This window comes from Paractinoplanes pyxinae (assembly GCF_026626335.1).
Lineage (GTDB): Bacteria > Actinomycetota > Actinomycetes > Mycobacteriales > Micromonosporaceae > Actinoplanes > Actinoplanes pyxinae.
The window spans coordinates 1-57,671 of the sequence record NZ_JAPNTZ010000028.1; the positions used below are offsets into that span (position 1 = coordinate 1).

At 71.3% G+C, this 57,671-nt stretch carries 45 protein-coding genes and 3 pseudogenes (1 of these 48 running past the window's edge); 21 read left to right on the top strand and 27 right to left on the bottom strand.

Annotated elements, in window-relative coordinates:
* From OWR29_RS46740 to OWR29_RS46755, 4 genes and pseudogenes are all read left to right on the top strand, one after another.
* Positions 1–283 (top strand): annotated as a pseudogene (locus tag OWR29_RS46740) (methyl-accepting chemotaxis protein); the annotation flags it as partial.
* Positions 283–2,436: a hybrid sensor histidine kinase/response regulator gene (locus OWR29_RS46745; protein WP_267570167.1), complete on the top strand. Its 2,154-nt coding sequence runs from the start codon at positions 283–285 to the stop codon at positions 2,434–2,436. The pseudogene OWR29_RS46740 and the gene OWR29_RS46745, both read left to right, overlap by 1 nt.
* On the top strand, positions 2,436–3,512 hold the full coding sequence (gene cheB, locus OWR29_RS46750; RefSeq protein WP_267570168.1) for a chemotaxis-specific protein-glutamate methyltransferase CheB: 1,077 nt from the start codon (positions 2,436–2,438) through the stop codon (positions 3,510–3,512). Before OWR29_RS46745 ends, cheB begins: the two co-directional genes overlap by 1 nt.
* Positions 3,509–5,497: a response regulator gene (locus OWR29_RS46755; protein WP_267570169.1), complete on the top strand. Its 1,989-nt coding sequence runs from the start codon at positions 3,509–3,511 to the stop codon at positions 5,495–5,497. Before cheB ends, OWR29_RS46755 begins: the two co-directional genes overlap by 4 nt.
* Before the next feature lie 3 nt (positions 5,498–5,500).
* On the opposite strand, the gene OWR29_RS46760 is transcribed toward OWR29_RS46755, so the two are convergent.
* The 4 genes from OWR29_RS46760 to OWR29_RS46775 all read right to left on the bottom strand — a co-directional run bounded on the left by OWR29_RS46760 (position 5,501) and on the right by OWR29_RS46775 (position 11,724).
* Complete coding sequence (locus OWR29_RS46760; RefSeq protein ID WP_267570170.1) at positions 5,501–7,684, bottom strand: N-acetylmuramoyl-L-alanine amidase; 2,184 nt, start codon at positions 7,682–7,684, stop codon at positions 5,501–5,503.
* 98 nt (positions 7,685–7,782) lie between these two features.
* A complete protein-coding gene (locus OWR29_RS46765; RefSeq protein WP_267570171.1) occupies positions 7,783–8,415 on the bottom strand; it encodes a GNAT family N-acetyltransferase in 633 nt (210 codons plus the stop codon).
* A 40-nt stretch (positions 8,416–8,455) separates the two neighbouring features.
* On the bottom strand, positions 8,456–10,972 hold the full coding sequence (locus OWR29_RS46770; RefSeq protein WP_267570172.1) for an ABC transporter permease: 2,517 nt from the start codon (positions 10,970–10,972) through the stop codon (positions 8,456–8,458).
* A complete protein-coding gene (locus OWR29_RS46775; RefSeq protein ID WP_438872747.1) occupies positions 10,969–11,724 on the bottom strand; it encodes an ABC transporter ATP-binding protein in 756 nt (251 codons plus the stop codon). The genes OWR29_RS46770 and OWR29_RS46775 overlap by 4 nt, the downstream gene beginning before the upstream one ends.
* Positions 11,725–11,876: 152 nt before the next feature.
* Here OWR29_RS46775 and OWR29_RS46780 point away from each other — a divergent pair, with 152 nt between their 5' ends.
* Positions 11,877–13,064, top strand: coding sequence for a sensor histidine kinase (locus tag OWR29_RS46780; protein ID WP_267570174.1), 1,188 nt, complete (start codon positions 11,877–11,879; stop codon positions 13,062–13,064).
* A complete protein-coding gene (locus OWR29_RS46785; protein ID WP_267570175.1) occupies positions 13,061–13,699 on the top strand; it encodes a response regulator in 639 nt (212 codons plus the stop codon). The genes OWR29_RS46780 and OWR29_RS46785 overlap by 4 nt, the downstream gene beginning before the upstream one ends.
* Here the strand turns inward: OWR29_RS46785 and OWR29_RS46790 are convergent.
* The 4 genes from OWR29_RS46790 to OWR29_RS46805 all read right to left on the bottom strand — a co-directional run bounded on the left by OWR29_RS46790 (position 13,696) and on the right by OWR29_RS46805 (position 22,029).
* A complete protein-coding gene (locus OWR29_RS46790; RefSeq protein ID WP_267570176.1) occupies positions 13,696–16,419 on the bottom strand; it encodes a helix-turn-helix transcriptional regulator in 2,724 nt (907 codons plus the stop codon). The two genes, OWR29_RS46785 and OWR29_RS46790, sit on opposite strands and share 4 nt — an antisense overlap.
* A gap of 53 nt (positions 16,420–16,472) precedes the next feature.
* A complete protein-coding gene (locus tag OWR29_RS46795; RefSeq protein WP_267570177.1) occupies positions 16,473–16,670 on the bottom strand; it encodes a hypothetical protein in 198 nt (65 codons plus the stop codon).
* Positions 16,671–16,686: 16 nt separating this feature from the next.
* On the bottom strand, positions 16,687–17,811 hold the full coding sequence (locus OWR29_RS46800; protein WP_438872748.1) for a hypothetical protein: 1,125 nt from the start codon (positions 17,809–17,811) through the stop codon (positions 16,687–16,689).
* Between the two features lie 78 nt (positions 17,812–17,889).
* Complete coding sequence (locus OWR29_RS46805) at positions 17,890–22,029, bottom strand: nSTAND1 domain-containing NTPase (RefSeq protein ID WP_267570178.1); 4,140 nt, start codon at positions 22,027–22,029, stop codon at positions 17,890–17,892.
* On the opposite strand from OWR29_RS46805, the gene OWR29_RS46810 reads away from it, so the two are divergent.
* Complete coding sequence (locus OWR29_RS46810) at positions 22,028–22,426, top strand: hypothetical protein (RefSeq protein ID WP_267570179.1); 399 nt, start codon at positions 22,028–22,030, stop codon at positions 22,424–22,426. The two genes, OWR29_RS46805 and OWR29_RS46810, sit on opposite strands and share 2 nt — an antisense overlap.
* Before the next feature lie 13 nt (positions 22,427–22,439).
* Here OWR29_RS46810 and aceB read toward each other — a convergent pair whose 3' ends face one another.
* Positions 22,440–24,065, bottom strand: coding sequence for a malate synthase A (gene aceB / locus OWR29_RS46815; RefSeq protein WP_267570180.1), 1,626 nt, complete (start codon positions 24,063–24,065; stop codon positions 22,440–22,442).
* Complete coding sequence (gene aceA, locus OWR29_RS46820) at positions 24,065–25,414, bottom strand: isocitrate lyase (protein ID WP_267570181.1); 1,350 nt, start codon at positions 25,412–25,414, stop codon at positions 24,065–24,067. The genes aceB and aceA overlap by 1 nt, the downstream gene beginning before the upstream one ends.
* 129 nt (positions 25,415–25,543) lie before the next feature.
* Between aceA and OWR29_RS46825 the strand changes: the two genes are divergently transcribed.
* Positions 25,544–26,971, top strand: coding sequence for an XRE family transcriptional regulator (locus OWR29_RS46825; protein WP_267570182.1), 1,428 nt, complete (start codon positions 25,544–25,546; stop codon positions 26,969–26,971).
* Here OWR29_RS46825 and OWR29_RS46830 read toward each other — a convergent pair.
* Complete coding sequence (locus tag OWR29_RS46830; protein WP_267570183.1) at positions 26,900–28,195, bottom strand: sensor domain-containing phosphodiesterase; 1,296 nt, start codon at positions 28,193–28,195, stop codon at positions 26,900–26,902. The two genes, OWR29_RS46825 and OWR29_RS46830, sit on opposite strands and share 72 nt — an antisense overlap.
* A 135-nt stretch (positions 28,196–28,330) precedes the next feature.
* On the opposite strand from OWR29_RS46830, the gene OWR29_RS46835 reads away from it, so the two are divergent.
* Together OWR29_RS46835 and OWR29_RS46840 are read left to right on the top strand one after the other, a co-directional pair.
* Entirely contained in the window at positions 28,331–29,086 is a 756-nt protein-coding gene (locus OWR29_RS46835) for a lytic polysaccharide monooxygenase (protein WP_267570184.1), read from the top strand.
* Positions 29,071–29,604: a DUF305 domain-containing protein gene (locus tag OWR29_RS46840; RefSeq protein ID WP_267570185.1), complete on the top strand. Its 534-nt coding sequence runs from the start codon at positions 29,071–29,073 to the stop codon at positions 29,602–29,604. Before OWR29_RS46835 ends, OWR29_RS46840 begins: the two co-directional genes overlap by 16 nt.
* Here OWR29_RS46840 and OWR29_RS46845 read toward each other — a convergent pair.
* Positions 29,533–30,360 carry an alpha/beta fold hydrolase gene (locus OWR29_RS46845; protein ID WP_267570186.1) on the bottom strand — a complete coding sequence of 276 codons (828 nt, stop codon included), beginning with the start codon at positions 30,358–30,360 and terminating at the stop codon, positions 29,533–29,535. The two genes, OWR29_RS46840 and OWR29_RS46845, sit on opposite strands and share 72 nt — an antisense overlap.
* Before the next feature lie 18 nt (positions 30,361–30,378).
* On the opposite strand from OWR29_RS46845, the gene OWR29_RS46850 reads away from it, so the two are divergent.
* Genes OWR29_RS46850 through OWR29_RS46860 form a run of 3 tightly spaced genes read left to right on the top strand, consistent with a single transcriptional unit; the run spans position 30,379 to position 31,837 of the window.
* Positions 30,379–30,873: an NUDIX domain-containing protein gene (locus OWR29_RS46850; protein ID WP_267570187.1), complete on the top strand. Its 495-nt coding sequence runs from the start codon at positions 30,379–30,381 to the stop codon at positions 30,871–30,873.
* Positions 30,874–30,882: 9 nt separating this feature from the next.
* Complete coding sequence (locus OWR29_RS46855; RefSeq protein ID WP_267570188.1) at positions 30,883–31,407, top strand: GNAT family N-acetyltransferase; 525 nt, start codon at positions 30,883–30,885, stop codon at positions 31,405–31,407.
* Positions 31,408–31,417: 10 nt separating this feature from the next.
* Positions 31,418–31,837 (top strand): PPOX class F420-dependent oxidoreductase, encoded by a 420-nt coding sequence (locus OWR29_RS46860; protein ID WP_267570189.1) that lies wholly within the window; start codon positions 31,418–31,420, stop codon positions 31,835–31,837.
* 123 nt (positions 31,838–31,960) lie between these two features.
* Here the strand turns inward: OWR29_RS46860 and OWR29_RS46865 are convergent, their stop codons facing one another.
* Positions 31,961–32,923 (bottom strand): NAD(P)H-dependent flavin oxidoreductase, encoded by a 963-nt coding sequence (locus tag OWR29_RS46865; RefSeq protein WP_267570190.1) that lies wholly within the window; start codon positions 32,921–32,923, stop codon positions 31,961–31,963.
* 1,390 nt (positions 32,924–34,313) lie between these two features.
* Positions 34,314–35,561, bottom strand: coding sequence for a hypothetical protein (locus tag OWR29_RS46870; protein WP_267570191.1), 1,248 nt, complete (start codon positions 35,559–35,561; stop codon positions 34,314–34,316).
* 261 nt (positions 35,562–35,822) lie between these two features.
* Between OWR29_RS46870 and OWR29_RS46875 the strand changes: the two genes are divergently transcribed.
* Together OWR29_RS46875 and OWR29_RS46880 are read left to right on the top strand one after the other, a co-directional pair.
* Entirely contained in the window at positions 35,823–37,304 is a 1,482-nt protein-coding gene (locus OWR29_RS46875) for a mannitol dehydrogenase family protein (protein ID WP_267570192.1), read from the top strand.
* Between the two features lie 778 nt (positions 37,305–38,082).
* The gene (locus OWR29_RS46880) at positions 38,083–38,256 is read left to right on the top strand and encodes a hypothetical protein (protein WP_267570193.1); all 174 of its coding nucleotides are present in this window, start codon (positions 38,083–38,085) and stop codon (positions 38,254–38,256) included.
* Between the two features lie 9 nt (positions 38,257–38,265).
* Here OWR29_RS46880 and OWR29_RS46885 read toward each other — a convergent pair whose 3' ends face one another.
* Positions 38,266–38,967 (bottom strand): phosphatase PAP2 family protein, encoded by a 702-nt coding sequence (locus tag OWR29_RS46885; RefSeq protein ID WP_267570194.1) that lies wholly within the window; start codon positions 38,965–38,967, stop codon positions 38,266–38,268.
* Between the two features lie 31 nt (positions 38,968–38,998).
* Positions 38,999–39,697, bottom strand: a complete 699-nt coding sequence (locus OWR29_RS46890) for a phosphatase PAP2 family protein (protein WP_267570195.1) — start codon at positions 39,695–39,697, stop codon at positions 38,999–39,001.
* A 415-nt stretch (positions 39,698–40,112) separates the two neighbouring features.
* On the opposite strand from OWR29_RS46890, the gene OWR29_RS46895 reads away from it, so the two are divergent.
* A complete protein-coding gene (locus tag OWR29_RS46895) occupies positions 40,113–40,304 on the top strand; it encodes a hypothetical protein (protein ID WP_267570196.1) in 192 nt (63 codons plus the stop codon).
* 66 nt (positions 40,305–40,370) lie between these two features.
* Here OWR29_RS46895 and OWR29_RS46900 read toward each other — a convergent pair whose 3' ends face one another.
* Both OWR29_RS46900 and OWR29_RS46905 read right to left on the bottom strand, forming a co-directional pair.
* A complete protein-coding gene (locus OWR29_RS46900; RefSeq protein WP_267570197.1) occupies positions 40,371–40,898 on the bottom strand; it encodes a redoxin domain-containing protein in 528 nt (175 codons plus the stop codon).
* Positions 40,899–41,987: 1,089 nt separating this feature from the next.
* Positions 41,988–43,394, bottom strand: a pseudogene (locus tag OWR29_RS46905) (MFS transporter); the annotation flags it as partial.
* A gap of 108 nt (positions 43,395–43,502) precedes the next feature.
* Here OWR29_RS46905 and OWR29_RS46910 point away from each other — a divergent pair.
* Positions 43,503–43,964 carry a CGNR zinc finger domain-containing protein gene (locus OWR29_RS46910; protein ID WP_267570199.1) on the top strand — a complete coding sequence of 154 codons (462 nt, stop codon included), beginning with the start codon at positions 43,503–43,505 and terminating at the stop codon, positions 43,962–43,964.
* 608 nt (positions 43,965–44,572) lie between these two features.
* Here OWR29_RS46910 and OWR29_RS46915 read toward each other — a convergent pair.
* From OWR29_RS46915 to OWR29_RS46940, 6 genes are all read right to left on the bottom strand, one after another.
* Entirely contained in the window at positions 44,573–45,928 is a 1,356-nt protein-coding gene (locus OWR29_RS46915; RefSeq protein ID WP_267570200.1) for a family 4 glycosyl hydrolase, read from the bottom strand.
* Positions 45,918–46,943: a carbohydrate kinase family protein gene (locus tag OWR29_RS46920; protein WP_267570201.1), complete on the bottom strand. Its 1,026-nt coding sequence runs from the start codon at positions 46,941–46,943 to the stop codon at positions 45,918–45,920. The genes OWR29_RS46915 and OWR29_RS46920 overlap by 11 nt, the downstream gene beginning before the upstream one ends.
* A gap of 68 nt (positions 46,944–47,011) precedes the next feature.
* Entirely contained in the window at positions 47,012–49,282 is a 2,271-nt protein-coding gene (yicI, locus tag OWR29_RS46925; protein WP_267570202.1) for an alpha-xylosidase, read from the bottom strand.
* Positions 49,283–49,291: 9 nt separating this feature from the next.
* Positions 49,292–50,092, bottom strand: a complete 801-nt coding sequence (locus OWR29_RS46930) for a carbohydrate ABC transporter permease (RefSeq protein ID WP_267570203.1) — start codon at positions 50,090–50,092, stop codon at positions 49,292–49,294.
* 77 nt (positions 50,093–50,169) lie between these two features.
* The gene (locus tag OWR29_RS46935) at positions 50,170–51,054 is read right to left on the bottom strand and encodes a carbohydrate ABC transporter permease (protein WP_267570204.1); all 885 of its coding nucleotides are present in this window, start codon (positions 51,052–51,054) and stop codon (positions 50,170–50,172) included.
* Positions 51,055–51,108: 54 nt separating this feature from the next.
* On the bottom strand, positions 51,109–52,425 hold the full coding sequence (locus OWR29_RS46940) for an ABC transporter substrate-binding protein (protein ID WP_267570205.1): 1,317 nt from the start codon (positions 52,423–52,425) through the stop codon (positions 51,109–51,111).
* 259 nt (positions 52,426–52,684) lie between these two features.
* Between OWR29_RS46940 and OWR29_RS46945 the strand changes: the two genes are divergently transcribed.
* The gene (locus OWR29_RS46945) at positions 52,685–53,239 is read left to right on the top strand and encodes a hypothetical protein (protein ID WP_267570206.1); all 555 of its coding nucleotides are present in this window, start codon (positions 52,685–52,687) and stop codon (positions 53,237–53,239) included.
* A gap of 14 nt (positions 53,240–53,253) precedes the next feature.
* Here OWR29_RS46945 and OWR29_RS46950 read toward each other — a convergent pair whose 3' ends face one another.
* Both OWR29_RS46950 and OWR29_RS46955 read right to left on the bottom strand, forming a co-directional pair.
* On the bottom strand, positions 53,254–53,643 hold the full coding sequence (locus OWR29_RS46950; RefSeq protein ID WP_267570207.1) for a VOC family protein: 390 nt from the start codon (positions 53,641–53,643) through the stop codon (positions 53,254–53,256).
* A gap of 11 nt (positions 53,644–53,654) precedes the next feature.
* Positions 53,655–54,503: a helix-turn-helix transcriptional regulator gene (locus OWR29_RS46955; protein ID WP_267570208.1), complete on the bottom strand. Its 849-nt coding sequence runs from the start codon at positions 54,501–54,503 to the stop codon at positions 53,655–53,657.
* Between the two features lie 296 nt (positions 54,504–54,799).
* Here OWR29_RS46955 and OWR29_RS46960 point away from each other — a divergent pair.
* Positions 54,800–54,967 (top strand): annotated as a pseudogene (locus OWR29_RS46960) (cyclophilin-like fold protein); the annotation flags it as partial.
* Positions 54,968–54,969: 2 nt separating this feature from the next.
* Here OWR29_RS46960 and helR read toward each other — a convergent pair.
* Positions 54,970–57,120 carry an RNA polymerase recycling motor ATPase HelR gene (helR, locus tag OWR29_RS46965; protein ID WP_267570209.1) on the bottom strand — a complete coding sequence of 717 codons (2,151 nt, stop codon included), beginning with the start codon at positions 57,118–57,120 and terminating at the stop codon, positions 54,970–54,972.
* Positions 57,121–57,183: 63 nt separating this feature from the next.
* Between helR and OWR29_RS46970 the strand changes: the two genes are divergently transcribed.
* Both OWR29_RS46970 and OWR29_RS46975 read left to right on the top strand, forming a co-directional pair.
* The gene (locus OWR29_RS46970) at positions 57,184–57,654 is read left to right on the top strand and encodes a helix-turn-helix transcriptional regulator (protein WP_267570210.1); all 471 of its coding nucleotides are present in this window, start codon (positions 57,184–57,186) and stop codon (positions 57,652–57,654) included.
* Positions 57,655–57,664: 10 nt separating this feature from the next.
* Positions 57,665–57,671, top strand: partial view of a VOC family protein gene (locus OWR29_RS46975; protein ID WP_267570211.1) — the 5' end (the start) only. The gene runs 404 nt beyond the window's last position; 7 of the gene's 411 nt are visible here — the first part of the coding sequence; its start codon is at positions 57,665–57,667; its stop codon lies off the right edge, out of view.

The window sequence follows — 57,671 nt, forward strand, 5'->3', positions numbered from 1 at the left end:
GGCCAAGGCGGTCGATTCCGGCTCCCGGCAGTTCGACGACGCCACCAGCTCGTTCCGCCGCATCGCCGGGCTCGTCTCGACCACCAGCGACGCCACCCGCGAGATCGAGCTGTCGACCAAGCAGCAGACCACCGCGGTCGAGCAGGTCAACATCGCCGCCTCGGACACGGCCCGGGTCACCCGCGAGACCGAGGCCAGCGCCGTGCAGACGAAGCAGACCGCGGCCCACCTCACCACCCTCTCCGGCGAGCTGCTGGACCTGGTCGGCACCGGACGCCACTGATGGCGGAAAGGGATCCACTCCGCTACTTCCGAATAGAGGCCAAGGAGCTGGTCGACCAGATCAGCGCCGGCGTCCTCGATCTGGACCAGCAGCCCGAGGCCGACGTGGTGGCCCGGCTGCTGCGGTTCGCGCACACCCTCAAGGGCGCGGCCCGGGTCGTGAAGCAGCAGGAGATCGCCGACCGGGCCCACGAGTTCGAGGAGGTGCTGGTCCCGCACCGGGATGAGGCCACGCCGGCGCTGGCGGCCGACCAGATGCGCGAGCTGCTGCGCCTCAACGACGAGATCTGCGGGTACGTGGACTCGCTGTCCGCCCCCGCCCCGGCGCCCGAGCCGGCCGCGCCCGCCGAACCGGCCGTGCCTGCTGAACCGGGTATGCCGGTGCGCACGGTCCCCCTGAACGCGCCCGAGAACCAGGCCGAGGTGGACGAGGCCCGGGAGGACGCCGAGCTGGCCCGGGGCGCCGCCGCGGCCGCCGACCGCCCCGAGCGGGCCGCCACCGCCGACCTCGACGAGCTGCTCGACGCGATCAGCGAGGCCAGCGCCCGCATCGCCCCGCTGCGCGACGGCGGCCGGACGCTGGGCCGCCTGCACCGCAAGGTCGAGACGCTGGGCGAGCGCATGCGGGTCGGCCGCACCACCGTCAGCGACGCCTCGGCCCGCACCTCGGTGCGCCGCCTCGCGGGCGAGCTGGGCGCGCTCGGCCGCCGCCTCACCGACGCCGTCGACCAGGTCGAACGCGAGCTCGACGAGGTCCGCGGCCGGGCCGAGGGACTGCGCCTGGTGCCGGCCGGCTCGATCTTCACGGCGCTGCGCCGGGCCGTGCGCGACGCCGCCGACGCCGAGGGCAAGCGGGTGCGGTTCCAGGCCACCGGGGCCGACGTGCGGATGGGCCCCAACCTGCTCAACCTCATCAGCGGCGCGTTCCTGCACGTGGTGCGGAACGCGGTCGTGCACGGCATCGAGCCCGAGGACCAGCGGCTGGCCGCCGGCAAACCGGCCGAGGGCACGGTCGGCGTGCACGTCGAGCGCCGCGGCCGGTACGCCGAGTTCCGCTGCACCGACGACGGGCGCGGCTTCGACCTGGCCGCCCTGCGCCGCACGGCCGAGGAGCGCGGCCTGATCGGCCCCGGCGCCAACCCCGGCCCGCAGGGGCTGATCGACCTCGTGCTGCACGGCGGGATCAGCACCGCGCCCGGGGTCACCGAGGTGGCCGGCCGCGGCATCGGCATGGACGTCGCCCGGGACGTGGCCCTGCAGCTGGGCGGCGAGGTGTCCATCGCCAACCGGCCCGGGCAGGGCGCCACCGTCCGCTTAGTCGTGCCACTGACCCTGCTCAGCATGAACGGCCTGATCGTCGAGACCGGCGGCACCACCGCCACGATGCCGCTGGACGCCGTGCGCCGGTGCGTGCGTCTGGGGGCCGACGAGGTGGCCGCGGCCACCGCCACCGCCCGGCTCGCCCACGAGCGCGAGGTGCTGCCGTTCCTGCCGCTGGCCCAGGCCCTGCGGGTCGCGCCGGCCGAGGAGGAGCCGCGCTCCGGCGTCGCCGTGGTGCTGGCGGCCGACCGCGACACCGTGGCCATCGGCGTCGACCGGCTGGCCGGCATCTCCACGCTGGTCGCCCGCCCGCTGCCCGACCTCGCCCCGGCCGCCCCGGTGATCGGCAGCGTCTCGATCGACCTGGACGGCAACCCCCGGCTCGTGCTGGACGCGCACGGGCTGGTGGCCGAGGCCCGCCAGGAGAGCGCGACCGCCCGCGGCGACGCCTCGGCCTCGGCCAAGCCCCGGATGCCGATCCTGGTCGTCGACGACTCGCTGACCACCCGCATGCTCGAGCGCAGCATCCTCGAGTCGGCCGGCTACGAGGTGGACCTGGCCGCCTCGGGCGAGGAGGGCCTGGAACGGGCCCGCAGCCGCGAGTACGGGCTGTACCTGTCGGACATCGACATGCCCGGCATCGACGGCTTCACGTTCGTGGCGCGCGCGAAGGCCGATCCGCAACTGGCCCACGTGCCGGCGATCCTGGTCAGCTCGCGGGCCAGCGCCGAGGACAAGCGCCGGGGCACCGAGGCGGGCGCGGCCGCGTACGTGATCAAGGGCGAGTTCAACCAGGAGGAACTGCTGGCGCACATCCGGAGGCTGATCCTCTGATGATCCGTGTCCTGCTCGTGGAGGATTCCGCGACCATGCGCCACCACCTGCGCGAGTCGCTCGCAAGCGACCCGGAGCTGCAGGTGGTGGGCGAGGCCACCGACGGCGGCGACGCGGTCGAGATGGTCGCGCGCCTGCGCCCCGACGTGGTGACCATGGACATGATGCTGCCGACGATGAGCGGCCTGGTCGCCACCGAGCACATCATGGCCGAGCACCCGACGCCCATCCTGGTCGTCTCGTCGGCCGACCGGCGCGAGCTCTTCAGCACGTACAACGCCCTGGCCGCGGGCGCGGTCGACGTGCTCGAGAAGCCCCGCGGCGACGCCACCGACGCCGACTGGGGGCGGCGGCTGTGCGCGGCCGTGCGCCTGGTCTCGCGCATTCGCGTGATCACTCATCCCCGGGCCCGGCTGGACGGGCGGGGCCGCTCGCGGGTCGAGCCGCCCGCTCCTCCGCCGCCCACACCCGCGGCGCCGCCTTCGATCGACGCCGTGCGCGCCGTCGCGCTGGGCGCCTCGACCGGTGGACCGGGCGCGCTGACCGATCTGCTGCGCGCGCTGCCGGCCGGCTTCCTGCCGCCGGTGCTGTGCGTGCAGCACATCGCGGCCAGCGAGCCGTTCGCCGTCGCCTTCTCGGACTGGCTGGCCGGGCAGACCGGCCGCGACGTGAGCTACGCCCGCGACCGCACCCCCTTGGCCGCGCTGACCGGCCGGGTCGTGCTGGCCCCGCCCGACCGGCACCTGGTGGTGCGCGACGGCATGGTGCGGGTCACCGACGGGCCGCCCCGGCACTCGTGCCGGCCCTCGGTCGACGTGCTGTTCGAGTCGGTGGCCGCCGAGTACGGCCCGATGGCGGCCGGCTGCCTGCTCACCGGCATGGGCCGCGACGGCGCCGAGGGCCTGCTGACCATGCGCTCGCGGGGCGCGGTCACCTTCGCCCAGGACGAGGCGAGCTGCGTGGTGTACGGCATGCCGCGCGAGGCCGCCCTGCTCGGCGCGGCCGCCTACGTGCTGCCGCCGGCCCGGATCGCCGCCCGGCTGGCCGAGCTGCAGCCCGCGGGGAGCCGGCGATGACCCAGCGCGTGCTCATCGTGGACGACAGCCTCACCGTGCGCATGGACCTGCACGAGGCGTTCGAGGCCGACGGCTTCGGCACCATCCTGTGCGCGACCGGAACCGAGGCCCGGGCCGCCTTCGTGGGCGACGAGTTCGACGTGGCCGTGCTCGACGTGCTGCTGCCCGACGCCGACGGGCTGGAGCTGCTGACCGAGCTGCGCGGCCTGCCCAGCCGGGCCCGGGTGGTCACCGTGCTGCTCAGCACCGAGGACGAGGTGGCCGACCGGCTGGCCGGGCTGCGCATCGGCGCCGACGAGTACGTCGGAAAACCGTACGATGCAGGATACGTCGTGGCCCGGGTGCGCCAGCTGCTGCGGGACGGCCCGGCCCGCTCCGACGACCGCACCACCGTGCTCATCGTGGACGACAGCATGACCTTCCGCGAGCAGCTGCGCGAGCTGCTCGAGGGCGAGGGGTACGCCGTGCTGACCGCCCCCAGCGGCGAGGACGGCCTGCGGGTGGCGGCCGACCGCCGGCCCCAGGCGGTCATCGTCGACGGCGTGATGCCCGGCATCGACGGCGCCACGGTGATCCGCCGCATCCGCCTCGACCCGGCCCTGCGCGACACCCCGTGCATTTTGATGACGGCGGCCGACGACTACGCCACCGAGCTGCAGATGCTCGACGCGGGGGCCGACGCGTTCGTCCGCAAGCAGCAGAACCTGGCCATCGTGCCGGCCAAGCTGAACGCGGTCCTGCGGCAGAGCACCGAGCAGCTGCCGATCGAGGTCGGCAGCCTGCACGGGCCGAGCAAGGTGCTGGCGCTGACCCCGGACCGGCAGCGGCTGACCGAGCTGGCGGCCGCGTTGCGCGACGAGGGCCACGACGTGATCCCGGTGGCGGCCACCGAGGACGCGCTCGACCTGCTGGCCGAGCAGCCGGTCGACTGCATCGTGCTGGGCCTGGGCCTGGCCGGCGACCTGGGCCGGGAGGCCTGCCGGAGGATCAAGGAAGTCCCGGTGATCGGCGAGACACCGGTGGTGATGACCGGGTCGACCGACGACGACATGCTGGCCTGCCTGGCCTCGGGGGCCGACGACTACGTACGGGCCGACTCGGGGGCCGACGCGCTGCGGGCCCACGTCCGCACGCAGATCCGCCGCAAGCAGTCGCACGACGAGAGCCGGCGCATCCGCGAGGAGCTGATGCGCCGCGAGCTGGACGCGGCCGAGGAACGGTCGGCCCGCCAGCTCGCCGAGACCCGGGCCGCCCTGGTCGAGGAGCTGGAGTGGCGCAACCGCGAGCTGGAGGCGTTCAGCGGCTCGGTCTCGCACGACCTGCGGGGGCCGCTGCAGGTGATCAGCAGCTTCGCCGAGCACATGCTGGACGACGAGGACGACCCGCTCAGCCCGGAGGCCCGGCGCCGGCTGAGCCGGATCCAGGCCGCCGCCCACCGGATGGCCGACCTGGTCGAGTCGCTGCTGATCCTGGCCCGGGCCAGCCGGGGCGACCTCCGCCGGGCCGAGTTCGACCTGACCACTACGACGTGGCAGGTGATCGCCGAGGTCGAGGCGCGCGACCCGGAGCACAAGGTCGCCTTCACCGTGACCGAGGGCATGGAAGCTGACGCCGACGAGGGCCTGGTCCGGGTCATCCTGGAGAACCTGATCAACAACGCCGTGAAGTTCACGCGCAAGGTCGAGCACCCGGCGATCGAGGTGGGCCGGGCCGATCAGGGCTTCTACGTACGCGACAACGGCGCCGGCTTCCCCGCGGGCAAGGCGGGCGAGCTCTTCCGGCCGTTCGCCCGCCTGCACAGCGCCGAGGACTTCCCGGGCACCGGCATCGGCCTGACCACCGTGCACCGGGCGATCGAGCGGCACGGCGGCGAGATCTGGGCCGAGGGCGAGGACGGGCGCGGCGCGACCTTCTGGTTCACGCTGCCGCCCGCCCCCGACCCCGGCGGACCGGACCGGCGGGGTCAGGCCCGCCGGAACGGCTGAGCTCTATTTGACGTACGTAAGCCCGTCCGAGATGACGGTCGGGCGGCCGCTGGTGCCGGCGACCACGACGGAGACGGTGTGCACCTTGGCCGTCAGCGCCTTGACCCAGATCGTCTGGCGGTGGCTCGTGGCCGATGCCTTGGTGTCCACCGTGGCCACCTTCACGCCGTCCACCAAGATGTTCGCCTGGCCCGTGGACGGGGTGCGGGTGAAGGTCAGCGCGGCCGAGCGCCCGTTGAACGTGTAGGCCAGCTTGGCGTTCCTGGCCGACGCGGCCAGCGCCTTGCCGCCCAGGTAGGTCGTGGCGGCCGACCGGGTGCTCCAGGCGCCGGTGCGCTTGGCCGACGTCTCGGGCATCTGGACGATCGTCCGCGAGACGGTCGAGACGCCCTGGTTGTAGGCCATGTCCTGGGCCCGTACGGAGTACGTCACGGCCACGTTCGGCTTGACTGTCGCGTTCCACACCGTTGACGTGCCGAGCATCGACACCTGGTTCGGCGACAGGGACTGCTGACGGGCGATCTTGCCGTTGTTGTCGGCCGACTTGAAGTTGACCGCCACCGGCACCGAGGTGGCCGAGTAGGTGCCGGTCTTCAGCGCCACCGTCGGCGGGGTGGGGAAGGTCGGACTGGTCACGTCGCCGATGACCTTGGTGACCGGGGTGATGTCGGTGGCGCCGGTCTCGTGCACCACGCGGACGGCCACGTTGTGCGAGCCGGGCGACACGGTGATCGGCGCCGAACTGGTGGTGGAGGTCGTTACCACCTTGCTGTCGACCAGCACGTCGAACCGGCTGATCCTCCCCGGGTCGCCGCCGACGGTCCAGTGCACCTGGCCCTTGTCGTGCAGGTAGTAGGGGCCGGTGGTCGGCTCGCCGCCGGTGACCGAAGTGATGGCCAGGCCGGGCAGCGCCGCGCGGCCGCGGATCTGGCCCAGCAGCGGGTAGAACAGGTCGCCCGGGCATTCCGTCTCGGCGCCGTCGCGGTGACCGGCGATGCGCGGGAAGGTCACCACCGTGCCCTTGGGCCACTTCATGCCGTCGATGCCGGCGACCAGCGTCGTGGTGCTCGTCGGGTCGTTGCCGTACGCGCCGAGGCGGGACGCCGCCAGCTTGGCGATCGAGGTGAGGGCGGCGTTGCTCGGCCGCACCTTGGTGTAGTCGCCGATCAGCGCGATGCCGGCCGTCCCGGTGTTGAACCCGGCCACGTGCGCGCCCACCACCGCCTTGCTGACACCGCCCTTGCGGCCCTCGTAGATCGTGCCGCAGTTGTCGACGAGGAAGTTGTAGCCGATGTCGTCGAAGCCCTCGGAGATGTCGGTGGCCATGATGGCCCGGACGAAGTCGGGGGCGTCGGCGCACGTCTTCGGGAACTCGGTGCCGGTGTGGTGCACCCAGACCAGCTTCACGCCCTCCTGGGCGATCGTGGGCGGCGCCTTGACCAGGCTCTCGTTGGCCTTCCAGCCGGCCCGGGAGACGTAGGCGGGCATCGGCGGCTTCGGCACACCCGGCGGCACGGTGGTCGGCGCCGCGGAGGTGGCCGTGGTGGTCGGCGGGGCCGCGGTCGTCGCCGGCGGCTTGGTGGAGGTCGTCGCCTCCGGGGTGGGTGTCCCGGTGACGATCGCGGGCGGCGGCGCCTTGGGAATCGTCGGAACGGTCGGCGTCGGAGCCGGCTCGCCGCCGCCGCGGCCGCCCTCCTGCGCGTTCGGGTCGATCAGCTTGAGCAGCAGACCGGCCGGCAGCGGCTTGGCGGCGGCGCCGACGAGCCGGGCCGCCACGCCGTCCGAAGGCCCGGTCCAGAGCGGGGCGGTGCGGCCGCGCACGCGGGACCGCTCGCCGGCCAGGTCGGCCGCGTCCTCGGCGATCGACAGCGATTTCCAGCCGGTCCACTGGCCGGTGCGGGCGCTGCGGGTGCGCACCTGCACGGTCCCGTCGGGCGCGTCCTTGGGGCTGTTCCAGCTGACGCTGACCATGCTGAACTTCTCGGTCGGCCGCTGCGGCAGCGAGAACTTGCGGCCCAGCTTCCCGAGGTCGACCTGGTCGATGCGGATGCCGGACGGCTTAGCGGCGGGCGCGGCGGCCGGGACCGCCACCGGCGGCAGCGCGGCCGCCGGTTCGTCCGACATGAACGTCGCCACCCCGCCCGCGGGCCAGGTCAGGACGGCCACTCCGCCGCCTGCCGCCAGCACCGCAGCCGCGCTCCCTATGCCTATCGCCCATCGACGCCGCACGTTGTCCCCCGTTTGATCAAGTCAAAAAGCCGGGCGTGAGGCTATCGAAAGAGTTCTCAGCCCGCCATCCCGAACCAGGGCCGGCAGGGCGGGAAACCGGTCACAGTCACGTCGGCGCCGGGCCAGTGGCCGGCCGTGAGCCGGAAATGCCGGAGTTCGACCACGTCGCCGCCGGTGTCGACGATCGTGCTGACCCCGTTCTCGGCGTACCCGACCCGGCGCGAGACGCCCAGCGAGGCCGCGTTGGTGGTGGTGGCCGAGGTGATCGCGGCCGTCGCGCCGAGCTCGCCGAAGGCGAACTGCAGCATCGCCGTACGCATGGCGACCCCCACGCCGCGGCCGCGCACGTCGGGAACGAGCCACGACGCCGAGTCCACTGTGCGCAGAGCCGGGAAGTTGTCGCCCTCCAGCGTCTGCACCCCGACCAGCCGGCCCTGATGCGAGACCGCGAAGTGCAGCACCCACGACTCCGGCGACCAGGTGCCGAGCGCCCGCCAGTAGCCCTGGCAGAACAGCCGGCGCTCGTTCTCCTCGTAGGTCAGCGAGTCGTACATCGCCAGCCGCGGGTCGTGCCCCACGTCGCCCGGCAGCACCGAGGCCAGGTGGGGCAGGTCGGCCTCGGTCATCGGGCGCAGCAGCACGTCGCGGAAGGCCAGCCGGAGGCCGAACAGGGGCCAGAACTCGTCCATCCCTGCTGTATAGCCCACCGGCCGGCCTTCCGCCTGGCGGTTATTCGGCGCCCAGCGCGGCCACCGGGCTCACCTTCGCCGCGCGGCGGGCGGGCAGCACGCCGGCCAGCGCGGTCAGCCCGACGAGCACGGCGAAGACCGCCGCGAGCTGCAGGTACGGGACGGCCAGAGGAGCGTTGACACCGAGCGCCTTGACGGCCAGCCAGGCGTACGGAACCCCGAGGGCCAGCCCGATGGCGGCGCCGATGACGCCGTAGAGCGCCGACTCGGCCGTCAGCATCGTGCGCAGACCGCTCTTGGACAGGCCGACCGCGCGCAGCACGCCGGACTCGCGGACCCGCTCGACCACCGACAGCGCGGTCGTGGTGCCCACGCCGACCACCGCGATCACCACCGTGAGACCGATCAGGCCGACCGCGATCACCAGCAGCAGCGTGACGTTGTCGTTGATCTGGTCGCGCTGGTCGGCCAGCACGTCGACCCGCCACTTGCCACCCGCCGCGGCCTGCGCGTCCTGGATCGCCCGGTTGCCGTCGGTGCGCGCCTTCTCGCCGCTCGCCACGGCGTCGGCCAGCACTCCCGCGTACGCGGTGGGAGCGCCCAGCTTCGTCAGGTCGGCCGGGTCGAGCACGGCCGAGGCGTGCAGCGGTGCATCGTCCGGCAGCACGGCCGCCACGGTCAGCTTGACCGTGCGCTTCCCGATCTGGAACGGCACCTGGTCGCCCACCCGAGCCCCGGTCACGTCGCCCGCGAACCCGGACAGCACGACCCTGCCCGGCCCGGTGTCGCCCAGCGACCCGCTCACCGCGTCCAGCTTCTTCAGCTGCGGCAGCCCGGACATTGCCAGGTCGGTCACCGGCAGCTCCAGCTGCCCGCCGATCTTGGCCAGTTGCCGCCGGTACGGGGTCACGTGGCTGACGTTGTCGTTCTTCCTCAGCTGCTCGACCAGGCCGGCCGGCACCGGGTCCTCGTTCACGCCGGTCAGCTCGTAGTCCGCCGGCGACGACGCGGCCGTCTCCCGGTCGACCAGCACCCGGAACGACGCCCCGCCGACCAGGGCGCCCGCGATCAGCGTGACGCCGAGCGCGACCACGACCGAGACCGCGGCGGCCCGGCGCGGGGCCGAGCCCACTCCCCCGGCGGCCAGCCGGCCGACCGGGCCCGAGCGGCGGATCGGCCAGCCCAGCAGGGCCAGCACCGGCCGCACCAGCACCGGGCCCAGCGCCACCAGCGCGAAGAAGGCGAACGCGCCCGAGGCGACGATGGCGAACAGCATCGGCTGCGCGTTGTAGTCCTCGGGGTCGCGGCCGGGCAGGTGGGTCACCACGTACCCGGCCAGCAGCACCGCCCCCGCGGTGAGCAGGATGCCGGCAGCCCAGCGCAGCTTGCCGATGTCACGCCGGGCGCCGGTCGTGCCGGAACCACGCAGCGCCTCCAGCGGCGAGACCCGCGAGGCCGAGGCGGCCGGGGCCAGCACGGCCAGCGTGGTGATCAGGACGGCCAGGGCGATCGTGCCCAGGGCGGCCGGAACCGGCACCCCGGGCGAGGCGATCTTCTTGTCGAACCAGCCCGCCGCGGCAGGGATGAGGTGACCGACGCCGAGCGCGATCAGCACGCCCACCGTGCCGGTGACCAGGCCGGTCAGCGCGCCCTCGGCGGCCAGCGCGCCGGTGATCGAGCGGCGGCCGGCCCCGACCGCGCGCAGCAGGGCCAGCTGGCGCATCCGCTGGGCGAAGACGATCCGGAACGTCGAGGTGGCGACCAGGCCGGCCGCGACCACGGCGATGGCCACGAACATGGCGATGACGGCGAAGATCGCGTTGACGTCCGAGGCCTTGGCCTTGGCCTCGTCGTGGCGGACGGTGGCGCCGTCGCTGACCTGCGGGCGCTCGTCGCCCGGCGGGAAGAGGGCGTCGATCTTTCCCTGTACGGCGGCCGCGTCGGCGCCGGGGGCGAGGCGCACGTCGATCTGGCTCAGGAACGGGGCTGCGGTCAGCTTCACCAGGGCGGCCGTGGGGGCGTACGCCTGGAAGCCGAAGTCGTCACGGGCCGAGACGATCCCGACGACCTTGATCTTGGTCTTGGGCAGGGGGTTGCCCTGCTCGTCGTAGCGCAGCTGCGCATCGGCCGTGGCGCCCAGCCTGAGGCCCATCCGCTCGACCGTGCGCGGGGTGACCGCGACCTCGCCCGGCGCCGTCGGGAACCGGCCCTGGGTGACCGTGGTCAGCGCGAGCGGCCCGGTGCCCGGGTCGGCCTGCAGCTGCAGGTACTCGCCGCCGACCTCGCCGCCGTAGTCGACCCGGCCGACCGCCTCCGCGACGCCGGCCGTCTTCGTGACCGCGGCCAGCTGCGCGGCCTTGATCGTGCCGTTGTGCACGACCACGTCGACCGCCTCGGGCGTGCCGCTGAGGCCGTTGAGCACGCTGCGCTCGGTGATCTGCTGGGCCAGCACGGTGGCGTACACGACGAACGAGACCACCAGCACGGCCAGGCCGGTCAGCAGCAGGCGCGACGGGCGGCGGGCCACGCCCCGCAACTGGGTGCGCAGGACGCTCATCGCGCGACCGCCAGGCTCTGCAGGGCGTCCGAGACCGAGGTGATGTCGGGGCGGTCGAGCTCGCCGGCGACCCGGCCGTCGGCCAGCAGCACGACCCGGTCGGCGTAGGCGGCGGCGCCCGGGTCGTGGGTCACCATGACGATCGTCTGGCCCAGTTCACGTACGGAATTGCGCAGGAACAGCAGCACCTCGGCGCCCGACCGCGAGTCCAGGTTGCCGGTGGGCTCGTCGGCGAACACCACCTCGGGCCGCGACATGAGCGCGCGGGCGATCGCCACCCGCTGCTGCTGGCCGCCGGAGAGCTCACCGGGCCGGTGGTCGAGCCGGCCCACGATGCCCAGCGACTCGGTCAGATGGCTGTACAGGTGCGGGTCGGGCCGGCGGCCGGACAGCTCCAGCGGCAGCACGATGTTCTGCGCCGCGGTCAGCTGGGGCAGCAAGTTGAAGGCCTGGAAGACGAAGCCGATCCGTTCCCGGCGCACCTTGGTCAGCACCTTGTCGCTCTGCCGGGTCAGGTCGGTGCCCCCGAGCAGCGCCTGGCCCGACGTGGCGGTGTCCAGGCCGGCCAGGCAGTGCATCAGGGTGGACTTGCCGGAGCCGGACGGCCCCATGATGGCGGTGAACTGGGCCCGGGCGAAGCCGACGGTCACACCGTCCAGCGCCCGCACCGCCGTGTCCCCACTGCCGTAGACCTTGACCAGGTCGACGGCGGCGACCGCGGCCAACGTGTCCACGTTCTGCGTCTGCATGATTTCCCCACTAACTCGGTGGCGTTCTTCGACGCTGCGAATCATGTGGGGAGCCGATCGGCCGGCACATCAGCCGCAGGCCGGGCCCCGCGCGGGCGGCGGATCTGTCTTTCGGCCGATGGGAGCCCCCGCACCAGCGCATACGCTGGACGACGATGCAGACCAACCCGAACCGGATCATCCTTCGCCGCCTGGCGCAGTTCCTCGCGCTCTTCGGGATGGCGATCCTCGGGCTGTTCGACGTCGCCCAGGGCCTGATGCGCCAGTCCGAGGTGCTGGGCCTGCTGCAGGTCGTCCTGGCGCTGGCCGCGGCCGCGGTCTGGCTGCCGGTGCACCGGCCCGGCTCGACCCGGCTGCCCAACGCCGCGATGGTGCTGGGCGCCGCCTCGCTGCTGGTGACGATCGGGGTGGCCGCGACCTCACCCGGCTCGTACGGGGTCAGCTGGGGCCTCGCCGAATCGGCCGCCCTGCTCGGTGTCTGCTACGTGGTGGCCCGCCACTCGCCGCCCGGCCGGGCCGCGACCGCGCTGCTCATCGTGGGCGCCGCGGTCAGCTTCGCGCCGCTGCGGGGCGGGCAGGACTACCTCTACGTCATCTTCGGGCTGATCCAGGCGCTGGCCGCCGCGGCCGCCATCGGCCTCGGCATCTACCTGCGGATCATCGAGGGCTCGCGGCAGCGCGCGGTCGACGCCGTCCGGGCCGAGCAGCGCGCCGAGTTCGCCCGCGACCTGCACGACTTCATCGCCCACCACGTCACCGGCATCGTCGTGCAGGCCCAGGGGGCCAAGTTCATCGCCGAGCAGGACCCGCAGCGGGTGCTGACCGCGCTCGACCAGATCGAACAGGCCGGCGCCGAGACCATGGCGTCGATGCGCCGGATGGTCGGCGTGCTGCGCGACCCCGACTCGAAGCCGGACGCCCCGCTGGCCCCCGTGGCCGGCCTGCACGACCTGGGCGCGCTGCTCGACCAGTTCAACTCGGCGGGCGGCGCCAAGGCCCGCATGCACCTGGACGGCGAACTGCACGGCCTTCCGGTCGAGATCTCCACCTCGGCCTACCGGGTGGTGATGGAGGCGCTGACCAACGTGCGCCAGCACGCGCCCGAGGCGTCGGCGGCCGACATCTGGATCCGGCGCACACCCGAGTGGCTGCTGGTGCGGGTGGCCAACGACGGGGTGATTCCGGCCCGTGCGGGAACGCCGCGCGAGCGTCCGGGGTACGGTCTCGTGGGCCTGACCGAACGGGTCCGCGCGGTCGGCGGCCGCATCACGGCCATGCCGGGCATCGAGGGCGGCTGGGTGGTCGACGCCGCGTTCCCGATCGACCCCCGGACGGAGCCATGATCCGCGTACTGATCGCCGACGACCAGGCCATGGTCCGCACCGGCTTCGGCATGATCATCGGCGCCCAGCCCGACATGGAGGTCGTGGGCGAGGCCGCCGACGGCGTCGAGGCGGTGGCGCTGGCCCGCAAGCTGAAGCCGGACGTGGCCCTGCTCGACATCCGCATGCCCAAGATGGACGGCCTGGAGGCGTTGCGGCTGCTCTCCGGCCCCGGTGTCACCGACCCGGTCAAGGTGGTCGTGGTGACCACGTTCGACCTCGACGAGTACGTGCACCAGGCGCTGCGCAACGGCGCGGCCGGCTTCCTGCTGAAGGACTCGGGCCCGGCCCTGCTGGTCGAGGCCGTAAGAGCGGCCGTCTCGGGCGACGCCCTGATCAGCCCGTCCATCACCGTACGGCTGCTCGAGCACCTGTCCCCGCCGGCGCCCTCGGGCGACGACGGTGGCCTGTCGCCGCGCGAGCTGGACGTGGTGCGGCTGGCCGCCAAGGGCCTGACCAACGCCGAGATCGCGGCCCAGCTGTTCATCTCGATCGGCACGGTCAAGACCCACGTCGGCAGCGTGATGACGAAGCTGAACGCCCGCAACCGCGTCGAGATCGCCGCCTGGGCCTGGGAACGGCGCCTGCTGGGCTAGCTGCGGCGGCGGGCCAGCTCGGCCAGTTCGGCCCGCCCGGTCGTGCCCGTCTTGCGCAGCATGTTCGAGACGTGCACGCCCACGGTCTTCTCGCTCAGCACCAGGGCACGAGCGATCTCGCTGTAGGTCCGCCCGGACACCAGATGGACGAGGACTTCACGCTCGCGCGGGGTCAGCCCGGGAATAGCGTCACCGGCCGAATCCACGACCACGGCCTCGAACGTGATGTGAGCGTTGCGGGCCAGCAGGTCCACGTCGGCCAGCAGCGGCGCGGCCTGCAGGTCGGTGGCCAGTTCGTGAGCCCGGCGCAGCGCCGTTGTTCCTTGCCTGCGGCCGGCGCGGCCCCGCAGCGCGGCCTGCGCCTCCCGCCACCGGCAGTAGGCCTCGTCCCATGGCAGGACGGCCTCGTCGCACGCCTCCGCCGCGGCATGCCAGCACGTGAGCTCGGCCGGGTCGCGCCGGGCCCGGGCCGTCTCGGCGTCGGCCCAGCACTGCATCGCCGCGAGCCACCGGGCGTTGAACTTGGACAGGTTCGGCTCCACGACGGCGACGCGGGGATACCGCTGCCGCAGGTCACGCATCCGTTCGAGCTCGGCCGAGGGGTCCTCGCCCTGGTCCCGATCGGCTTGGACCCGGTCGGCCAGCGCTCGCGCGGCGAGTGGCAGCAACCTCTCCGCGTCGAGCGGCGGCGGATGCAGGGCGAGGCCGTGGAAAGAACACGCCAGCGCCCGTTCGGTGTCGCCGCGGCTGACGGCCAGCTCCGCGTTCACCGCGTCGAACGGGAACGGCGAGAAGTCGGCCGCCCCCGCGATCAGTTCGCCGGCTCGTGCGGCGTGAGCTTCCGCCTCCGTGAACCGCCCCTGCCGGCAGGAAAGTATCGCGGCCGTGTTCCGTCCGCGCGCGTCGGCCAGGACACTGGGCCGGGCGCCGAGGGCCACTCGGAGCCGGTCGAGGCAGCCTCGCCAGTCGCCGACGACCAGCAGGTACTCGGCCTCGAGGGAACAGATCTCCGACACGTGGCTGTGGACGGCGCCCGCCCGCTCCAGTTCCTGGCGGCAGGCGCGGGCATCGTCGACGAGAGCCTGCGCTGTAGCGCCTGCGCTGTTGTTGAGGACCCAGTAAGTTGCATCGACCGCCCACTCGAACTCGCCCAGGCGAAGAGCGAGTGCGAGCAACTCTCGTGCGGCCTCCGCCCCGCCCGCGAGGTCCCCCGCGCCACAGCGGGCCTGCGAGGTCGCGCTCAGCGCGAGCATGAGCGCGTCGGGCCAGCCGCCTGCCCGAGCCAGCCGCAGGGCCTCGGCCGCCTTGACCGGCCCGTCCGCCACCTCCCGCCACAAGCGGCTGAAAGCGACCGCCCCGACGGCCAGCGCATGTTCGCGGCTTCGCGGGTGCGCCGAGGAAAGGCGTTCCGCCTTGGCCGCGTCCTCGAGCGAAGTGTTTCCCTTCCCGGCCGAGAAGGCGAGTGGGATCCGACAAGCCAGAAGTTCCGCGGCCACCATGGGTTGAGCGTCCTGGTCGACGAGGGCGAGCAGATCGTCGATCGCCGCCACCTCGTCGGTGAGCCGGCCCGCGACATGGGCGGCCCGGCGAATGAGGTGCAGCAGGTCCTCGGCCGATTCCTCGGCGCCCTCCGGCCGCAGCCGCAGGGCCCGTCGCAGCAATCGGACGGTCTCGGCCGCACCTCGAGGACCGGTCACGGCCGTGGCCTTCAGCGCCCACCGGTAGGCCTCATCGTCCATCCCGGCCCGGTAGTAGTGATCGGCGCGCTCGATCGGGTCGTCGGCGCTTTCGGCCAGGGCCGCGTGCCGGGACCGCCGTTCCTCCGGCAGCAGGCCCTCGACCAGCACCTCGGCCAGCAGCGGATGGGCGAACCAGTACCGCCCGTAGTCGTCGACGGTCAGCACACCCGCGTCGAGCGCTTCCCGCAGCACCTCACCCGGCGCCGCGGCCGCCGTGGGCCGCCCGGCGACGGCGATCGCTGTCGTTACCTCGCGCGCCGGCGGCGACAGGCTGTGCCACGTACGAGACAGGGCCCCGCGCAGCTCGTCCGGCAGATGCGGCGGCAGGGACCGCGCATCGGGGTCGAGCCCGCGAACCAGCAGCTTGGTCAGATAAGGATTCCCGGCCGAGCGCGCGAACACGTCGTCCACGAGCGACTCGTGCGGCGGCCGCCCGAGCAGCCCGCCGATCTGCTCCCCCGTCGACACCCGATCGAGGCGGTCAAGAGCCATTTCCCGTACGCCCGGAAGCCGCCGCACATCGGCCAGCCACCGCCGCAACCGCCCGTCCTCCCCGGTCCGGATGGTGACCAGCACCGCCAGCCGCCGATCCCGCCGCCCCGCGATCACGTACATGAGCACATCGAGCGAACTCTGATCGGCCCACTGCAGGTCATCGACGACCAGCACGACGGGTTCGTCCCCGGCCGCCCGGTCGAGCCACGTGTCAAAGACGAGCAGCGCCTCAGAGCTGTCCAGCTCCGGCCGCACCGCGAGCCCCCGAACCGCCGTACGCAAGGGAAGAAGAGGCACCGACAAGGAGGTCAGCGGCAGACAGGGCGCCCACAACACCGCCCCGCCCGCGGCGTCGCACGCCAGCCGGACCAGCGTCGTCTTGCCGACGCCGGCCTCCCCCGAGATCAGCAGCGTCCCCGACTCGCCACCGCCCGCGCCTTCGACCACCGCGAGCGCGGCGGCGGCCACTTCCGCCCGGCTCCCCACAGCCCGAGTTTCCTCGCCGCCCCGACCCCCGGAATCCCCCGAACCGACGACCCTTAACGGTGCGGCATCGCATGCGCGGCGGACTTGTCCAGCTCACGCCCGACCCAGGCGTTGACGGCCAGGATGCCGGCGCCGCAGACGATCATTACGACCAGGATCAGGCCGATCACCCATGGCCAGCCCCGCCGCGTCGAATGGCTCGCCTCCGAGCTTTCGAACGGCCACTCGGAATCGTCGCCCGGATCGTCCACAAGCAGATAGTAGTGGCTACTTCTTCAGGCTTGAGCGGGTGATCGATGGTTTGCCCCGACCGAGGTAGAAGACGCCGGGCAGGCCGGCCGTCTCGAAGCCGGCGCTCGGGTTGTCCCGCAGCGTCGAGTCGCGGATCTTCAGCGTGCCGGTGCGGTCGTTGCTGACGAAGAAGATGGCGCCGCCAGCCTCGGCCGCCTTGTTGTCGCGGATGACCGTGCCGTCCAGGGTGAGCGTGAACGTGTTGCCGTCCAGATAGATCGCGCCGCCGCTGCCGCCGCCCGGGGTGCCGCCGCGGGCCGGGTTGGCGCCGCGGCCGACCGCCGTATTGCCGGTGAAGAGGCTGTTCAGCACTGTCCACGAGACGCCGATGCTGCTCAGGGCCGACCCGTTCGAGCACACCCCGCCCGTGAAGGTGCTGTTCACGACGTACACCGGCTTGTCCCCGCCCTGGTCGAGCGCGCGGATCGCGCCGCCACCGAGGTCCGGACCCGTACGTTCGCAGCGGTTGCCGGTGAAGCGCGAGTTGACCACCTTCAGCCGCCCGCCGCGGGCGAAAATCGCCCCGCCCCCGTTCTGGTCGCCCGTGCTGTTGCCCTTCACGAGGCTCAGGTTCTGCACGGTCAGCCGGGGCGTGGCCTGGTCGTCGCAGTGCGACGTGGTCCACGTCTGCGCCTCGTCGCACGTGTTCATGTAGAGGATGCGGCGCTTGCCTCCGCCGCTGAGCGTGACCTTCCCGCCCCCGTCGAGCACCACGCTGGAGCTGGTGTTCCGCACCTTGGCCGTGGCCGTCATCGTGATCGTCACCGGCTGCGAACCGCAGTCGAAGGCGATGAAACCGCCGCGCGCGACCGCCTTGACCACGGCGTCCGACGTGCAGCTGCCGGCCGTCCCGTTTCCCACCGTACGGTCGGGCCGGCCCGTGACCGCCCGGCCCTCAGCCGGAACCGCCGCCCGCCCATCCGGATTGCCCGCTTCGGGCATGGCCTTCACGGGTTTCTTGGTGGCCGAAGGCTTCGGCTTGGCCGCTGCGGCCGGCGACTTCGACGGCGCAGGCGCGCGCGAGACCGGCGACGTCGTCACGGGCGCGGCGACCGGCGCCGGTGCCGGCGCGGGCGCTTCATCGGCGCAGCCACCGAGCATCAGGGCCGTCATCAGAATCGCCACTCGCCGCTTCAGCACCGGCCGACTCTAGAGCTCGCCGCCGCCGCGGGAAAGCCCTCAGCAGACGAAGTCGGGGCCGGCGATCCGGCAGGCGTGTGCCACCCACTCACCGGGACGAGCGTCCCACGTGTGCACGGCGCCGTCGGTGGAGACAATTGTGACGGTGTGGCCGTCGGCCCGGAACGCGGGATAGGTCCGCACCCCGGTCCGGGCCGGGGTGACCGCGCCGAGCGGCTCGCCGGTCCGCCCGTCCCAGACGCTGACCCGGCCGTCGGCCCCGCCCACGACGAACGTCCGCCCGTCGGCCGACCACGAGACCGGTCCGGCCGGCCCGTCGTGGGCCGGCACGGCCGGACGTACGGGTGATCCGGCCGCGTCGAGCAGCAGGACCTCGCCGTTGCGTCCGGCCACGGCCAGCCCGCGGCCGTCCGGCGCGAAGGCGGCAGCCGCGGCGGCCACCCCGATCGGCTGGTCGCGGGCCGTCGCCGCGCTCAGGTCGACGTAAGCGGCCGACCGGGCCGGCTCGGACGGGAACGCGACCACCGTGCGCCCGTCCGGGGCGATCACCGGCTGCCCGGCGGGCTCACCCGGCAGCCGCAGCAGATCGGCCACCGGCCGCAGGGTGGCCGCGTCGAGCTGGAGGACCCGGTCGTCGGTGACGATCAGCCGGGTCCCGTCGCGGGAGTAGGCCAGCCCGAGCACGGGCCGGTCGGACAGCTGCCGGGCGACCACGAGCCGGCCGGTGTCCGCGTCCCACACCCGCACGTGCCCCTCGTCGCCGGTCGTGGCCAGCCGCGCGCCGTCCGGCCGCCAGGCCACGCCGTGTCGCCGCCGATGTCCCGTCTCGATCACCACCGGCGGACGGCCGCCCCGCAGGTCGGCCACCGTCAACCGGTCGCGCGAGCCGAACGCGACGCGATCGCCGCCGGGGGCGATCACCGCCTCGGCGTCCGAGAGATCCGCCCCGACCGGCAGCGCGCGCCTCGCCACCACCCGGCGGTCGCCGCGCAGGTCCCAGACCAGTGTCGTCCCGTCCCGGTCGCTGGTGTGCAGGGTCGCGCCGTCCGCGCCGTAGGCCAGGTCGACGACGGTGGTCGCGTGCCCGCGCAGCACCTCGGTCGTCTCGCGGGCCGGCACGTCCCACACCGTGACGGTGTTGTCGCCGGCCGATCCGGCCAGCAACCGGCTGTCCGGCGAGAACCGGAGTTGCTGCAGCGGGCCGGTGCCACCGCGGGCCAGCCGCACCATCTCTCGGCCCGAGGCGACGTCGGTCAGCACGACCTCGCCGCCGCGAGCCGTCGCCCGGGCCGCCCATCGCCCGTCCGGGCTCAGCTCGAGCAACGGGCCGGCCGCCGGCGACGACCGGACCCGGCGGCCGGTGGCCACGTCGAAGACCGCCTCCCCGCCGGGCCCGGCGGTGTGCAGCAGCCCGCCGGGCCCGAACCGGACGACGTCGGTCAGCCACGGGACGGCCACGGTGGACGGCGGCCGGTCCAGGGCGTTCACCGACCACACCCAGACCACTGACGTCTCGAACTCGCCCCGCTGGTAAACGACGGCCAGCCGGCGGCCGTCCGCGCTGTAGGTGGCGGCCACGGCAACCGAGTCGTAGGCCAGTCGCCCGGGCCGGACCGGCTGCACGGTGGCGCGCCGCGTGCCGACCACGCTGACGACCGGCGCGTCGACCGGCCCGGACACCACCGCGGCCTGCTCCCCGTCGGGCCGCAGGGCCACGGCCGTGGGCGCCGGCGGAACCACGGAGGGGTGCCAGGCGCCGGCGTACGTCCGGGTGTCGAACAGCCCGGCCCGGCCCCCGTTGAGCACGATCAGGGTCGTGCCGTCGGCGCTGACCGCGGCCCGGCTCGCCGCCCGCTCGGGCCCGTTGATCACGCGAATCAGCTGCGGGTTGCGGCCCAGCGCGGAGAGCAGGTCGGCCCGGTTGGCCGTCGTGTCGTCCAGGCGGACCGCCCCGGCCGCCAGCCACAACGACTGTCCGGCGTCGGCCGTGGTCCGGGCCAGGGCGCCGATCCGGCGGGCCTCGGCCGACCGCGCGGCGGCCCGCGCCCGCTCGGCCTGACGGCCGGCGTAGACACCGGCGGCGCCGGCCACGACCAGCAGCACCACGGCCGCGGCGAGCAGCGCGCGCAGCCGCCGGTTGATCCGGGCCGCCGCGGCCGTCTCGGCGTCGGCCAGCTCGCGCCCGGCGGCCAGGAACGCCTCCTCGGTGGGACTCAGCGCCGGACGGCTGTGGTCGTGCCATTCCACGGCCCGGGCCAGCCGGGCGCCCCGGTAGAGCTCGCTGCCCGGGCGGCCCATCGTCTCCCACGCGTCGGCGGCGACGCTGAGGTGCCGGCGCAGGCGCTGACCTTCCGCGTCCTCGTCCAGCCAGGACCGCATCCGCGGCCAGACCCGGGTCAGGGCCTCGTGGGCCAGGGCCACCGTGGACTCGCCGGAAGTGACCAACCGGGCCGCGACCAGCTCTTCGAGGATCCGGAGGCGGCCGGGGCCGGCGGCCAGCAGCCGGCGGGGAACGCGCCCGCGGTTGGCCAGGCTCAGCAGCAGCTCACGCAGCTCCGGTCGATCGGTGACCGGTGTCCGCTCGTACAGTTCCTCGGCGGTGTGGGCCACGGCGCCGCGAATGCCGCCGGTGGTCCGGTAGCCGGCGACGGTCAGGGTGCGGCCCTCGCGCCGGAGCCAGGTCTGGCGCAGCGCGTGCGACAACAGGGGCAGGGCGCCCGGCTCACCTTCGACGTCGCGGACCAGCAGGTCGACCAGCCCCGGCTCGAGCAGCAGGCCGGCTCGGCGGGCCGGGGCCTCGATCGCCGTGCGCAGCTGGGACTCGCGCATCGCACCGAGGACGTACAGCCCGCGCTCGGCCAGGCGGGCGAATCCCGGATGCTCGCAGACCTCACCCAGCCGGTCGGCCCGCAGCGCCACAATCAGCGGCGCCCGCTCGGCGTGGGCGACCAGGGCGGTCAGGAAGGCGGACCGCCGGCCGGGGTCGGTGCAGAGCGTGACCACCTCCTCGGCCTGGTCGACGACGACCGGCCCCGCTGCGGGCGGATCGGGTGCCGCGGGCCAGGGGCCGGGATGCAGGACAGTCACTGGTCCCCGCAGCTTGGCGGCCAATCCGGCCCGTACGAGCGAGGACTTGCCGCCGCCGGACGGGCCGACCACCACGAGCACGCCGGTGGCCGCGAGCCGGTCCAGGCAGGCCGCGGTGTCGTCCTCCCGCCCGAAGAAGGCCTCGGCATCGCCGACGTCGTACGGGACCAGCCCCAGGTAGGGACAGACCGGGGACTGCCCGGCGGGTCGCCCGTCCGGGCTCAGCGACGGGTCCTGGCGCAGGATCGCGCGTTCCACGGCGACCAGCTCCGGGCCCGGATCGAGACCCAGTTCGGCGTTGAGCACGTGCCTCGCCCGGCGCAGCCCGGCCAGCGCCTCGCCCTGCCGGCCGGACCGGTACTGCGCCTCGGCCAGCAACGCCCAGCGCCGCTCGCGCAGCGGTTCCGCGTCCACCTGGGCCCGGGCGTCGGCCAGCACCTCGGCCACCCGGCCCGCGCCCAGCGCCGCCTCGACCCGCAGCTCCTCGGCCTCGAGCCGCAGCTCGGCCAGCCGGCCGGCCTCGATGCGGCCGGGCTCCCACGCCTCCACCTCGGGCAGCGCCGGTCCGCGCCACAGGGCCAGCGCCGCGTCAGCGGCGAACAGAGCCTGGTCGGCCGCATCCAGCGCCAGCAGCTCGCGGGCCCGCTCGAGCAGGCGCTCGAACCGGCGGGCGTCGATCTCGCCCGCGTCGACCGCGAGGCGGTAGCCCGGCGGCACGGTCTCGATCGCCGTCGCGCCGAGCATCCGGCGCAACCGGGCCACGCAGCCCTGCAGCACCTTGCGCCACGACGCGGGCGGGTGATCACCCCACAGCGCCTCGGCCAGCTGCTCCGGCCGCACGGCGTCGCCGCCCGCGGCCACGAGGGCGGCCAGCACGACCCGGTCGCGCGAGGAGGCCCGGGCCGGCCGATCGCCGTCCCCGCCGACGGTCAGTGGGCCCAGCACACCGATACCCACGTCAGGACTGTCCACCCGGGCCGATGCGGCCGTCAACGGCGCCGATACCGCGGTGATACCGGCCCGGCGGCGAGCCGGCACCGCGGTCACCGACAAACGAGGGGTCAACACCGACGAGGACGAGGAGAACGTCATGGCTACGACGGTCAAGCTCATGTCAGCGGTGCTCGCGGTCGGCGTGCTGGCCGGTGGGGCCGCGGCGCCGCGGTTCACCCAGCCGGTGGACGCGCCGCCGTGCACCCGGTTCGTGACGCCGGGCACGGCCAGCGCCGGGGAGTGGATCCCGGTGCTGGCCTACCGGCACCGGGATCGCCGGGGGCCGTTGGAGATCCGGTTCGACGGGCAGCCGGTCGCCTACCGGCTGCTGCGCTACGCCGCCTTCAGCACGCCGCAGACCGAACTGTTCCTGTCCGTCCATGTGCCCAGCGGCGCCCCGCGCGGCCTCCATGACCTGGAGTTGTACGAGCCGTCACCGACCCCCGGGCGGGCGCCGGAACGGCTGGCGGTCAGCGCCATCGTGCTCGGGCCCTGACCGCCGCGCCCGGTCAGACGGTGACGGCCGCCTCGGTCGGTTCGGTGGCGGCCGGGGCGCCGTTGGACAGGTGCCGCAGGTAGGCCGGCAGAGTCAGGAACTCGGGACACGTACGTTCGGTCAGCAGCACGGTCAGCAGGGTGCGAGCCTGGCCGAAGCGGCGGGCAGCGTCCTCGTCGAGGGCGCCGGTCTCGCTGAGCACGTCCAGTTCCTCGCGCAGCATCCGGCTGACCAGGGCGGCGCTCACCGGCACGCCGTAGTCGGTCGGGGTGCTCGAGTGGATCCACTGCCACAGCTGGGTGCGGCAGATCTCGGCGGTGGCCGCGTCCTCCATCAGGCCGCCCAGCGCCACCGCGCCCCGGCCGCCCAGCCAGGCCGCGATGTAGCGCAGCGCCACGCTGACGTTGTTGCGCAGCGCGACCTCGCTGACCTGCAACCCCGGAGCGCGCACGTCGAGCAGTTCCGTCGCGGTGACCTGCACGTCCTCGCGCTTACGGACGATCTGGTGCGGCTCCTCGCCCAGCCACTGGTCGAAGACCTCGCGGCAGGTGTCGACCAGGCCGGGGTGGGCGACCCAGCTGCCGTCGAAGCCGTCGCCGACCTCGCGCCGCTTGTCCTGCCGCACCTGGTTGAGCGCGCGCTTGGCGGCGACCGGGTCGCGGCTGGGGACGACCGCGGCCATCCCGCCGATCGCATGGGCGTTGCGCTTGTGACACGTACGCACCAGAAGTTCGGTGTAGGCCCGCATGAACGGGGCCGTCATCGTGACCTGGGAGCGCTCGGGCAGCACGACATCGGGACGGTTCTTGATCATGCTGAACAGGTAGTCCCAGCGGCCCGCGTTCAGGCCGGCCGAGTGCTCACGCAGCTCGTACAGGATCTCGTCCATCTCGAAGGCGGCCGTGATCGTCTCGATCAGCACGGTGGCCCGGATGGTGCCCCGCTCGATCCCGAGCGCTTCCTGCGCGTACACGAAAACGTCGTTCCACAGCCGGGCCTCGAGATGCGACTCGAGCTTGGGCAGGTAGAAGTAGGGGCCGCTGCCGCGCTCGAGCTGACGCTGCGCGCAGTGGAACATGTAGAGGCCGAAGTCGAACAGCGCCGCCGAGACCGGCCGCCCGCCGATGCGCAGGTGGCTCTCGGGCAGGTGCCAGCCCCGCGGCCGCACCATGATGGTCGGGAGCCAGCCGTTGACCCGGTACTCCTTGCCCTCAGGGGTGGTGAAGTCGAGCTTGCCGTCCAGCGCGTCCCGCAGGTTGAGCTGGCCCAGCACCACGTTCTCCCAGGTGGGCGACGTGGCGTCCTCGAAGTCGGCCATCCACACCTTGGCCCCGGAGTTGAGCGCATTGACGGTCATCTTGCGCTCGGGCGGGCCGGTGATCTCGACGCGCCGGTCGAGCAGGTCGGGCGCCGGCGCGGCCACGGTCCAGCCCCCCTCGCGGACGGCCAGGGTCGAGGGCAGAAAGTCCAATTCGTCGGTACGGGCGGTACGCCGCCGCCGGCGTCGGTCGAGCAGCTGGACGCGGCGGGCGCCGAACTCGCGGTCGAGCGCCACGACGAACGCGATCGCCTCGGGGGTCAGGATCTCGGCGTACCGGCCCCCGGTCGTGCCCGTGACAGTGATTTCCTCGGTGCCCATCAGAACTGCTCCGTCTCGGTCGAGCCCTTGAGGGCGGTGGTGGAGCTCTCCGGGTTCAGCGCGGTCGAGACGGCGTCGAAGTAGCCGGTGCCGACCTCGGCCTGGTGCTTGGTCGCGGTGTAGCCGTCCTGCTCGGCCGCGAACTCGGCCTCCTGCAACTTCACGTACGCGGTCATGCCCGACTCGGCGTACCCGCGGGCCAGCTCGAACATCGAGTGGTTGAGCGCGTGGAAGCCGGCCAGCGTGACGAACTGGAACTTGTAGCCCATCGCGCCGAGCTCCTTCTGGAACCGCGCGATGTCGGCGTCGTCCAGGTTCTTCTTCCAGTTGAACGAGGGCGAGCAGTTGTAGGCGAGCATCTTGCCGGGGTGCTCCTTGTGCACGGCCTCGGCGAACGACTTGGCGAACTCCAGATCCGGCTTGCCGGTCTCGACCCACAGCAGGTCGGCGTAGTCGGCGTAGGCCACGCCGCGCGCGATGGCCGCCTCGGGGCCGCTGCGCACCCGGAAGAAGCCTTCCGCCGTACGCTCGCCGGTGATGAACGGCCGGTCGCGCTCGTCCACATCGGTGGTCAGCAGGTCGGCCGCCAGCGAGTCGGTGCGCGCGATGATCAGCGACGGGACGCCGAGCACGTCGGCGGCCAGGCGGGCCGCGTTCAGCGTGCGGATGTGCTGGGCCGTCGGGATGAGCACCTTGCCGCCGAGGTGGCCGCACTTCTTCTCGCTCGCGAGCTGGTCCTCCCAGTGCACGCCGGCCGCGCCCGCCGCAATCATGCCCTTCATCAGCTCGAACGCGTTGAGCGGGCCACCGAAGCCGGCTTCCGCGTCGGCCACGATGGGAGCGAACCAGTCGCGTTCGTGCTTGTCGCCATTCTTTTTGCCTGGTTCTCCGCGCCGTCCGGAGGACCAGGCGTCGGTAGCATACGCAGCGGCCGTGTCGATCTGGTCGGCCCGCAGGAGCGCGTTGTTGATCCGTCGCACCACTGCCGGCACCGAGTTGGCCGGGTAGAGGGACTGGTCGGGGTAGGTAGCGCCGGCCAGGTTGGCGTCCGCGGCGACCTGCCAGCCGCTCAGGTAGATCGCCTTGAGCCCGGCCCGGACCATCTGCACGGCCTGGCCGCCGGTGAGCGCGCCCAGCGCGTTGATGTAGTCCTCGCTGTGCAGCAGCTGCCACAGCCGCTCGGCGCCGCGCTCGGCCAGGGTGTGTCGTTCCTGGACAGTGCCGCGCAGCTTGACCACGTCGTGCGCCGTGTAGCTGCGCTTGATGCCCAGCCACCGGGGATCGCCGGCCCACGCCCGAGTGAGGTCCGCCGCGGTACCGCCCCGAACTTCGGTCAGCTGATCAGTCATGTCTCTCCGTCCCTCCGCTTGCCTTGCTCGTCTTCGCTGGGAAGAACTTCACTTTCGCGGGTCCCACAAGCCCCTCTGAAGTCATTTGTGAGCAGAAGAAACGCGAAATTTCTGCTACCGTCAAAACCCATGACCGATCTCGTCACCCTGGGCCAGCGTCTGCGCCATCAGCGCAAATCGAAGGGCATGACGTTGGAGCAGCTCAGCGAGGCGGTCGGCCGGGCTCCGTCGCAGCTGTCGCTGATCGAGAACGGCAAGCGCGAGCCCCGGCTGTCGCTGCTCGAGGCGATCGCGGGCGCGCTCGGCGTCCCCTTGCAAGACTTGTTGCGTCCGGAGGCGCCCTCGCGCCGCGCCGGGCTCGAGATCGACCTCGCCCACTTCCAGCAGTCACCGGCGTACGCGGCCCTGGGTCTGCCCCCGGTCAAGGGCGGTCGCCGCCTGCCCGCGGACGCGCTCGAGTCGCTGGTCGGCCTGCACCGCGAGCTGAACCGGCTGCTGACCGAGCAGAGCGCGACGCCCGAGGTGGCCCGCCGGGCCAACGCGCAGCTGCGGATCGACATGCGCGAGCGCGACAACTACTTCGCCGAGATCGAGCAGGCGGCGGCCGAGGTGTCGCGCTCGGTGAAGCACACGACGGGCCCGCTGTCCCAGCGCGGGATCCTCGACATCGCAGCGCAACTGGGCTTCACGTTGCACTACGTGAGCGACCTGCCGGGCTCGACGCGCTCGGTGACCGACCTGGTGCACCGGAAGATCTATCTGCCCCAGGTGGCCAGCGGCAAGGGGCACGACCCGCGGGCCGTGGTGCTGCAGACGCTGGGCCACTTCGTGCTCGGGCACCCGGAGCCGGCCGACTACGGCGACTTCCTGCGGCAGCGGGTCGAGGCCAACTACTTCGCGGCGGCGCTGCTGATGCCCGAGGTGTTCGCGGTGGAATTCTTGCGCGAGGCCAAGGCCGACCGGGCGCTGGCCATCGACGACTTCCGGGACGCGTTTGGCGTCTCCTATGAGACGGCGGCGCACCGGTTCACCAACCTGGCCACGCACCACTTCGGCATCCCGGTGCACTTCACCCGGGTGCACGAGAACGGCATCGTCTACAAGGCGTACGAGAACGACGGGGTCCGCTTCCCGGCCGACGTCACCGGGGCCATCGAGGGGCAGCCGATCTGCCGCAAGTGGGCGTCCCGCACGATCTTCCAGGCGGACGACCCGTACTCGTCGTTCTACCAGTTCACCGACACGTCGTCCGGCACGTACTGGTGCACCGTCCACATCGAGTCGACGCGCTCGGGCGAATTCTCGGTCACCGTGGGCACGCCGTTCGAGCACGCCCGCTGGTTCCGCGGCGGTGACACTTCCCGGCGTACGGTGTCCCGCTGCCCCGATCCGGCCTGCTGCCGCCGTCCGCCCGCCGGCCTGGTCGACCGCTGGGCCGGTCAGGCCTGGCCCAGCGCCCGCGTGCACTCGCACCTGCTGGCGGCGCTACCCCCGGGCACCTTCCCCGGCGTGGACGCCCAGGACGTCTACGAGTTCCTCGAACGCCGCGTCCAGTGACCGCAGCGGGGCGAGCCGGCCCAGCAGCGAGCGCGCCGCCTCGATGACCAGCGCCCGGTCGTGGGTGAGGGCGAAGTCGAAGCGCCGCTCGCTCTCGGCGCCGGTGTCGCCCAGGTCGCGGGCGACCAGCGCGGCCGCCCGGTGCGGGCCGACCACGATCACGTTCCACTCGCCGCGCAGGGCGTCCTCGTCGTCGAGGCAGGCTCCGCGGACGCCGGGAGCCGGCTCTTCCGTGAGCCCGGTGCCCAGCGCGGCCACCAGCGGGCTGTTGCCGGCCAGCCGCCCGAAGCGCCGCGCGGTGGCCGGGGTGAAATGCCGGGCGTCCTGGAAGCAGGCCAGCAGCACCGACGGCTCGCCCTCGTCGAAGGCCAGCGCCTCGAGGTGCCGGCTGATGGGCATGAGCTGCGCCTTGGTCGCCCGGGTGAGCGGGCGGCGGGCGCCCACGATGGTGTAGGGGGTGCGGTCGTCGGCGGTCGGCGGCGGGATGAACGGCAGCGTGGCGCCGGCGCTCGGCCCGTCCGGCAGCGCCGCCGGGCGGCCGAAGTGCCAGCCCTGCCCGACCGTGGCGCCCATCGTGCGGGCGATGGCCAGGTGCTCCTCGGTCTCGATCCCCTCGGCCAGCACGATGGCGCCGCTGGCCTCGGCGTAGGCGGCCACGGCGGCCACCACACGCGCGGTGTGCGGGTCGCCCGGCGCGCGGAGCATGCCCATGTCGAGCTTGACCACGTCCGGGTGCACGAACGGCATCAGCGCGAGCGACATCGGGTCGGCGCCCACGTCGTCGAGGGCCACTCCCCAATCGGCGGCCCGGGAGGCAGCCACGGCCAGCAGCAGGCCGGACGGGTCGCCGGCCAGCGCCCGCTCGGTCACCTCGGTGACGACCCGCAGGCGGTGGCGGGCGCACTCGATCAGGGGCAGAAGGTCGGGCGGGCACGGGGTGCCGGCGGCGGCCGGCTCCATGTTGACGAACAGGGTGAGCTCCGGGTCGTAGCCGGCGGCCAGCGCCCCCTCGTACGCGCGGGCCCGGCAGATCCAGTCGAGCTCGCTCTCGCGTCCGGCCACGCGGGCGGCGGCGAACAGGTCGTCCGGCCGTTCCCAGGGACTGCCGGCCGGTCCGCGGCTCAGCGCCTCGTAGCCCAGCACCCGGCCGGTGGAGATCTCGACCAGCGGCTGGAACAGCGGGGTCACGGCCCGGCGGTCGAGCACCTCATGGATATCGCGCACGGGCTGACCTATCGACCGGCCGCCGTCAGAGGTTAATAAAAGGACCCGGAGTCTTTACTGTTAACAAGCTTTAACTTATGTTTGTCGATACGCAGCCACCTCGTCATCCCCCCATGAAGCCCGAGGAGTCCCTTCATGAGACGCAGGTTCACCCTTCCCGCACTGACCGTCGCCGCCACCGCGGCCGCCCTCACCGTCGGCGTCGCCCCCGCTTCCGCCCACGGTTACATCTCGTCCCCGCCCAGCCGCCAGGCCAACTGCGCCAGCGGCGCCGTGGCCAACTGCGGCGACATCGTCTACGAGCCGCAGAGCGTCGAGGCGCCCAAGGGTTCCAAGCAGTGCAACGGCGGTGGCAGCCGCTTCGCCGTCCTCAACGACAACGGCCGCAACTGGCCGGCCGCCTCGGTCGGGCAGAACGTGACGTTCAACTGGGTCCTCACGGCCCGCCACTCCACCAGCACGTGGGAGTACTTCATCGGCAACACGCTGCTCGCCTCGTTCAACGACGGCGGCGCGCAGCCCGGCGCGACCAAGTCGCACTCGGTCAACATGAAGGGCTTCAGCGGCCGGCAGACCGTGCTGGCCCGCTGGAACGTGGCCGACACGGCGATGGCCTTCTACGCCTGCGTCGACCTGAACATCGGCGGCGGCGGAACCACCCCGCCCCCGACCAACCCGCCCCCGACCACGCCCCCGCCGACCACCCCGCCCCCGACCAACCCGCCGCCCACCACCCCGCCGCCGGCCAGCGGCACGTGGCGCGCCGGCACGGCCTACTCCCCCGGCAACGTCGTCACCTACAACGGCCGCTCGTACACCTGCCGCCAGGCGCACACCGCGCTGGCCGGCTGGGAGCCGCCGAACGTCCCCGCCCTGTGGTCCGCGGTTTAATCGCGGGCGCGCTGGCCGTCCTGCTGGTCGCCGGCTGCGGTTCGCAGCCGGCGACCGGTTTCAACGAGACGGACGTGATGTTCCTGCAGATGGGCCTGACCCAGATCGGCGAGGGCGACCAGGTGGCGGCGCTGGCCGAGCAACGGGCGGCCGACCCCCGCCTGCGCACGCTGGCCACCGAGCTGCGCGGCCAGTGGCGCGAGGAGTCGGGCGCGATGAAGAGCCGGCTGACCGAGTGGAAGCAGCCGCTCGAGGCCGACCCGTCGGCCGGGGCGCACGAGGGCCACGGCGACCTGCACAACCTGCGGCCGTCCGACATCGCCGAGCTGCGCGAGGCCGAGGATTTCGACCGTACGGCCGTGACCCTCCTGCTGGGCCATCTGGGCAACTGCGTCGAGACCGCCCGCATGGAGTCGTCCGGCGGCGAACACCCCGACGTCCGCGCCCTAGGGTCGAACGTCGCGAGCCGCCGCCAGGCCCAGATCCAGAGCCTGCTCAAGCTCGCGGCGGAACCGTGACGGCGCCTCCAGCCACGGCGAGTGTCCCGCCTCCTCGATGATGACGACCGGGCGGCCGAGGCGCTCGCCCAGCTGTCGCAGACCTTCGGCCGGCCGGCTGTCACCGCCACCGCCGATGATCACCGTCGCGGCCGGCAGGCGCATCTCGTCGAGGCGGGACACCAGCGGGTCGGCCCGGCCGGCCGCGTTGAGCTGCCGGTTCATCGCATAGTTGACCGGGCGCACCCGGCGGGCCGCATCGCTCGCCCACTCCCAGGCCCGTTCCTGGTCGGCGTGGTCGGTGACCCACGACAGCGTCAGATATTCGGTCTCCTCGGCCTCGGTGCGCCCGGCCAGGCTGTCGAGTTCGTCCAGCCGCGCCTGCTGATCGCCGGTGAGCCGCCTCAGCTGCACCGACCGCCATTGACCCAGGAACGGCCCGGCGACCAGCACCAGCCCCGCGACACGCTCCGGGTGGGCCAGCACAAAGCGAAGAGCCAGTTCCGTCCCGTACGAATGACCGACCACAACGGCCCGTCGGTGCCCCCACGCGTCGAGCAACCGGCCCAGGTCCGCCACATGCAGCCCGAACGTGTGCTCCCCGTCCCAGGCGGAACCGCCCGTGCCCCGCTGGTCGTAGCGGTGAACCGTGCCGAGGTGCTCGACGAGCTCCGCCACCGGAGCCAGATAGTCCGGAAGTCCCGGCCCGCCGTTGATCATGACGATCGGCGCCCCGCGGCCGCTGGTCCACGTACGCAACGGCACCGCGTCGTCCATGCGGGTTAGCGTGTCCCAATGTCTGACCCGCGTCTACGCCTTTCGGTCCGCGCGATCCTCCTCGACCCCGGCGACCGCATCCTGCTGGCCCGGCACGTGATCACCGAGCCGTCGCCGCTCGTGGTGTGGGCGGCGCCCGGCGGCGGCGTCGAGCCGGGCGAGACGCAGCTGGACGCGCTGCGGCGGGAACTGCTCGAGGAGACCGGCCTGGCGCTCACCACGGACCCGCCGCACGTCTGGCATCAGCAGGTCACCGGCCCCGATTACGCCCCCGGCCACGACGGCCTGGTCAACGACTATTTCCTCGTACGGGCCGACCCGTTCGAGCCGCGCGGAACGATGACCGACGACGAATTGGCGGCCGAACAGATCAACGGGCTGCGGTGGTGGTCCCTGCGCGAGATCCAGCAGCACCCCGGCCCCGACCTCTTCTCGCCGCGCGACTTGGGACGGCTGCTGGCCGGGCTGCTGCAGGAAGGCGCACCGGCCGAACCGCGGCTGCTGAGTCTGTAGATTCGGCTCATGCCCGAATTGATCGCGCCCACCACCCGGCTGCACACGTCATGGGTGCAGGCACGCGACGAGTGGCCGGCCGGCGCCCACATGGACGGGCACAGCGTACGGCCCGGCGACGACGTCGACTCGCCGCAAGGGTTCGCCACGTGGGTGGCCCGCCTGCAGGCAGAGGCGGACCCGGCCACCCCGCTCGACGAGGGCCTGGTGCATTGCACGTACCGCTGGATCGTCGAGGACGACGAATACCTGGGGGCAATCGCGCTGCGGCACACGCTGAACGATTTTCTGCTCAACGTGGGCGGTCACATCGGCTACGGCGTACGCCCGTCGGCCCGGCGCCGCGGTCTGGCCGGGTGGGCCCTGGGCCGCACGCTGGAAACGGCGCGCACGCTGGGCCTCGACCGCGTACTGGTCACCTGCGTCCCGTCCAATGTGGCGTCAGCTCGAACGATCGAGAAGAACGGTGGTGTGTACGAGGACACCCGAACCACCGGCGAAGACACGGTCCGCCGCTACTGGATCACCCTGTAGCGTCACCCGCATGGGAGCCCTGCCGAAGGAACTAGTCGACCTGATCGCGTCCGGCCCGCTGGCCCATCTCTCCACAGTGAACGCCGACGGCAGCCCCCAGGTCTCCGTCATCTGGATAGCCGTCGACGGCGACGCCTTGGTCAGCGCCCACCTGCCCCGCAACGTGAAAATCCGCAACATGGAACGCGACCCACGAGTAGTCCTCTCCTTCGAGGCCCCCAGAACCCCCGGCGTCTTCCTGGCCGAACACGCAGTGATCCGAGCCCGAGCCACCGTGGAACCCACCGACGAGGCCTGGCCCCTGCTCAACCGCCTGGCCAAGGTCTACGTGGCCCCCGACGCCGAGTTCCCCGCCCCGCGCGGCCCCGGCTTCATAGTCCGCTACCACCCCACCCGCATCGGCGGCGTAGGCCCCTGGGCCTCCGCCTGACCTTTCGCCCCCGCTGCAGCTTCGCCTGACCGCTCACCGCTCCGGCTTGGGCCGCCCGCGTCTCTGCGGCTTCGCTCAATCGCTCGCCGCCCGAATCAGATTCGCCGCGGCTGTAGCGGCCGCCTAACCGCTCACCGCGCGGGTCAAAGCCGCCTCTGCCTCGGCGGCGAGCGTCGTCACGAGTGTGGCTGCGGACGGCCGGTCGCGGATGAGGTCGACCGCCTCGCCGGCCCAGACCGGTTGTGGCGGTATGACGCCTCGGGCCAGGTCGTCGTCGTAGTCGGCGCGGGCCCGGGGATCGGTCGCGGCCTCGGACTCGCGCCCGCGCCAGCGGTCCAGATGGGGGTGGGCGAGAGTCCGGGCGGTGTACGCGGCCGGCCACCGCGAGCCGCGGACGACGTCCAGCAGGCTGCTGCGCTCGGTGTCCTCGGCCTGCCCGCCGACGATCGCGTCGACGATCGCCGGGTCGGCCAGCGATTCCGCCGCGGCCTGGAAGCGGGTGCCGATCAGAGCGCCGGCCGCCCCCAGCACCAACGCGGCGGCCACCCCACGCCCATCGGCAATGCCACCGGCCGCCAGCACCGGCACGGACCCGGCCAGATCAACCACCACAGGCACGAACGGCAACGTGGACCGGCCCCGCCGCGCGCCGTGCCCACCGGCCTCGGTCCCCTGAGCCACGATCACATCGGCGCCCAGATCGACGGCCCGGCGCGCCTCCTCCAGATTCGTGACCTGCAAAATCACCGCCACCCCGGCCCGGCGGACAACTTCCACGTACAGACCCGGATCACCGAACGACAACATGACCGCCCGAGGCCGGTAGTCGAGCGCCCTCTCCACCGCGCTGCGGTCGACCGCCCACGTCAGAAACCCGATCCCCCACGGCTCGTCGGTGCGAGCAGTCACGACAGCCACTTCACGGTCCAGCCATCCCGGATCGCCGTCCCCGGCCCCGAGCAACCCAAGCCCACCACCGTTCGACACCGCCGCCGCCAGCGCACCCCCGGCGGTGCCACCCATCGGCGCCAGCACAATCGGATGCCGCACCCCGAACATCCGCGTGAACCCAGTGGACAGCGCCATGCCCCTTGTTTACCGCCCCCATCCTGAGCACACGTTGAGGAGCAGCCCAACCATCCACGGCAGTGCCACCACCGGCGCCAGCACAACCGGATGGCGCACCCCCAACATCCGCGAGAACCCAGTCGACAGCGCCACGCCCCCACCCTGAGCACACGTCGAGGAGCAGCCCGACCATCCATGGCAGTGCCACCTCCGGCGCCAGCACAAACGGATACCGCACACCCCGAACAACTGCGTGAACCCGGTTAACAGCGCCACGCCCCCTGTCTACCGGCCCACCCTCAGCACACGTTGAGAAGCAGCCCGACCATCCACGGCAGTGCCACCACCGGCGCCAGCACAAACGGATACCGCACCCCGAACAACTGCGTGAACCCGGTCAACAGCGCCATGCCCCCTGTCTACCGGCCCACCCTCAGCACACGTTGAGAAGCAGCCCGACCATCCACGGCAGTGCCACCACCGGCGCCAGCACAAACGGATACCGCACCCCGAACAACTGCGTGAACCCGGTCAACAGCGCCACGCCTTCTGTCTACCGCCCCCACCCTCAGCACACGGTGAGGAGCAGACCGACCATCCACGGCAGTGCCACCACCGGCGCCAGCACAAACGGATACCGCACCCCGAACAACTGCGTGGACCTGGTCGACGGCGCGATGCGCCCTGTCCACCGCCTCTCACCTGAGAACACGTTGCGAGGAGCCGTACATCTACCGCGTAGCGGGTCACCGAAGCTGAGCCGTGGCCGCCTCAATCAAGCCGCCCGCGTAGGAGGTGCCGGCGCACATCCACGGCGCCACGCCCTCGCCCGGTCAGTGCCATGGGCGGAGCCTGAGGCTCCCGAGCCCGCGGAATAGCGAGGTCAGGCTGACGTCGAACCAGCTCGGTCTACTTCGTCCAGGTTGCTGGTGCGGGACATCGTGAGGCGTTTGAGGTGTGTTCAGAGCTTGCCGTCAGCGTGGTCACATCGTCCGACGCGTCCCTCGTTGGCCGCCCCGGCGGCTCCGCCTCGATGTTGGCCTGTCTCGCTGAGCTGTCGGCGAGGCGAACCCGTTCACGAACAACGTGACACTCATGTTGATTGACTGGATGGCGTACATATTGACGTCAATATTGATTCAGTCAACACGAATCTGGGCCGACACTGCGGATCCGCTCGGCGCGGTCGTCGGCACCTTCGTCGGTGCGGCAGTGGGCGCCACAGCCTTGCAGACTTGCCGGCTCGCGCACTCCGCGATCACCACGGTCCTGTGCCGCGGTCTTGGGCGCAACCACTCACGCACGCCGCCGTGGTGGGGGGAGCGTTTTGGACGCGCCAGCGGCCAGCTCCCCCCGCCGCGGCCCTCGGCGGGAGCGACGGTCTGTAACCCACCACCCCGCAACGACATCAAGCATCTGATTTTCGGTGCATTTTGTAGTGCAGCACCAGGAACGGCATTCCATAGAGCGAGAACGCATGCTCGGCGCGCAATTCGCCGTCTTTTGTGTAGACGTCGAGTTGTTCGGAGAAGCCGTGCACGGCCAGCGTGGTCAGTTCGCGCGTTTCCGGATCGATGTAGGTCAAGTAATGGCCGGGATGCGGCAGATCGCTACGACTGGTCAGCACCAAACCGCCGCCGGGGCGAGGTTGCGGGATCAGCGTGGCGGTGAAACTGCCTTGCGGCACAGGAAATCCGACGCTCACATAGCCGCGGCTGTCGTGACGGTATGTCGTGTAGATGCCGACGTAAATCGGCTCGTCGGTGTCGGCGTAGGAGCGGATCCAGCCTCGCACCCCGATCAGGTCGGTGCCGTCCGGGGTGATGGTGTCGATGCGACTTTGGACCCCACGTAATGTCTCGCGTTGATTCATCGGCACATTGGCCTGGCCCAGCGGGCGCGCCACAAAGGTGCGATAAAGCAGATAGCCGGGGCGCACCCACAGCCGCCATTCGGGTGTGATGTCGAGACCGAATCGGGTGGTGTGTTCGTAGAATTCGCGGACCAGTGGATCGACCGCCGCGGGATCGAAATCGTCGCCGGCCAGGTCGTCCAGGGAGGCGACGATTCCCACGTCGGGGGTGTCGGCCAGATATTTGCCGCCGATCACTTCGGCCAGTTCGCGCACATAGCCGGTTCCGACATATCCCGTACGGGCCTCGAGCGGAACGACGAACGGCAGGTCCTCAGCCGCCACCCGCTCCGCCAGCAGGTCGACCTGCGGATCGCGGAACAGCGCCGCCGACACCGCCCGAAAACCGACCACCGCGCTCGCCGCCACCACGGCCGGGCGGGCATCGCGACGGAACGCCGCCCCGACGGCCGCCCCGACCACCGGGCCGAGCAGCACCTTCTGCGGACGCAGCCCGAGCGCGCCGGCCACGGCCCCGGCGGCCACACCGACCGTCAACGGACGGGCCCTCACCAGCCGGCCCCCGATCGCCGCCAGCGCCCCGCTCATCACGACCCGCGACCACCACGCCGGAATCTCGCCCGGTTTTTGCCCGGCCCGGGCGACCGCCTCGGTCACCGCGAGCGCCGCCGCCCCGACCGGAGCACCGCGGCGCCCGGCGATTGCGGCGCCGGCCAGCGCTCCCACCGCCGCGGCGAACCCGATGCCGCCGGCGCGCTTTCCCCACTCGTCCCGCCGCGTCATGAGCGCACGCTAACAAGCCCACCGCCTCGGCGTCGCGGTGCGTCCAGGTGTCCGGCGAGCGCGGTTCGGCGCACGGAAAACGGGCATGGAGTGAAGAAGGTCGGTCATCGGTGATCCGGTGTGGCGGGCTCCCCGCCGCACTCCGTCGCGGCCGCGATGCCCGTGACGTGCACAAGATCCCTGAGCTCGGTCGCCGGTGACCCGGACCGACCAATGCGATGCTGTGGGTATCCCCGTTCCACTGCCGGGAGGAAGACCACCATGCTGCCCCTCAACGCCGAGACCCTGTCCCAGCTGCCCGCCGGCCTGGCCGTGCCCTCGTACGATCGCGGGGCCCTGCGCACCGGCATCGTTCACTTCGGGGTCGGTGGTTTCCACCGGGCCCACCAGGCGATGTATCTGGACCGCCTGATGAACGACGGCAAGGCCCTCGACTGGGCCATCTGCGGGGTCGGGGTGATGCCGGCCGACCGGCGGATGCAGCAGGTGCTCGACGCCCAGAACGGCCTGTACACGCTGGTGGTGAAGGCGCCCGACGGGTCGCTGGACGCCCGGGTGATCGGCTCGATCAAGGAGTACCTGTTCGCGCCGGACGACCCGGACGCGGTGATCGAGAAGATGGCCTCGCCCGAGATCCGGATCGTGTCGCTCACGGTCACCGAGGGCGGCTACAACTTCAACGCGGTCACCGGCGAGTTCATGGCCGACAACAAGGACGTGCAGCACGACCTGGCGTTGCCCAATGAACCCCGTACAACGTTCGGCCTGATCACCGCGGCCATCGAGCGCCGTCGCGACCGCGGCCTGCCCGCCTTCACGATCATGAGCTGCGACAACATCCAGGGCAACGGCGACGCGGCCCGGCGCAGTTTCGTCGCGTTCGCCTCGCTGCGCGATCCGGCCCTGGCTGCGTACGTGGAAGAGAACGTGCGTTTTCCGAACAGCATGGTCGACCGGATAACCCCGGTGACCACCGACGACGATCGCGACGAGGTCCGCAAGCACTTCGGTGTCGACGACGGCTGGCCGGTGGTGTGCGAGCCGTTCACCCAGTGGGCGCTGGAGGACAGCTTCGGCGCCGGCCGCCCGGCCTGGGAAGAGGCCGGCGTGCAGGTGGTGCCGGACGTCGAACCGTACGAGCTGATGAAGTTGCGCCTGCTCAACGCCTCGCACCAGGCGCTGTGCTACTTCGGCTACCTGTCCGGCTACCGCCTTGTGCACGACGTGGCCCGCGACCCGGCATTCGCGCGGTTCCTGCTGGCGTACATGAAACGCGAAGCGGAACCGACGCTGGAGCCCGTCCCCGGCATCAACCTGGACGAGTACCAGCACCAGCTGATCGAGCGCTTCTCGAACGACCAGGTCAAGGACACGGTGGCCCGGCTGTGCGCGGAGAGCTCCGACCGCATCCCGAAGTGGCTGCTCCCGGTGATCCGCAAGAACCTGGAGACCGGCGGCGAGATCCGACTGTCGACGGCCGTGGTCGCGTCGTGGGCCCGCTACGACGAGGGCACCGACGAGCAGGGCAACCCGATCGAGATCGTCGACCGCCTCCGCGACGAGCTGAACGCCATCGCCTTGACCCAGCGCGAGAACTTGACGGCTTTCATCGAGAACCGCGAACTCTTCGGCGACCTGGCCACCGACGAGCGTTTCGTCAAGGCCTATACCGAGGTCCTGAACAGCCTCCACACCCGCGGAGCCAAGGCAACGCTCGAAGCCTTGGTGTCGGAAACCGTATAACTGTTCCACCCGACGGAGGGGTTTCGCGGCGGACGAGGCGCTGCCACCATGGCGCGATTCGACCCGCCGCGTCCCTTCCACCCGGCCGGGGCGCCCGTCTGAACGGACGCGCACCGCATGATCCCCTCCGTCGTCGCTCGCAAGGGCACCGCAACCAACGCTCAAGACCGGCGCTGGGTCATCCGCTGGGGAACGATCCTGGCCATCGTCGCCTTCGGCTTGCCGGTGGTGTTGTGGACCTTCTTCAACGGAACGAAAGAGATCTTCGTTTACGCCGGCACGGTCTTGACCGTGCTGGTCGCGTTCATCGCTCACACTTTGACGCGCCAGTCGAACGAAGGCCTCAAACTTGACGCAGCCATGCGCGCCGGGGCTCTCTTCTCGACTAAAGAAAACACCACGGTCGATCCCGCCACGGCCGCATCGGGCTTGATGGCTCTGACCCGCCTCGGCCAGGCCGAACTGGCCGTCGCATTACTCGTCGACTTGTGGTCCGAGGGCAAGGACCGGGTATCCGACGAGACCGCCATCCTGGTCATTGACGCCGCCTTGCGACAGGAGGAGCAGCCGAACGCGCGCCTGGTGGCAGCCGAACTTCTGTGCCGCAACGCCCACCACCTCAACCCCTGCCAGTCGCTGCACTGGCCGAGTGTGCTCGACGGTCAATGGAATCCGAACTTCGGCCCGCGGCGACGGATGCGTGGCCACCCTCCTCGCAGCGATCGTGCCCAGCCTGCAGAAGTTCGGGTACACCGACTTTATGCAAGGCGATCAGTAAGTGTTGCTGGCGCAGCTCGAGAAGGCGGCCGCCACCGCACACCGCAAGCAGGATCTGTTCCTGGCCAAGCTCGTCGACTGCGAGGCGGCTCATCTCAAGAACTGGGCCAGCTTGTGCAACAAGATCCGCGACTTCCGCGGCTGCCTTGCGGCGGCCGTGCAGCAGTCCAACTGATCGCGGACTCTAGTGGGCCACTCGGCGGCCCAGGCCGGGGCGCAGGCGTTCGGGGACGGCCCACTGCACGGCTCGGTTCAGGACCTCGCGGGCCATGATGACCACGCACGTGATGCCGTTGAAGAACGAGGCGGTCACGTCGGTCGGGTGGTGCATGCCGCGGTACAGCCGGGCCGTGGCCACGCCGATCGGGATGAGGACCAGCAGCCAGATGAGGCGCTTCGCCCACGTGCGCTTCAAAAGGGTGAAGAACAGCACGGCCATGCCGACGTAGAGGGCGACCGCAGCCGAGGTGTGCCCCGACGGGAAGCTCGAGGTGGGCGGCGAGTCGTCCATGCGGTGCACGGCCGGCCGGTCGCGGTTGATCACCAGGGTGGTGAAGAAGAAGACCAGCGCCTGGGCCATCACACCGAGGCAGAGGAACAGCGGCTCGCGCCAGCGGTGCAGCTTGAGGTACACGATGGCGGCGACCACGCCGGTCACCGCGATGATGACCGGGGTGCTGCCGATCAGGCTGACGATCTCGCTGATCACGTTGAGCGGCCCGTCGCGGTTGGCCTCGAACGAGCGGTTGACGTCGTCCTCGACGGTGAGCGGCCACGCATGGTCGACCACCCGGGTCACCAGCAGGCCGAGGCCGACCATAACTCCGAAAAGCACGGTCACCGGAAGCAGCAGACGCTTGGCGATTTGCGCGATCAGCGGGGGCATGTCGGCGCTGTCTACCCAATCACGCCGATCGCTATTCCTCCGTTGTGCGCGCTCCCACCAGATCGGGCTGCCGGCGCCGCCGCACGGCGAACGCGGCCATGGTCGCCGCCACCACGATCAGCCCGAGCAGCCACCCGGCGAGCACATCGCTCAGCCAGTGCACACCCAGCCCGATCCGGAACAATCCCGTCACCGCCGGAACGATCAGACCACCGGCCATCAGCCATTTGCGCAGTCGAGGCCGCCGCCGATTCATCGGAAGCAGCACGGCCAGCACGACGGCCGCCCCGAGCGCATTGTTCAGCGCATGCCCCGACGGGAACGAATACCCGACCGCCGTGGCCACCGGATCGAGAAACGACGGCCGATCCCTTTCAAAAACCAATTTCAGCAGTACGCCCAACAGGCCGCCAGCCGCCATCGTGATACCCACCCACCAGGCCAACGACCGAGCCCCCTGCCGCGCCAGCCAGACAAGAAGCGCAAGGGCGGCCACCCGCCAGGTCCACGGGTCGAAAACCAGGCACCACGTACGCATGAAGTCGACCAGCCCCGGCCGGCCCGACGAGAAGTCGTGCACCGCGACGCTGACGTCCTCATCCAGCCGGTGCAGCCAGTCCACTCCGCCCACGACCATGGCCGTGATCACCGTGAATGGCACGAGCAGCACAACGGTCCCGGCGGCCGCGCCCGCCAGCCGCACCTCCAGCTCCCGCTCCTCGTCCCGCATGGCGACAAGCTATACCCGCTGGTTCACCTCTGATACATGTTCCGTTCACTCCGCTCCGCCCGGTCGGATCGAGGACGGAGGCAAGCTCCCGGCACCCCGGCCTGCTTCCCTGGCGGCAGCCCATCCCGGGCACCGACCACGGGGAGAATCATGACGACCTCGCCGAGGCACTCTCGCCCGCACCCGCCGGCGGCCGCGCCGGCCATCAGTAGTTCACGATTCTCAACGGCTTCTCGCAGCGGGTCCTGACCGCCAACCCGTTCCTGACCGGCAACGGCAGCAATGTGGTGCTGAGACTGAACAACTCCGTCCCGAGCGTTCGCTAAGCAACGGCTACAACTACCTGATCAACCAGAAGCCGGGACTCTGCCTTAACGCCGACAACAGCCGCGGAACCTATCCCGAGGGCGCTCCGGTGCAGCTGTGGACAGTGTCGCGGACAGCCGTCTCCACCATCGCGTGGAAGGGCTTGGGCGCGTTTCCTCGGATCCGGCTCTACACCCTCGCCAACCGGCGCATGTTCCTCGACGCCGACGCGCTCCACGGGCCGCCCGACGGCGCCGAGACTCGGATGATGGACTTCACCACCGCGACCAACCAGGAATGAAACTTCGACCCCGTTCCCGAGCCCTCCGCCATCTCAAGGCCCCGGCCGGCTCTGACCCGCAGTGGGTCAGCCCAGAGAGCTGAGGCCGGCCAGAATCAAGGCAGGCTCGGGGTGGGCGGCGCCGTCGGGCCGTACGTCGGCGAAGCGGACCACGCCCGAGCGGTCAGCGATGACGACAGCCGGGAACGGCAGCACCGAGCGGCCCGCGCCCAGCAGCTTGTCGGCGCCCGGGGCGTGGAAGCCCAGGTTGAACGCGTTGATCAGCTGGTTGCGGGGGTCGGCGGCCACGAAGTAGCTCAGGTCATGGCGGCGCTTGATGTCGACCAGACGGGCCGGAATCTGCGGGCTGATCGCGACCAGGTGGGCGTCCGTCCCGGCCAGGGCGGGCGCCAGCCGGTGTTCGTAGCCGGCGAGGGCGGCGTTGGCAGGCTCGCTCGACGCGTACGGGAAGAAGACCAGCACAATCGGCCCGGTCTGCCGCAGGCGGTCGAGGTGGATGGGGCCGAGGTCAGCCTCGATCAACGACACGGAGGGCAACCGAGCGCCCGGCTTGACCATGCGGTCCCAGACGTCGTCCCGATCGAGCGCGTTCAACGGAAGACCGCGCGATTCCACCAGCCGGGAACCCGAGCCACGACCTCGTCCATCCGAACGAGATCCCCCGACGGCGCGCTCGGCCCGAACCGCCCAGGCGGGCGCGCCGACCGCGGCCAGCGATCCGGCCGGCCCGGCCGAAGCACCCGAAGCACCCCGCGCAGCCACGGCAGGCGAACCACCCAGCCCAGTCGAAGCACCCCGCGCGGCCACGGCAGGCGAACCACCCAGCCCGGTCGAGGCACCCCGCGCGGCCACGGCAGGCGAACTGCCCGGCCCAGTCGAAGCAGCCGAAGCGGCCCGCCCAGCCACGGCCGGCAAACCGGCCGACTCCGTCGAAGCATCCGAATCCGTCCGCGCAGCCACGGCCGGCGAACCGGCCAGCCCGGTCGAAGCACCCCGCGCGGCCACGGCCGGCGAACTGCCCGGCCTGTTCGCAGCAGCCGAAGCGGCCCGCGCAGCCACGGCCGACGAACCAGCCGACCCCGTCGAAGCATCCGAACCCGTCCGCGCAGCCACGGCAGGCGAACCGCCCAGCCCGATCGAAGCGCCCGAAACGGCCCGCGCAGCCACAGCCAGCGAACCGGCCGGTCCGGTCGAAACACCCGAACCCGTCCGCGTGGTCACGGCCGACGAACCGACCCGTGCACCCGCAGCGGCCGATCCCCCGCGCGCGGCGGAAGAGCCCGGACGCGGGGCCGCATCCGGTGAGTCGGGCCGCCCGGTTGCCGCACCTGAGCGGGTCCGTGCCGGCAGGGGGCAGGCGGCGGCGTCCTCCAGTGCGAGATGCCGGGTGCCGGTTGGGTTGGCGCTGTTCGCGGCTGTGGTCATCGCTCCCACCTCCTCTAAAATCTATTTTGCCGGTAGGAGATGGAGCCTATCGCAGTTCGGCCCCGGCGAGGTCACACGGGGGTGAACAGGCAGCGACAATCGTCACTCTCGGCGACCGGATGGCGTTGTCAGTCGCTCGGACTCTTGGGCCGGCCTGGGCGACAAAACCGGCACGACCATATCGGACGGATCGGCGGCAATCGCATCGGCTCCTCGCAAGGTGGGCCACAGCACCCGGAATGCCAGCACCGCGGCCACGGCCACCAGCGCGGCGGCCACCAGCATCAGCAGGGCGAAGGCGAAACCGTACGCGTCATCGGCTCGCTGCGCCACGGCCGAGCCGGCCGCGGCCGCGTCCATCAGCGTGCCGTCCGCCGGCAGACCCGGCACTCCGGCCATGCCGTTGCGGTAGGCGGCCACGACCACTGAACCCAGGACCGCGATACCGATGGCCCCGCCCAGTTCGGCGCCCGTCTCGGTGACGGCCGCGGCCATGCCGGCGCGCGACGACCGTACGGAGGAAACCACCAGGTCGGTGGTGAGCGTGTAGACCGGCGCGAGGCCCAGCCCGCCGATGACCATGCCCGCCACCAGCGCGGGCAGACCACCTCCGTACGGTGTGAAAGCCATCAACCCATGACCCGCAGCCATCACGACCGCGCCGACGGCGACCACGCGGCCGGCCGGGAACCAGCGCACGAGCATCGGCCCGACCAGCGACGCCAGCAGGAATGCGCCCACCGACGGCAGTGCCCAGAGCCCGCCCTGCAGTGGCGACAAGTCGAGCACGATCTGTAGGTACTGCACGATCGCCAGTTGCGTTCCGTACAGGACGAAGAATGACAGCGCATTGGCGACCAGCGCGACCCGCACCCGGCCGTCGCGGAACATGGTGAGGTCGAGGAGCGGGTTGGCGATCGTCCGCTGGCGGCGCAGGAACAGCGCCAGGACGACTCCGGCCAGCACGACCGCCAGCAACGGCACGGCATCCCAGCCCTCGGCGGCGAGGCGCTTGATCCCGTACACAAGAATCAGTACCCCGGCCAGGCTGAGCACCGCCCCGCCGAGGTCGAAGCCGCGGGCCGAGCTGTCGCGGGCCTCGGGCAGCAGGGCCGGGCCGAGCACCACCAGCAGCAGGGTCGCGGGCACGGCCAGCAGAAAGACCGAGCCCCACCAGAAGTGTTCGAGCATGACGCCGCCGATCAGCGGCGCGGCCAGACCGCCCAGCGAGAACGACGCGCTCCAGACGCCGAGCGCGATCCCCCGCTGCCGCGCGTCGGCGAACATGGCCCGGATCAGCGCCAGCGTCGACGGCATCAACGACGCGCCGGCCAGACCCATCAGCACGCGAGCCGCGATCAGCAGTTCCGGGCTGGTGGCGAACGCCGCGAGTACGGATGACAGGGCGAAAGCGCCGGAGCCGGCGAGCAGCAGGCGGCGGCGTCCGATGCGGTCGCCGAGCACGCCCATCGCGATCAGGAAGCCGGCCACGACGAAGACGTAGCTGTCCATGATCCACAGAAGCTGCACCGCGCTGGGCTGCAGGTCGGCCGCCAGCTGGGGCGCGGCCATGTTGAGCACCTCGGCGTCGAGCGACACCAGCAGACAGGGCAGCGCGAGCACCGCCAACCCGATCCATTCCCGTGCGCCGGCCGTCGCACGCATGACTCCACACCCTCTCCAGACGTAACGCGATGAAGACCCTCATGACGTTACGGTCGCGGCGGACCAAGCGCAACGCGAAAACCCGCCTCATTGCGTTACGCTGATCCCGTGCGGGTGGAACCGATGGACATCACCGATGTGGTCGTCCTGGTCAACGAGTGGGGCACCGAGCCGTGCCGGGTCGACGGCCGCGCCCCTCACCCCGGCGCCGAGCTGACCACGCTGGCCGACGAGCTGCACCCGATTTTCGCGACGCCCGACTCCGCCACCAGGGCAGAGTTGCTGAACGCTTTGTTGCAGGTCACAGGTGTACGCCCCGAACTGGCACCCGACTTGTCGGAGTCCTGGACGATTACCGACCCGGCCCAGGCGAAACGAGCCGCCGCCACTCTGGCCTTACGCCACCACTTGGCCGCCCACCCCGGCCGCCTGGGCCTGTGCGCCGACGACCAGTGCGCCGACGTCTACGTGGACGCCTCCCCCGCCGGCAAGCGCCGCTTCTGCTGCCTGACCTGCCAGAACCGGGCCCGGGCAGCAGCCTTCCGCCGCCGCAAGGCCCAGCTCGGATAACCCAGCTTCCGGCCGCGGGGCAGCTCGACAGCCTCAAGCCGGAGGTTGACCGCGGCGTCCGGGCGGAGGCAGATCATTCCGCGCGTGAGGTTGATCGGCGCTGGCCGGCCGCGTTTCGGGTCGCGGCGGAAAGTTCGAGCGGCGCCGCGGCGTGAACGGGTCGACCAGATCGGACGGTTCGTCCCGAGGCTGGGGCGGGCCGACTTCCGCCGGCCGCAAAGGAACCGCCGCCCCACCGGCCGGCTTCGGCCGGTGGTCCGCCACAGGCCGCACCACCGCATCGGCGGAGGGCGGCTCTGGACGAACCGGGCGGACCTTCGGCATCCGCACGACCGCATCGGCAGACGGAGGCACCGGACGAACCGGGCGGGCCTTCGGCATCCGCACCACCGCATCGGCAGACGGAGGCACCGGACGAACCGGGCGGGCCTTCGGCATCCGCACCACCGCATCAGAAGACGGCGGCACCGGACTGGCCTTCGGCGCGCGCACCACCGCATCAGCGGACGCCGGCGCCGGCGGGGCCGGGCGAGCCTCGGAATCCCGCGATCGACGATCTTCGTGCCCCATGGAGACATGATGCCACCGCACGACCGCCACAAGCCTGTTCAGCTCAAGTAGCCCAGCTCCGGCAGCTTCTCTTGGTACGCGGCGATCAGGCGGCGGGCGACCGGCACCGAGTCGATCAGCGGGTGGGCCGCCATCGCCCGCACGGCGACGGCCCGGGAACCGGAAGAGGCTGCGGTCAGCACTCCGCGATCCGTGGCCTTGATCCGGCGCACCAGGTCGACGCCATGCGCCGGCAGGCCGGACGACGGCAGCGGCCGCGCGCCCGAGCCGTCGACCACGCACGGGACCTCGACCACCGCGTCGTCGTCGAGTTCGGGGAGGGTCCCTCGGTTGCGCACGTTCAGGATGAGCTCTTGCCGTTCGTCCCGGGCGATCGCCATCATCAGGGCCAGCGCGACGTCCTCGTAGCCGCCGCCCTCGGCGTCGTCGCGTTCGCCCAGGCCCTCCATCGCCATGTAGGTCGCGTCGCGCTGACGCCGCACCGCGTCCCACGCCTCGAACGCGTTTCCCTCGGTCGCGGTCAGCTCGGCGTAGCACGAGCGTTGCTGGCGCAGCAGGAACTCGCCTCGGGTCTCGTCGGCCGCGAGCGACGCCCGCACCAGCGCCTCGGTGTCGTAGTAATAGTGCAGGTATTCGTTCGGCACGGCGCCCAGCGAGCGCAGCAGTGGGGCCCCGAACCGGCGCCCCTCCTCGAAGGACTCGACGGTCGGCGACTCGAGCAGCCCGGGCAGCAGGTCCTGCTCCCCCACCCGCGCGGCGGTCAGCCAGCCCAGGTGGTTCAGCCCGGCGTACGAAATCGAAGCCTGCGGAACGCCCAGCGCCCGCACCACCCGCCGGGCCAGGGCCGACGGCGAGTCGCAGATGCCGATCACCCGGTCGCCCAGGAAGGCCGACATCGCCTCGGTCACCAGGCCGGCCGGGTTGGTGAAGTTGATGACCCAGGCGTCCGGCGCGACCAGGCTGATCCGGCGGGCGATGGCCCGGGCGACGGGCACGGTCCGCAGCCCGTACGCGATACCGCCCGCACCCACCGTCTCTTGCCCCAGCACGCCTTCGTCGAGGGCGACCCGTTCGTCGATCACGCGCCCCTCGAGCCCGTGCACCCGGATGGCGCTGAACACGAAGTCCGCCCCGGTCAGCGCCTCGGTCAGGTCGGTCGTCGCCTCGATTCTCGGCGCGCGCGGAGAAGAACTCGACGCGCGCGACGAAGAACTCGGCGCGCGCGACGATAGGGAAGATTGAGCTTGCAGCACCCGCCCGATCGCGTGCAGCCGCCCCGCGTCGACGTCGTGCAGCACCACCTCGTCGATGACCGAGGAGCCGAGCAACGCGCCATAGACCAGCGGCACCCGGAAGCCACCCCCGCCGAGGATGACCAGTCGCTTATTCGGCATGAGCATCCGACAGCCGGGCGATGGTGGCGGTCGCGCGGCGCACCGTGCGCTGCTCCCCGCCCGGAATCACGTCGTCCAAGAATCCGTACCGTTCTGCCAGGGGCGACGTTCGGGCCGAGCGCCACCAGTCCGCGATGTCGCCCCAGCCCGGGGCCGACAGCGACCCCCCGAAGTGCTGCACCGACAACGCCGCGATCAGGTTGGCGAAGGCCAGGCTCTGCGCGAGCGGCCATTCCCGCAGGCTGCCCAGGATGAACCCGGCCGTGAAGACGTCCCCCGCGCCGGTCGGGTCAAGGGCCGGCACCGGTACGGCGGGCACCTGCACGGTCTCGCCGGTGCGCGCGTCGTGGGCCAGCACCCCGTCGCCGCCGCAGGTCACCACCACGACCGGGGCCAGCCCGGCCAGCTTGGCCAGGGCGTCGGCCGGCGTGCTGGTCCGCGTGTACTGCATCGCCTCGACGGCGTTGGGCACGAAGGCGTGGCAGTCCTCGAGCATGTCGAGCACTTCGGCCGGCCATTCCGCGCTCGCGTCCCAGCCCACGTCGGCGAACACCAGCGTGCCCGCCTCTTTGGCCCGGCGCACCCACGGCAGCCGGTCGCGAGTCAGCGAGACCGACGCCGCGCGGGCGGCCGGCAGCTCGCCGACCAGCCCGTCCGCGTTGAGCGGCAGCGGGTGCCCGTGCGTGATCATGCTGCGGTCCCGGTCGTAGGCGAGCGAGACCGTAACCGGCGAGTGCCCCTCGATCCGGCGGGACGCGTCCAGGTTGATGTTCTCCTGCCCGCAGAGGATGTCGGCGCAGAAATCGCCGTACGCGTCGGTGGCCAGCGCCGTGCCCAGCCCCGTCCGCAGGCCGAGCCGGGACGCGGCGACGGCGAGGTTGGCGATGCCGCCCGGGCACGAGCCCATGCCCGAGGCCCACACCTCGGTGCCGGGCTCGGGCACGCCCTCGAGCCCGGTGAAGACGATGTCGAGGAAGACGACACCCGGGACGAACAGGTCCAGTTCCGGGTTCATCTGAAGATCTTATGCCGCGAGACAAGGGTGGGGCCCGCTGACCAGGGTGGCGAGCCCCACTCCGCCGTCTAGCCGGCGACCCACGAAGCGTCGCCGGCGGCCAGGTCGGCCGTCGGGCCGCCAACGATCTCGACCCGCCACGGCAACGACGGACCGTCGCGGTCGACCCGGATCGCCGTGCCGTCGCGCGTCACCGTGAACGTGCTGTCGCCGACCCGCACCACCGTGCTGCCCTCGGCCGGCTCGAACACCCGCAGCGTGACCCCGTCGGCGTACTCGTAGTCGGGCCGGTCGGTCCGGCTGCCGACCGGGATCACCGCGCCCGGCCGCACCAGCAGCGGAACACTGCCGAAGTCGTGCGTCTCGTGCACCCAGCCCGGCCCCTCGACGACCGCACCCGTCACCAGGTGCGTCCACCGCCCGGCCGGCACGTAGTAGGTGACCTCGCCGCCCTCGCTGAACACCGGCGCCACCAGCAGATCCCCGCCGAGCAGGTACTGCCGGTCGACGTAGGTGACCGCCGGGTCGTCCGGGAAACCGAGGACCATCGGGCGCATCACCGGCAGGCCCTGCTCATGGGCTTGCCGTGCGGCTTCCCACAGGTACGGCATGAGGCTGTACTTGAGGTGCGTGAACGACCGCAGCACCTCCACCGACTCCTCGTCGAACAGCCACGGCACCCGGTACGAGTGGTTGCCGTGCAGGCGGCTGTGCGACGAGAGCAGCCCGAACGCCACCCACCGCTTGAACACGGCCGGGTCGGGCCGCCCCTCGAAGCCGCCGATGTCGTGGCTCCAGAACCCGAAGCCCGAGCTCATCAGCGACAGGCCGCCGCGCAGACTCTCGGCCATCGACTCGTAGGTGGCCGAGTTGTCGCCACCCCAGTGCACCGGGAACTGCTGCCCGCCGACCGTGGCCGAGCGCGCGAACAGAACCGCCTCGCCCTCCCCCTTGGCCTCGACGAGAACGTCATACACAACCTGGTTGTACAACTGCGTGTAGTAGTTGTGCATGCGCTCGGGGTCGGAGCCGTCGTGCCACACCACGTCGGTCGGCACCCGCTCGCCGAAGTCCGACTTGAACGCGTCCACGCCCATCTCGACCAGCGCCGCGAGCTTGGCCGCGTACCACTCGCGCGCGGCCGGGTTGGTGAAGTCGACCAGCGCCATGCCGGCCTGCCACTTGTCCCACTGCCAGACGTCGCCGTTCGCCTTCCGCACCAGGAAGCCGTTGGCCAGGCCCTCGTCGAACATCGCCGACCGCTGCGCGATGTACGGGTTGATCCACAGGCAGGTGCGCAGGCCCCGGTCGTGGAGGCGCTTCAACATGCCCGGCGGGTCGGGGAAGATCGCCGGGTCCCACTCGAAGTCGCACCAGTGGAACTCGCGCATCCAGAACGTGTCGAAGTGGAAAACGCTCAGCGGCAGGTCCCGCTCCGCCATGCCGTCGACAAAAGACGTGACGGTCTCTTCGTCGTACGGCGTAGTGAAGGAAGTTGTCAGCCAGAGCCCGAAGGACCAGGCCGGCGGCAGGGCCGGACGACCGGTCAGCGCCGTGTACTTGCGCAGGATGTCGGCCGGCGTCGGCCCGTAGATCACCAGGTACGACAGCGTCTGGCCGGCCACGCTGAACTGGGTGCGCGACACCATCTCGCTGGCCACCTCGAACGAGACCTTGCCCGGGTGGTCGACCAGGACGCCGTACCCGCGGTTGGTCAGATAGAACGGCACGTTCTTGTAGGCCAGCTCGCTGCTGGTGCCGCCGTCCTCGTTCCAGATGTCCACGCTCTGGCCGTTTTTCACGTACGGGCCGAAACGCTCGCCGAGCCCGTACACGGCCTCGCCGACACCCAGATCGAGCTGCTCGTGCACGAAGTGCTCACCGTCCGCGCTGTCGACGATGCCCATGCCACGCCAGCCCGTGCCGGTGAGCCGCTTACCCTCGGCGATGAAGTCGAGACCCCACTGCTCGCCCTCCCCCTTGCCCGGGTTTTGCGGCGAAGCCGCCTTGGAGGCTCGGAAGCGCGCGGTCAACCGGCCCGACGTCAGCTCCTCGGCCTCCACCTGAACCTCGTGGTCCTCCTCGGTGATCGCAAAATTCGGGCCCTTGGGCACGCCGCCCAGGAAGTGACCCAGCGTCACGCGGACGACGTCCGGCGCCGGCGCCGACAGCTTGATCGTGATCAGCGGGGTGTCGAGGGTGTCCGAGCGGCTGCGGACCGGCTTGGTCGTGGCCCACGCGGTCAGCGTCTTCTCGTCCGCCTGACTGTCCCGCAGCTGCGCCGGGTGCAGGACGGAGAAGCCCTTGCGCTTGAGCCAGTACCCGTCGGTGAACTTCATGGGGGTCCTTTACTTGATGGCGCCGGCGGTGATGCCGCGGGTGAGCGTGCGCTGGAAGATCAGGAAGAACAGCAGGGCCGGCAGGATGCCGATCAGGCCGGACGAGCTGGTCATCGTCACGTCCATCAGGCGGTCGCCCTGCAGCACGCCCAGGGCCACCGGCACGGTCTGATTCTCGTTCGAGACCAGGAAGACCAGCGGCAGGAAGAACTCGTTCCACGTCCAGATGAAGAAGAACGTGAACAGCACGCCCAGGGTGGGGCGGCTGACCGGCACGACGACGTTCCACAGGGTGCGCAGCTTGCCGGCGCCGTCCACGTCGGCGGCGTCCAGCAGCTCGGTCGGGAACTCCTGATAGACCGAGGTCAGCAGGTACGTACCGAAAGCGGCCTGAATGACCGTGAAGATGATGACGATCGAGATCAGACTGTCGTAGAGGCCGACTTCCTTGGACAGGAAGTACAGCGGATAGACCAGCACCTCTTGTGGCAGCAGGTTGGCGACCAGGAAGAAGACCAGGAACCAGAGCCGGCCCTTGACCTTTCCGATTCCCAGCGCGTACGCGTTGAGGACCGACAGCAGAACGCCGAGAACAGCCACGGTGAAGCTCGTGATGAAGCTGTTCCACAGTTTCTCGCCGAAGCTCACCCGGTTCCAGAAGTCGACGATGCCGTCCCAGTACAGGTGCGGCGGCAGCGACAGCGGGCCGCCGCTGGCGTAGTCGGCCGGGCTCTTGACCGCATTGATGGTGATGATCAGCAGTGGCGCGATCACGATGAGAAGCAGGGCCAGCAGGGCCGCGAGGATCACGAACCGTACGGGATTTGTCCGCTTCACTGCCTTTGCGGGCGCGTCTTTCGTGGCTGATGGACGATTCGCCGTGAGAGTCATGCTTTACGCTCCGCGCGGTTCTGCAGCCGCAGGAACACGATCGACAACGCGATGATCAGCACCGTGAGCACCGTGGAGATCGCCGACCCGTACCCGACCTGGGCCTTCTCGAAGAAGTTCTTGTACGCGAAATAGCTCGGCACGAGCGTGGCGTTGCTCGGCCCGCCGCCGGTCAGCACGAAGATCGGCCCGAAGATCTTCAGCGCCGCGATCGTGGTCGTCACCAGCACCACGTAGAACTCGGGCCGGATCAGGTACACCGTGATCTTGCGGAAGCGCTGCCACCAGGTCGCGCCGTCCAGGTCGGCCGCCTCGTACAGCTCGGGATCGACCCGCTGCAGGCCGGCCATGAACATGACGATCGGATAGCCCAGCTGGACCCAGATCATGATGCCCATGACGCTGTACAGCGCCGAACCCGGCTCGCCGAGCCAGTTGTGGGCCAGCGACCCCAGCCCGATCGACTCCAGGATCTGGTTGAGCGCCCCGTACTCGGGGTGCAGGATCCAGCCCCAGACGATGCCGGTCACCGCGACCGGGATGATCTGCGGCAGATAGAAACCGGACCGTAAAAGCGACGCCCAGCGGTTGCTGAATTTCTTGGCCACGTAGTCGAACAGCACCGCGGCCAGGAACAGCCCGAGCAGCGTCGGCACCACGGCCATGGCCAGGATGAGCAGCAGGATGTTGGTGAACGAGCCCCAGAACAGCGAGTCCTCGAACAGCCGGGTGTAGTTGTCGAAACCGATCCAGCGCTGCTCGCCCACGCCGTTCCACTTGGTGAAGCTCGTGTAGACGGTCATCACCAGCGGCACGACGATCACCAGGACGCTGGCCAGGACACCCGGGATCAGGAACGGCCAGTACCCCTTGCGCCTCATGTTTGCCCCTTTCGGTGTGCCGGCGGAGGCTGCGCGCCCCCGCCGGCATCCGGGTCACTTGCCGAGGTCGGCCAGGTTCTCGTCGTACGGCTTCTGGATCTCGCTGAGCACCGCGTCGGGCGTCTTCGAGCCGTTGATCAGGCCCTGCACGCCGGCCACGAGCACGTCGTAGTAGCCGGGGGCCGGCCAGTCCGGGTAGAACGCGAGACCGTCCTCGCCGGACACCTTGTTGAAGTTCTCGATCAGTTCCTTGTTCTTCGGGTCCGTGATCGACGCGGTGTCGGCGGCCACCGGCACACCGCCGTTGTTGCCGAGCAGAGCCTGGATCTCCGGCTTCATGGTGATGTCGATGAAGTCGTACGCCAGGGCCTTGGCCTTGCTCTTCTCCGGTACGACCCACAGGTTGCCGCTGGAGCCGGGGTGCAGCTTGTTGCCCGGGAACAGGAACGTGCCCCACTCGAAGTTCTTGATCTCGTTGACGAAGCGGCCGTACCACCACGAGCCCGAGATCATGATCGGGAACTTGCCCTGCGAGAACGAGACGCCCATGTCCTCGGCCTTGATGCCGGCCGAGTTCTTGGCGATGTAGCCCTTGTCGACCCACTCCTTGAAGGTCTGGGCGCCATAGGTGAGCTGCGGGCCCTTGAAGTCGACCTTGTTCTTGTAGAGCTGGTAGTCGTCGACCCAGGCCCGGTCGGCCTTGCTCAGGGCGAGCGTGTAGAGGATCTGCTGGGCCGGGTACTCGGCGCCGCCGACCGCGAGCGGGGTGACCTTGTTCTGCACGAACGTGTCCATCACCTTGGTGAACTCGTCGAGCGTGGTCGGCACCTGCAGGTTGTACTTCTTGAACAGGTCTTTGTTGTAGTAGACCTCGACGTACTCGGCGTAGTTCGGGACGCCGTACGTCTTGCCCGAGCCCATGATGCCGTCGTCGTCGTACTTGGTGGTGGTCTGCAGGCTCGAGTTGAGCGCCTTGTCCCAGCCGCGCTTGCCCGACTCCTCGGTGAGGTCGGTGAGCAGCCCCTGCTTCGACAGCAGGCCGGCGGTGGCGTTGCCCTTGTTGTACTCCATGATGTCCGGCGCGCTGTCGGAGTTCAGGATCATCTGGGCGTTCTGCTGGATCTGCTCGAAGCCCTTCTCCTCGAACTTGACCTCGACGCCCGGGTGGGCCGTCTTGAACTCCTCGATGGCCTTGTTCCAGGCGATGCCCATGGCGCTGTTCGGGCCCTCGTAGTGCCAGAGGGTCAGCGTCTTGGCATCGGCCCCCTCAGTCGAGGAGCTGTCATCGCTGCCGCCGCCGCAGGCAGCGAGGCCGAGGGAGGTGGCAAGCAAGAGGGCACCGGCCGAAAGACCAGCTCGGAAAAGAATCATGTCAGTTTCGTCCTCCGGGAGGGGTCCGTCGAAGCCCTTCGACCAAAAGCCTGTCGAAGCGCTTCGACGCGGGACTTTGACAGGACGCTAGGCTCCGCCCCGCACACATGTCAACGGTGTGACGAAGACATTTCCAAGACCGAGATCAACCCACCCGGAGCCGCCGCCCCGCCCGCGAGGCGAGAATCGGCGATCGAGGCAACCAGTCGCGCGAGCGGCACGTCCAACCACCCGACTCCACGATTCGGAAGGGTGAACCATGAGCGCAGCGCGCACGGTCAAGCGACCGTGGCCGGCCATGGCGATGCCGTTGTCGCTGACCATCGCACTCGCCGCTTGTGCCCAGGCCCCAGGCGCCGGACCGAACGAAGCCGGTCCCGCCACCGCGCCGATCACGTCCACCGCGCCGCCGGTCGACCCGCTGCTCAGCCCGCGTCCATCCGCGGCCGACCGCAGCGGCCCGAGCACCACGCTCAGCCCCGGCCAGGGCGTCCCGGCCCGGCTCGACTGCGGCACCTTCACGCTCGGCCAGGCCGACACCCTGCCCGGCAGCGCGGCCCGCTGCTTCATCGACGCCGCCTCAGCCGGCCACCCGGCCCGGCTCAAGGTCACCAGCCCCACCGTCGAGGGCGACCCGATCCCGGTCACCTACACCGCCGGCGCCGACGGCCGCACCGAGGTCATCACCGACACCCGCCAGGACGGCTTCGGCCCCCAGCAGATCACCCGGCAGACCTGCCAGGGCCCGTCCCCCGCCGCGAAAAGCCTCCTCTTCACGAAGTGCACCGCCCCGGCGCCGATCATTAGCCGGTGAGCGTTCGTTTCCGATCACTCCAGACAGAGGCAGAAGGGGTGACCGGCGGGATCCAGGAAGACGCGGTAGGACGGGCCGGGCTGATCCGGATGTCGGGTCGCACCGAGATCAACAACTGCCGCCTCGGCGGCGTCGAGGTCGTCGACGAGCATGTCGATGTGCATCTGCTTGGGCGTTGCCGGATGCGGCCAGGTCGGCGCCACATAGTCGGCCACCCGGTGAAAGACGATGCACTGACCCTCCTCCGGGCAGACCGCGGCCCGGTCGGCGGAGACAATGTCGATCTTCCAGTCCAGCATCGCGCCGTAGAACCTGGCCAGCGCGGCCGGATCAGGACAGTCGACAGCGAACAGCGGCAAGCGAGCAATGGCCATGCCGGCCAGGCTATCGACGACCACCGCCACCTCGACGGCGGTCAGGTTCGGCTCGGGGGCTTGAGTTCGGTGGCGGCCCACGTGGCCAGCAGGGCCAGTGCCTCGGCGGAGGGGGAAGCGGGCTCGGCGGCGAAGATCGTCATGCTGAGGCCGGGTTCGCTGCGCAGGTCCATGGTTTCGTAGGCCAGCTCCAGAGCGCCGACGGCGTGGTGGTGGTAGTGCTTGGTGCCGCCCGCGTGCGTGCGCACGTTGTGTGAACCCCACCGGCGCCGGAAGTCGTCGCTTCGGGTGGACAGTTCGCCGACCAGGTCGTGCAGCGCCTTGTCGTGCGGGTCCTGGCCGGCCGCCGTCCGCAGGTTGGCCACCGTCACGTCGGCGGTGTGCTCCCAGTCGGGGAAGAGCCGGTGCGCCGCCGCGTCGAGGAAGCAGAACCGGGCCAGGTTGGGCCGGGCCGACGGGTCGGCGTACACGTCGTCGTACAGGGCCCGCCCGAGCAGGTTGGTGGCGAGCAGGTCGGACCGGTTGTTCCCCACGATGGCCGGCCGGGTGGTGACCGCGTCGAGCACCCACTGCACGCCGGGCCGCACCACCGGCGAGGAGAACCGGGGCCGGTCCACGACCTTGGCCAGGTGGAACAGGTGCCGCCGCTCCGCGTCGTCGAGCTGCAACGCCCGGGCCAGCGCGTCCAGCACACCCGCCGACACCCCGCCCAGAACCCCGCGCTCGAGCCGGGCGTAGTACTCGACGCTGACCCCGGCCAGCGCCGCCACCTCGCTGCGCCGCAGCCCGGGCACCCGGCGCTGCCCGATCTGCGGCAGCCCGGCCCGCTCGGGCGTGATCCTGGCTCGCCGCGAGGTCAGGAACTCGCTGACTTCGGCGCGGTTGTCCATGCCGCCACCGTACGGCCGCCGGCCCGCACTGAGGGATACCCCGTCATTACACCCAACGTCAGTGACTTTCTCCGGCCCGGCCCGCGGAGTCTGCTCGAACCATGCCCGTCGCCACCACGCACCACAACGGGATCACCGCGATCCTGGCGGTTCTGCTGGCCGCCCTTCTCAGCCCGCCGGCCGAAAGACCGCCGGCCGACAGCCCGCCGGCCGACAGCCCGCCGGCCGACAAACGGCCGGAAGTGCGGATCGAAGCCCTCCTGGACAACTCCCCGTCCGCGCGCCAGTTCGCGGCCATGCTCCCCCTGCGCCTGACCCTGCGCGACGGCATGGGCCAGGCCAAGATCGCCCGGCTGCCGGCCCCGATCGACGTCACCGGCGCCACCCTCGTCACCGACCCCGAGATCGCCACGATCTACTACTGGCCGCCCAGCGGGTCCATCGGCATCTACTACGACGACATCGGTCAGTCCGTTCCCGCGCCCGGCATGGTCCGGCTCGGGACCGTCGAGTCCGGACTGGACGACCTGAGGACGACCAGCTGCTGCGTCGCTCGGGTCATCGCGACGTACCGGTCGACCGCCCCCTCGATGCCCGTGCCGTAGCGTTCCGGATCGACCAGCACGACCAGGTCGAATTCCAGACCCTTGGCCAGTACGGGGGTCAGCGACCGCACTCGCGCGGAGCCCGCGAACGACGGATCGCCGATGACACAAGCGATTCCCTCGGCGTGCTCGGCCAGCCATCCGTCCACGATCGACGTCAGTTCCGCGGTGTAGCCGTAGCGCACCGGCACTCCCCCGGTGCGGATGGAGACAGGCACGTTGGCGTCCGGCAGCTCGGCCCGGATCACCGGCGCCGCCGCGTCCATCACCTCGACCGGCGTACGGTAATTGATCGTCAGCGACGTCTGGGTGACCCGCTCGATCCCCACCCGGGCCAGGCGCGCCGCCCACGACTCGGTGAAGCCGTGCCGGGCCTGCGCCCTGTCGCCCACGATCGTGAAGCTGCGGGACGGGCAGCGCAGCAGCAGCATCTGCCACTCGGCGTCGGTCAGTTCCTGGGCCTCGTCCACCACGATGTGCGCGAACGGCCCGGCCAGCCGATCCGGGTCGGCCGCCGGCACGGCCGCGTCGTCGACCAGCACGTCCTTCAGGTCCTGCTGCACCAGCATCCACATCAGGCCCTCGCCGTCGTCGTACTCGCGCGAGGCCACCAGGTCGTCGAGCACCCGGGACATGCCGGCCTTCTGAGCGGCCACGGCCGATTCCTGCTGCCGGCGCAGCCGCGACGTCCCGGGGTCGCCGACGCGCTGCCGGGCCGCGTCCAGCAAGGGGAGGTCCGACACGGTCCATGCGCGGGGATCCGTACGCCGCAATGTTTTGATTTCGTCGGCGCTCAGCCAGGGCGCGCACTTGCGGAGGTACGCCGGCACCGACCACAGATCGGCGACTACGTCGAGCGGGTCGAGCACCGGCCACGCGCGGTTGAAGGCGGTGGCCAGCTCACGGTTGCGCCGCAACGCGCGCACCAGATCCGACGGCTCGTCCCCGTCGTACTTGACCTGCAGGATCGTCAGCAGCTCTTCCCACGCCTCCTCGCGGCCCTCGTTGTGCGGCGTGCCCGGCCCAGGCGCCTCGAACGCCTCGGCCCAGTCGCCCGCGGTCAGCCGGATCTCGTCGTCATCGGTCTCGACGAGCATCCCCTTGGCCGGCGGCTCCTCGTAGAACTCGACCGCAGCCTCGATCATCTTCACTGCGGCCACTGTGGACTTCAGCCGCGCCGCTTCTGGATCGTCCTGCGCCGCAACGGAAACGGGCACGAGATCGCGCAGCGTGCACGTCTGCACCTCGTCCTCGCCCAGGCTGGGCAGCACGTCCGACACGTACGCCAGATAGGGTTCGTGCGGCCCGACGAAGAGCACGTGCCTCGGGTTGGAATAGAGCAGATACGCCGTACGGTGTAATGCCACCACGGTCTTGCCGGTGCCCGGCCCACCATCCACCACGAGCGCGCCGTCCGACCCGGCCCGGATGATCGCGTCCTGATCGGCCTGGATGGTGCCCAGCACGTCCCGCATCCGCGCCGAGCGATTGCTGCCCAGGCTGGCGATGAAGGCCGACTGGTCGTCCAGCGCGGCGTGTCCCTCGAGCGCGTCCGGCGTGAACACCTCGTCCCAGTAGTCGGTGATCCGCCCGCCGGTCCAGCGGTAGCGCCGCCGGCTGTCCAGTCCCATCGGGTTGGCGTGGGTCGCCCCGAAGAACGGCTCGGCCGCCGGCGACCGCCAGTCGACCAGCAGGCGCCCGCCGTCGCTGTCGGTCAGCCCGAACCGGCCGATGTAGACCGGGCCGTCCGCGGTCACCATCCGGCCCAGGCAGATGTCGAGGCTGTAGCGCCGCAGCGCCCGCAGCCGGCTGGTCAGCCGCCGCACCGCGTCGTCGCGGTCGACGGCCTGGCGCCCCTTGCCCGCGGGCGCGCGGCGCTCGACCTCCAGCCGCTCGTTCAGCTCGGCGATGGTCCGTTCCAGACTGGCCGCGATCGCCGCGAAATGCTTCTCGTCGTCGGCGATCAGGGCCGGGTCGGACTTGACTTCGGGTACGTCGAAAGCGCTGGTCACGCGGCGATTCTGCGCCGTCACCCGGGTCTTGCGGCAAGACCGGTGCTGTGTTATACGTTAGACATGGCGAGAGGTGCGGATTCCCCTCCGTCGTTCGAGAAGCAGCAGCAAAGACTCAAAGATCTGCGGCTGCTGCGTCGCGTCCGCGACCGGATCGACCGTGACTACGCGCAACCCCTGGACGTCGAGGCGCTGGCCCGCGGCGTCAACGTGTCGGCCGGCCACCTGAGCCGTGAGTTCCGGGCCGCGTTCGGCGAGTCGCCGTACAGCTATCTGATGACCCGCCGCATCGAGCGCGCCATGGCCCTGCTGCGCCGGGGCGACCTGTCTGTCACCGATGTCTGCTTCGAGGTCGGCTGCTCGTCGCTGGGCACGTTCAGCACCCGGTTCTCCGAGCTGGTGGGCATGTCGCCCAGCGCGTACCGCAAGCTGACCGCCGAGCAGGCGCAGGCCGAGGGGCTGCCCGGGTGCGTCGTCAAACAGGTGACCAGACCGATCAGGAATCGAGAAGCGACGCCCGCGCGCGGCAAATAGCGTGGTCGGCATGAACC

Bases quoted from the DNA above. Each gene is read 5' to 3' on its own strand.
- OWR29_RS46850 (WP_267570187.1), top strand. From the start codon at position 30,379: ATGTCTGACCCGCGTCTACGCCTTTCGGTCCGCGCGATCCTCCTCGAC.
- OWR29_RS46745 (WP_267570167.1), top strand. From the start codon at position 283: ATGGCGGAAAGGGATCCACTCCGCTACTTCCGAATAGAGGCCAAGGAG.
- OWR29_RS46920 (WP_267570201.1), bottom strand. From the start codon at position 46,943: ATGAACCCGGAACTGGACCTGTTCGTCCCGGGTGTCGTCTTCCTCGAC.
- OWR29_RS46870 (WP_267570191.1), bottom strand. From the start codon at position 35,561: ATGACGCGGCGGGACGAGTGGGGAAAGCGCGCCGGCGGCATCGGGTTC.
- OWR29_RS46955 (WP_267570208.1), bottom strand. From the start codon at position 54,503: ATGGACAACCGCGCCGAAGTCAGCGAGTTCCTGACCTCGCGGCGAGCC.
- OWR29_RS46860 (WP_267570189.1), top strand. From the start codon at position 31,418: ATGGGAGCCCTGCCGAAGGAACTAGTCGACCTGATCGCGTCCGGCCCG.
- OWR29_RS46935 (WP_267570204.1), bottom strand. From the start codon at position 51,054: ATGAGGCGCAAGGGGTACTGGCCGTTCCTGATCCCGGGTGTCCTGGCC.
- OWR29_RS46800 (WP_438872748.1), bottom strand. From the start codon at position 17,811: ATGCTCGGTGGCTGCGCCGATGAAGCGCCCGCGCCGGCACCGGCGCCG.
- OWR29_RS46890 (WP_267570195.1), bottom strand. From the start codon at position 39,697: ATGCGGGACGAGGAGCGGGAGCTGGAGGTGCGGCTGGCGGGCGCGGCC.
- cheB (WP_267570168.1), top strand. From the start codon at position 2,436: ATGATCCGTGTCCTGCTCGTGGAGGATTCCGCGACCATGCGCCACCAC.
- OWR29_RS46865 (WP_267570190.1), bottom strand. From the start codon at position 32,923: ATGGCGCTGTCCACTGGGTTCACGCGGATGTTCGGGGTGCGGCATCCG.
- OWR29_RS46785 (WP_267570175.1), top strand. From the start codon at position 13,061: ATGATCCGCGTACTGATCGCCGACGACCAGGCCATGGTCCGCACCGGC.
- OWR29_RS46765 (WP_267570171.1), bottom strand. From the start codon at position 8,415: ATGGACGAGTTCTGGCCCCTGTTCGGCCTCCGGCTGGCCTTCCGCGAC.
- OWR29_RS46810 (WP_267570179.1), top strand. From the start codon at position 22,028: ATGGCTACGACGGTCAAGCTCATGTCAGCGGTGCTCGCGGTCGGCGTG.
- OWR29_RS46875 (WP_267570192.1), top strand. From the start codon at position 35,823: ATGCTGCCCCTCAACGCCGAGACCCTGTCCCAGCTGCCCGCCGGCCTG.
- OWR29_RS46805 (WP_267570178.1), bottom strand. From the start codon at position 22,029: ATGACGTTCTCCTCGTCCTCGTCGGTGTTGACCCCTCGTTTGTCGGTG.
- OWR29_RS46770 (WP_267570172.1), bottom strand. From the start codon at position 10,972: ATGAGCGTCCTGCGCACCCAGTTGCGGGGCGTGGCCCGCCGCCCGTCG.
- OWR29_RS46845 (WP_267570186.1), bottom strand. From the start codon at position 30,360: ATGGACGACGCGGTGCCGTTGCGTACGTGGACCAGCGGCCGCGGGGCG.
- OWR29_RS46940 (WP_267570205.1), bottom strand. From the start codon at position 52,425: ATGATTCTTTTCCGAGCTGGTCTTTCGGCCGGTGCCCTCTTGCTTGCC.
- OWR29_RS46835 (WP_267570184.1), top strand. From the start codon at position 28,331: ATGAGACGCAGGTTCACCCTTCCCGCACTGACCGTCGCCGCCACCGCG.
- OWR29_RS46885 (WP_267570194.1), bottom strand. From the start codon at position 38,967: ATGCCCCCGCTGATCGCGCAAATCGCCAAGCGTCTGCTGCTTCCGGTG.
- yicI (WP_267570202.1), bottom strand. From the start codon at position 49,282: ATGAAGTTCACCGACGGGTACTGGCTCAAGCGCAAGGGCTTCTCCGTC.
- OWR29_RS46970 (WP_267570210.1), top strand. From the start codon at position 57,184: ATGGCGAGAGGTGCGGATTCCCCTCCGTCGTTCGAGAAGCAGCAGCAA.
- OWR29_RS46825 (WP_267570182.1), top strand. From the start codon at position 25,544: ATGACCGATCTCGTCACCCTGGGCCAGCGTCTGCGCCATCAGCGCAAA.
- aceA (WP_267570181.1), bottom strand. From the start codon at position 25,414: ATGACTGATCAGCTGACCGAAGTTCGGGGCGGTACCGCGGCGGACCTC.
- OWR29_RS46945 (WP_267570206.1), top strand. From the start codon at position 52,685: ATGAGCGCAGCGCGCACGGTCAAGCGACCGTGGCCGGCCATGGCGATG.
- OWR29_RS46855 (WP_267570188.1), top strand. From the start codon at position 30,883: ATGCCCGAATTGATCGCGCCCACCACCCGGCTGCACACGTCATGGGTG.
- aceB (WP_267570180.1), bottom strand. From the start codon at position 24,065: ATGGGCACCGAGGAAATCACTGTCACGGGCACGACCGGGGGCCGGTAC.
- OWR29_RS46915 (WP_267570200.1), bottom strand. From the start codon at position 45,928: ATGCCGAATAAGCGACTGGTCATCCTCGGCGGGGGTGGCTTCCGGGTG.
- OWR29_RS46780 (WP_267570174.1), top strand. From the start codon at position 11,877: ATGCAGACCAACCCGAACCGGATCATCCTTCGCCGCCTGGCGCAGTTC.
- OWR29_RS46755 (WP_267570169.1), top strand. From the start codon at position 3,509: ATGACCCAGCGCGTGCTCATCGTGGACGACAGCCTCACCGTGCGCATG.